The 48,639-nt window shown below is 70.1% G+C and carries 47 protein-coding genes, 1 tRNA gene and 1 pseudogene (1 of these 49 running past the window's edge); 19 read left to right on the top strand and 30 right to left on the bottom strand.

Annotated features, from left to right (window positions below; genetic code table 11):
- The first annotated feature begins 139 nt into the window (after positions 1-139).
- The 3 genes from WA670_RS21680 to WA670_RS21670 all read left to right on the top strand — a co-directional run bounded on the left by WA670_RS21680 (position 140) and on the right by WA670_RS21670 (position 2,328).
- Positions 140-409, top strand: coding sequence for a hypothetical protein (locus WA670_RS21680; protein WP_037818437.1), 270 nt, complete (start codon positions 140-142; stop codon positions 407-409).
- A 40-nt stretch (positions 410-449) separates the two neighbouring features.
- The gene (locus tag WA670_RS21675; protein WP_134667817.1) at positions 450-1,064 is read left to right on the top strand and encodes a GPR1/FUN34/YaaH family transporter; all 615 of its coding nucleotides are present in this window, start codon (positions 450-452) and stop codon (positions 1,062-1,064) included.
- 61 nt (positions 1,065-1,125) lie between these two features.
- The gene (locus WA670_RS21670) at positions 1,126-2,328 is read left to right on the top strand and encodes an NAD(P)/FAD-dependent oxidoreductase (protein WP_037818439.1); all 1,203 of its coding nucleotides are present in this window, start codon (positions 1,126-1,128) and stop codon (positions 2,326-2,328) included.
- 46 nt (positions 2,329-2,374) lie between these two features.
- On the opposite strand, the gene WA670_RS21665 is transcribed toward WA670_RS21670, so the two are convergent.
- Complete coding sequence (locus WA670_RS21665; RefSeq protein WP_037818440.1) at positions 2,375-3,004, bottom strand: MBL fold metallo-hydrolase; 630 nt, start codon at positions 3,002-3,004, stop codon at positions 2,375-2,377.
- On the bottom strand, positions 3,001-4,086 hold the full coding sequence (locus WA670_RS21660; RefSeq protein ID WP_037818441.1) for an S-(hydroxymethyl)mycothiol dehydrogenase: 1,086 nt from the start codon (positions 4,084-4,086) through the stop codon (positions 3,001-3,003). Before WA670_RS21660 ends, WA670_RS21665 begins: the two co-directional genes overlap by 4 nt.
- Before the next feature lie 148 nt (positions 4,087-4,234).
- Between WA670_RS21660 and WA670_RS21655 the strand changes: the two genes are divergently transcribed.
- Entirely contained in the window at positions 4,235-5,488 is a 1,254-nt protein-coding gene (locus tag WA670_RS21655; protein WP_336158669.1) for a helix-turn-helix transcriptional regulator, read from the top strand.
- Positions 5,489-5,610: 122 nt separating this feature from the next.
- Here WA670_RS21655 and WA670_RS21650 read toward each other — a convergent pair whose 3' ends face one another.
- Together WA670_RS21650 and WA670_RS21645 are read right to left on the bottom strand one after the other, a co-directional pair.
- Entirely contained in the window at positions 5,611-5,943 is a 333-nt protein-coding gene (locus WA670_RS21650) for a hypothetical protein (RefSeq protein ID WP_134734093.1), read from the bottom strand.
- Between the two features lie 78 nt (positions 5,944-6,021).
- Positions 6,022-6,095 (bottom strand) — tRNA-Ile (locus tag WA670_RS21645).
- A 156-nt stretch (positions 6,096-6,251) separates the two neighbouring features.
- On the opposite strand from WA670_RS21645, the gene WA670_RS21640 reads away from it, so the two are divergent.
- Positions 6,252-6,512 (top strand): hypothetical protein, encoded by a 261-nt coding sequence (locus WA670_RS21640; RefSeq protein ID WP_336158668.1) that lies wholly within the window; start codon positions 6,252-6,254, stop codon positions 6,510-6,512.
- A 17-nt stretch (positions 6,513-6,529) separates the two neighbouring features.
- Here WA670_RS21640 and WA670_RS21635 read toward each other — a convergent pair whose 3' ends face one another.
- Positions 6,530-7,120: a TetR/AcrR family transcriptional regulator gene (locus WA670_RS21635; protein ID WP_134667902.1), complete on the bottom strand. Its 591-nt coding sequence runs from the start codon at positions 7,118-7,120 to the stop codon at positions 6,530-6,532.
- Between the two features lie 45 nt (positions 7,121-7,165).
- Between WA670_RS21635 and WA670_RS21630 the strand changes: the two genes are divergently transcribed.
- Positions 7,166-7,615 (top strand): SRPBCC family protein, encoded by a 450-nt coding sequence (locus WA670_RS21630; protein WP_167756687.1) that lies wholly within the window; start codon positions 7,166-7,168, stop codon positions 7,613-7,615.
- A 42-nt stretch (positions 7,616-7,657) separates the two neighbouring features.
- Here the strand turns inward: WA670_RS21630 and infA are convergent, their stop codons facing one another.
- Positions 7,658-7,879: a translation initiation factor IF-1 gene (infA, locus tag WA670_RS21625; RefSeq protein ID WP_037818449.1), complete on the bottom strand. Its 222-nt coding sequence runs from the start codon at positions 7,877-7,879 to the stop codon at positions 7,658-7,660.
- Positions 7,869-8,660 carry a GNAT family N-acetyltransferase gene (locus WA670_RS21620; RefSeq protein ID WP_336158667.1) on the bottom strand — a complete coding sequence of 264 codons (792 nt, stop codon included), beginning with the start codon at positions 8,658-8,660 and terminating at the stop codon, positions 7,869-7,871. Before WA670_RS21620 ends, infA begins: the two co-directional genes overlap by 11 nt.
- 459 nt (positions 8,661-9,119) lie before the next feature.
- Here WA670_RS21620 and soxR point away from each other — a divergent pair, with 459 nt between their 5' ends.
- Positions 9,120-9,581, top strand: a complete 462-nt coding sequence (soxR, locus tag WA670_RS21615) for a redox-sensitive transcriptional activator SoxR (RefSeq protein WP_336158666.1) — start codon at positions 9,120-9,122, stop codon at positions 9,579-9,581.
- Positions 9,582-9,654: 73 nt separating this feature from the next.
- On the opposite strand, the gene WA670_RS21610 is transcribed toward soxR, so the two are convergent.
- Positions 9,655-11,907: an ATP-binding cassette domain-containing protein gene (locus WA670_RS21610; protein ID WP_336158665.1), complete on the bottom strand. Its 2,253-nt coding sequence runs from the start codon at positions 11,905-11,907 to the stop codon at positions 9,655-9,657.
- Positions 11,908-12,546: 639 nt separating this feature from the next.
- Between WA670_RS21610 and WA670_RS21605 the strand changes: the two genes are divergently transcribed.
- Both WA670_RS21605 and helR read left to right on the top strand, forming a co-directional pair.
- Complete coding sequence (locus WA670_RS21605; protein WP_336158664.1) at positions 12,547-13,659, top strand: aldo/keto reductase; 1,113 nt, start codon at positions 12,547-12,549, stop codon at positions 13,657-13,659.
- A gap of 1,448 nt (positions 13,660-15,107) precedes the next feature.
- Entirely contained in the window at positions 15,108-17,279 is a 2,172-nt protein-coding gene (gene helR / locus WA670_RS21600; protein WP_336158663.1) for an RNA polymerase recycling motor ATPase HelR, read from the top strand.
- 4 nt (positions 17,280-17,283) lie between these two features.
- Here the strand turns inward: helR and WA670_RS21595 are convergent, their stop codons facing one another.
- Entirely contained in the window at positions 17,284-18,249 is a 966-nt protein-coding gene (locus tag WA670_RS21595; RefSeq protein WP_037818452.1) for an Lrp/AsnC family transcriptional regulator, read from the bottom strand.
- A 110-nt stretch (positions 18,250-18,359) separates the two neighbouring features.
- Here WA670_RS21595 and WA670_RS21590 point away from each other — a divergent pair, with 110 nt between their 5' ends.
- On the top strand, positions 18,360-19,772 hold the full coding sequence (locus WA670_RS21590; protein ID WP_336158662.1) for an amidase: 1,413 nt from the start codon (positions 18,360-18,362) through the stop codon (positions 19,770-19,772).
- Positions 19,773-19,810: 38 nt separating this feature from the next.
- Here WA670_RS21590 and WA670_RS21585 read toward each other — a convergent pair whose 3' ends face one another.
- Positions 19,811-22,906 (bottom strand): BTAD domain-containing putative transcriptional regulator, encoded by a 3,096-nt coding sequence (locus WA670_RS21585; RefSeq protein ID WP_336158681.1) that lies wholly within the window; start codon positions 22,904-22,906, stop codon positions 19,811-19,813.
- A gap of 126 nt (positions 22,907-23,032) precedes the next feature.
- Here WA670_RS21585 and WA670_RS21580 point away from each other — a divergent pair, with 126 nt between their 5' ends.
- The 3 genes from WA670_RS21580 to WA670_RS21570 all read left to right on the top strand — a co-directional run bounded on the left by WA670_RS21580 (position 23,033) and on the right by WA670_RS21570 (position 27,318).
- The gene (locus tag WA670_RS21580; protein WP_336158661.1) at positions 23,033-23,899 is read left to right on the top strand and encodes an NAD(P)-dependent oxidoreductase; all 867 of its coding nucleotides are present in this window, start codon (positions 23,033-23,035) and stop codon (positions 23,897-23,899) included.
- Positions 23,900-23,921: 22 nt separating this feature from the next.
- The gene (locus WA670_RS21575) at positions 23,922-24,764 is read left to right on the top strand and encodes an NAD(P)-dependent oxidoreductase (RefSeq protein ID WP_442893116.1); all 843 of its coding nucleotides are present in this window, start codon (positions 23,922-23,924) and stop codon (positions 24,762-24,764) included.
- A 400-nt stretch (positions 24,765-25,164) separates the two neighbouring features.
- On the top strand, positions 25,165-27,318 hold the full coding sequence (locus WA670_RS21570; protein WP_336158659.1) for a HEAT repeat domain-containing protein: 2,154 nt from the start codon (positions 25,165-25,167) through the stop codon (positions 27,316-27,318).
- On the opposite strand, the gene WA670_RS21565 is transcribed toward WA670_RS21570, so the two are convergent.
- Complete coding sequence (locus WA670_RS21565; RefSeq protein WP_134734082.1) at positions 27,257-27,853, bottom strand: gamma carbonic anhydrase family protein; 597 nt, start codon at positions 27,851-27,853, stop codon at positions 27,257-27,259. The genes WA670_RS21570 and WA670_RS21565 overlap by 62 nt on opposite strands.
- Before the next feature lie 78 nt (positions 27,854-27,931).
- Between WA670_RS21565 and WA670_RS21560 the strand changes: the two genes are divergently transcribed.
- Positions 27,932-28,582: a dienelactone hydrolase family protein gene (locus WA670_RS21560; RefSeq protein ID WP_336158658.1), complete on the top strand. Its 651-nt coding sequence runs from the start codon at positions 27,932-27,934 to the stop codon at positions 28,580-28,582.
- Between the two features lie 9 nt (positions 28,583-28,591).
- Here WA670_RS21560 and WA670_RS21555 read toward each other — a convergent pair whose 3' ends face one another.
- The 14 genes from WA670_RS21555 to WA670_RS21490 form a co-directional block, all read right to left on the bottom strand.
- Positions 28,592-30,664 (bottom strand): xanthine dehydrogenase family protein molybdopterin-binding subunit, encoded by a 2,073-nt coding sequence (locus tag WA670_RS21555; RefSeq protein ID WP_336158657.1) that lies wholly within the window; start codon positions 30,662-30,664, stop codon positions 28,592-28,594.
- Positions 30,661-31,665 (bottom strand): FAD binding domain-containing protein, encoded by a 1,005-nt coding sequence (locus tag WA670_RS21550; protein ID WP_336158656.1) that lies wholly within the window; start codon positions 31,663-31,665, stop codon positions 30,661-30,663. The genes WA670_RS21555 and WA670_RS21550 overlap by 4 nt, the downstream gene beginning before the upstream one ends.
- The gene (locus tag WA670_RS21545) at positions 31,662-32,213 is read right to left on the bottom strand and encodes a (2Fe-2S)-binding protein (RefSeq protein WP_336158655.1); all 552 of its coding nucleotides are present in this window, start codon (positions 32,211-32,213) and stop codon (positions 31,662-31,664) included. The genes WA670_RS21550 and WA670_RS21545 overlap by 4 nt, the downstream gene beginning before the upstream one ends.
- 100 nt (positions 32,214-32,313) lie before the next feature.
- A complete protein-coding gene (locus WA670_RS21540; RefSeq protein WP_037818464.1) occupies positions 32,314-32,598 on the bottom strand; it encodes a gas vesicle protein K in 285 nt (94 codons plus the stop codon).
- Between the two features lie 11 nt (positions 32,599-32,609).
- The gene (locus WA670_RS21535; RefSeq protein ID WP_051172506.1) at positions 32,610-32,822 is read right to left on the bottom strand and encodes a gas vesicle protein; all 213 of its coding nucleotides are present in this window, start codon (positions 32,820-32,822) and stop codon (positions 32,610-32,612) included.
- A complete protein-coding gene (locus WA670_RS21530; RefSeq protein ID WP_336158654.1) occupies positions 32,789-33,523 on the bottom strand; it encodes a GvpL/GvpF family gas vesicle protein in 735 nt (244 codons plus the stop codon). Before WA670_RS21530 ends, WA670_RS21535 begins: the two co-directional genes overlap by 34 nt.
- The gene (locus WA670_RS21525; RefSeq protein WP_134667920.1) at positions 33,520-33,858 is read right to left on the bottom strand and encodes a gas vesicle protein; all 339 of its coding nucleotides are present in this window, start codon (positions 33,856-33,858) and stop codon (positions 33,520-33,522) included. Before WA670_RS21525 ends, WA670_RS21530 begins: the two co-directional genes overlap by 4 nt.
- A gap of 14 nt (positions 33,859-33,872) precedes the next feature.
- Entirely contained in the window at positions 33,873-34,895 is a 1,023-nt protein-coding gene (locus WA670_RS21520) for an SRPBCC family protein (RefSeq protein WP_336158653.1), read from the bottom strand.
- A complete protein-coding gene (locus WA670_RS21515) occupies positions 34,888-35,460 on the bottom strand; it encodes a hypothetical protein (protein ID WP_336158652.1) in 573 nt (190 codons plus the stop codon). The genes WA670_RS21520 and WA670_RS21515 overlap by 8 nt, the downstream gene beginning before the upstream one ends.
- Before the next feature lie 13 nt (positions 35,461-35,473).
- Positions 35,474-35,710, bottom strand: a complete 237-nt coding sequence (locus WA670_RS21510) for a gas vesicle protein GvpG (RefSeq protein ID WP_336158651.1) — start codon at positions 35,708-35,710, stop codon at positions 35,474-35,476.
- Complete coding sequence (locus WA670_RS21505; protein WP_336158650.1) at positions 35,710-36,438, bottom strand: GvpL/GvpF family gas vesicle protein; 729 nt, start codon at positions 36,436-36,438, stop codon at positions 35,710-35,712. The genes WA670_RS21510 and WA670_RS21505 overlap by 1 nt, the downstream gene beginning before the upstream one ends.
- Entirely contained in the window at positions 36,435-36,878 is a 444-nt protein-coding gene (locus WA670_RS21500) for a gas vesicle structural protein GvpA (protein ID WP_107051192.1), read from the bottom strand. The genes WA670_RS21505 and WA670_RS21500 overlap by 4 nt, the downstream gene beginning before the upstream one ends.
- 18 nt (positions 36,879-36,896) lie before the next feature.
- Complete coding sequence (locus WA670_RS21495) at positions 36,897-37,163, bottom strand: gas vesicle protein GvpO (protein ID WP_037818560.1); 267 nt, start codon at positions 37,161-37,163, stop codon at positions 36,897-36,899.
- A gap of 265 nt (positions 37,164-37,428) precedes the next feature.
- Positions 37,429-38,343 (bottom strand): hypothetical protein, encoded by a 915-nt coding sequence (locus tag WA670_RS21490; protein WP_336158649.1) that lies wholly within the window; start codon positions 38,341-38,343, stop codon positions 37,429-37,431.
- Positions 38,344-38,530: 187 nt separating this feature from the next.
- Between WA670_RS21490 and WA670_RS21485 the strand changes: the two genes are divergently transcribed.
- Entirely contained in the window at positions 38,531-39,274 is a 744-nt protein-coding gene (locus WA670_RS21485; protein WP_134667925.1) for a S1 family peptidase, read from the top strand.
- Positions 39,275-39,376: 102 nt separating this feature from the next.
- Here the strand turns inward: WA670_RS21485 and ligD (WA670_RS21480) are convergent, their stop codons facing one another.
- From ligD (WA670_RS21480) to WA670_RS21470, 3 genes and pseudogenes are all read right to left on the bottom strand, one after another.
- Entirely contained in the window at positions 39,377-40,240 is an 864-nt protein-coding gene (ligD, locus tag WA670_RS21480) for a non-homologous end-joining DNA ligase (RefSeq protein ID WP_134734074.1), read from the bottom strand.
- Positions 40,237-41,181 carry a non-homologous end-joining DNA ligase gene (gene ligD, locus WA670_RS21475; RefSeq protein ID WP_134734073.1) on the bottom strand — a complete coding sequence of 315 codons (945 nt, stop codon included), beginning with the start codon at positions 41,179-41,181 and terminating at the stop codon, positions 40,237-40,239. Before ligD (WA670_RS21475) ends, ligD (WA670_RS21480) begins: the two co-directional genes overlap by 4 nt.
- A 145-nt stretch (positions 41,182-41,326) precedes the next feature.
- Positions 41,327-41,737: pseudogene (locus WA670_RS21470) on the bottom strand (DNA polymerase ligase N-terminal domain-containing protein); the annotation flags it as partial.
- Positions 41,738-41,880: 143 nt separating this feature from the next.
- On the opposite strand from WA670_RS21470, the gene WA670_RS21465 reads away from it, so the two are divergent.
- The 3 genes from WA670_RS21465 (at position 41,881) to WA670_RS21455 (ending at position 46,542) form a co-directional block, all read left to right on the top strand.
- Entirely contained in the window at positions 41,881-44,367 is a 2,487-nt protein-coding gene (locus tag WA670_RS21465; protein ID WP_134734072.1) for an ATP-dependent Clp protease ATP-binding subunit, read from the top strand.
- Position 44,368: 1 nt separating this feature from the next.
- On the top strand, positions 44,369-45,625 hold the full coding sequence (locus WA670_RS21460) for a cation:proton antiporter (protein WP_336158648.1): 1,257 nt from the start codon (positions 44,369-44,371) through the stop codon (positions 45,623-45,625).
- A 575-nt stretch (positions 45,626-46,200) separates the two neighbouring features.
- A complete protein-coding gene (locus WA670_RS21455) occupies positions 46,201-46,542 on the top strand; it encodes a hypothetical protein (RefSeq protein WP_037818481.1) in 342 nt (113 codons plus the stop codon).
- A 150-nt stretch (positions 46,543-46,692) separates the two neighbouring features.
- On the opposite strand, the gene WA670_RS21450 is transcribed toward WA670_RS21455, so the two are convergent.
- A complete protein-coding gene (locus WA670_RS21450) occupies positions 46,693-46,866 on the bottom strand; it encodes a hypothetical protein (RefSeq protein ID WP_336158647.1) in 174 nt (57 codons plus the stop codon).
- Between the two features lie 63 nt (positions 46,867-46,929).
- Complete coding sequence (locus tag WA670_RS21445) at positions 46,930-47,871, bottom strand: glycoside hydrolase family 43 protein (protein WP_336158646.1); 942 nt, start codon at positions 47,869-47,871, stop codon at positions 46,930-46,932.
- Positions 47,872-48,229: 358 nt separating this feature from the next.
- On the opposite strand from WA670_RS21445, the gene WA670_RS21440 reads away from it, so the two are divergent.
- Positions 48,230-48,639: the 5' portion of a hypothetical protein gene (locus WA670_RS21440; protein WP_336158645.1), read on the top strand. Its footprint extends 370 nt past the window's final position; only the first 410 of its 780 coding nucleotides appear in the window; the start codon lies at positions 48,230-48,232; its stop codon lies beyond the right edge, outside the window.

Raw genomic sequence — 48,639 nt, 5'->3', positions numbered from 1 at the left:
CGGTGAAGGAGGCGGGCGCGGCGGTGGCGGTGGTCGGGGGCGGGATCTACAACGCGCCCGATCCCGCCGCCGCGGCCCGCGAACTCCGCCGCCTCACCGCCTGACCACACCCGCCCGATCGGAACAGAAGGGAGTCGGCGTGGAAGTCCAGAACCCCGCCGCGGGCAGCACTTACGGCTCGTTGCTGCTGCAGGCCGCCGGAGTGCTGCGGCTGCGCTACGTGGAATGCCGGCGGGACACCAGCTTGTCCCCGGAGGCGGCGGTCGAACTCGCGACCGTCTTCGAGGCGCTCGCCCAAGGCGAGCCCGCGTTCGACCAGATCGACCCGAAAGAAGCGATCGCACTGGCGAACCGGCTGATCGACGACGACCATCCGGAGCTTTCCCGCCTGTGGCCCACGACCCGGTAACCCGTCCGCGGATCATTCGCAACTCAACGAGGAGTACACGATGACGACTGCCGAAGCCACCGAAGCGCCCGCACGCACCATTCCCGAGGGCGATCCCGCTCTGATCGGCGTGCCGACCTTCATCGTCGGCGCCACCGCGCTCGGCCTGGTGCTGACCGGCTACGTCCCGGCCGGCGCCGTCGGGGCCTCGATCGCGATCATCCTGCCCGCCACCGGCCTCGGCCAGCTTGTCGCCGCGGTATGGGCCGCCGCACAGGGCCAGAGCGCCGTAGCCTCCGTGTTCGGCATCTTCGCCGGATTCTGGCTCAGCTACGCGGTGCTGGTGCTCGGCCTGACCCACAACTGGTTCGGCATCCCCGCCGACGCCGCGGTGTCCACCCAGGGGCTGTTCCTGACCGCCTGGCTGGTCATGATCGTCCTGCTGACACTGGCCAGCCTGCGCCTGCCCGCCGCGTTCACCCTTCTCTTCGCGCTGATCGACCTCGCGCTCGCACTCGTGCTGTTCGGCACCGTGAACGGCTCCGCGAGTCTCACCACGGTGGGCGGATATGTCGTCTTCGCGTTCACCGCGGTCGGGGTGTACCTCTTCCTCGGCGCGATGTCCGCGGCGACGGGCGGCCGCTCGCTGCCGCTGGGCCGGCCAGTACTGAGCTGACCCGGGACGGGGCGGCCGCCCGGCCGCCCCGTTTTCGCGTGTACCGCAAAGGAGTTGATCTGTGACCTCGCCGACCTTCGTCGTCATCGGAGCCGGACTGGCTGGGGCAAAAGGGGCGGAAGCGTTACGGGACAAGGGGTTCGACGGCCGGATAGTCCTGGTCGGAGACGAGGAGCACCTGCCCTACGAACGGCCGGCGCTGTCGAAAGACTATCTGGCGGGCAACGTCTCCCGCGACAGCCTGTACGTCCACGACGCGACCTGGTACGCCGAACAGCGCATCGAGCTGCGCCCCGGAGTCCGCGCGACCGGCATCGACCGGGCGGCGCACCAGGTGCGGCTTTCCGACGGCACCGGCCTCGACTACGCGAAACTGCTTCTGGCCACCGGTGCCAGCGCACGCACGCTCCCCGGCGCCAACGGGGTCCGCTACCTGCGCCGCCTCGAAGATTCCGATTGGCTCAAGGGTTTGTTCACGACCGCGAGCAGCCTGGTCGTGCTCGGCGCCGGCTGGATCGGGCTGGAGACCGCGGCCGCCGCCCGCCGCGCAGGGCTCGACGTGACCGTTGTGGAAGCGCTCCCCCAGCCGCTGCTGCTCGCGCTCGGCCCCGAAGTCGCCGCGGTCTTCGCCGAATCGCACCTGCGGCACGGTGTCGATCTGCACCTCGGCGTCCAGGTCGACCGGGTCGAGCGAGGCAAGCGCGTCAAGCTCGCCGACGGCACCGTCCTCGAGGCCGACGCGGTCGTCGCCGGGATCGGCGCTCAGCCCAACACCGGCATCGCGCGCGCCTGCGGGCTGCGAGCCGGCAACGGCGTGCTGGTGGACGCGAGCCTGCGCACCAGCGACCCGGACATTTTCGCCGCCGGGGACGTCGCCAACGCCTACCATCCGCACCTGGGCCGCCACGTGCGCGTCGAGCACTGGGCGAACGCGCTCAACCAGCCCGCGGTCGCCGCCGCGGGCATGCTCGGCAAGAACGACGTCTACGACGAACTGCCGTACTTCTACACCGACCAATACGACCTGGGCATGGAGTTCCTCGGCACGATCGACGGCTACGACCGCGTCGTCTTCCGCGGCGACGTGCCCGGCCTCGAGTTCATCGCCTTCTGGCTCAAGGACAACCGGGTCGTCGCCGGGATGAACGTCAACATCTGGGAAGTCACTGAGCCGGTCAAAGCGCTCATCCGCTCCCGCCGTCCGATCGACCCGGACCGCCTCGCCGACCCCGGGGCGCCGCTCGACCGCCTCGCGGCCCCCTGAGGACAGCGGAAGGCCGGGCCTTCACCGGCCCGGCCTTCCGCTGTCCTCAGTGCCCGCGGGCGATCCATTCCGACAAGTGCGGCGCCTCGTCGCCGATCGTGGTGGCGTCGCCGTGTCCGGTGTGCACCTTCGTGGCGGCGGGAAGTTCGAGCAGCCTGTCCCGGATCGACGAGACGATCGTCGGGAAGTCCGAAAAGGACCGTCCGGTGGCCCCCGGACCGCCGGAGAACAAGGTGTCGCCCGAGAACAACGCGCCTGCCTCGGGCAAGTACAGGCACACCGAGCCGGGCGAATGCCCCGGAGTGTGGACGACCCGCAGCTCCGTGCCCGCGACCGCGATCCGTTCTCCGTCCCGCACCGGCCAGAACTTCTCGTCCGGGTGCGTCATCTCCCACAGCTCCTGGTCGCCGGGGTGCAGCAGCACCGGCGCGTGGAGGTTCGCGGCGAGCGCCGGTGCGACGGTGACATGGTCGTTGTGCCCGTGCGTGCACACCACGGCGACGACGTTCCGGCCGTCGACCGCGTCGGTGATCGCCTTCTCGTCGTGAGCGGCGTCCACGATCACGACCTCTTCGTCGTCGCCGATCAGCCAGATGTTGTTGTCCACCTCCCAGCTTCCGCCGTCGAGCTCGAAAACCCCCGAGGTGACGACACGCTCGATGCGCGGCCCGCTCACCAGACCACCACCGAGCGCAGCACGTCGCCGGCGTGCATCGCGTGGAACGCCTTCTCGACGTCGGCGAGCCCGATGCGTTCGGAGACGAACTTCTCGAGCGGGAGCCGGCCCTGCCGGTGCAGATCGATCAGCATCGGGAAGTCCCGCTCCGGCAGGCAGTCGCCGTACCAGGACGACTTCAGCGCCCCGCCGCGGGAGAAGAAGTCGATCAGCGGCATCTCCAGCCGCAGGTCCGGCGTGGGCACGCCGACCAGCACGACCGTGCCGGCGAGGTCGCGGGCGTAGAACGCTTGCCGCCACGTCTCCGGGCGGCCGACCGCGTCGATGACGACGTCCGCGCCGAATCCGCCGGTGAGTTCCCGCACCGCCGCGACCGTGTCGGTTTCCGACGCGTTGACGACGTGCGTGGCGCCGAGGTCGCGGGCCCATTCGAGCTTCCGCTCGTCCCGGTCCACCGCGATGATCGTGGTCGCTCCCGCGAGCCGGGCCCCCGCGATCGCCGCGTCCCCGACTCCCCCGCAGCCGATCACCGCAACCGAGTCGCCGCGGCCGACCGCGCCGGTGTTCACCGCGGCGCCGAGGCCCGCCATCACGCCGCAGCCCAGCAGACCCGCCACCGCCGGGTCCGCCGACGAGTCGACCTTGGTGCACTGTCCGGCGTGCACGAGCGTCTTGTCGGCGAACGCGCCGATGCCCAGCGCGGGGGTCAGCTCGGTGCCGTCGGCGAGCGTCATCCGCTGGGCCGCGTTGAACGTGTCGAAGCAATACTGCGGGCGGCCGCGCTTGCAGGCCCGGCACTGACCGCAGACCGCGCGCCAGTTCAGGACGACGAAATCGCCCGGCCGCACGGAGTCGACCCCGGCGCCGACGCTTTCCACCGTGCCCGCCGCCTCGTGCCCGAGGAGGAACGGGAACTCGTCGTTGATCCCGCCTTCGCGATAGGTCAGGTCGGTATGGCAGACCCCGCAGGCCGCCACCGCGACGACGACCTCGCCCGGTCCCGGATCCGGGATCACGATGTCCGCCAGCTCCACCGGACTTCCCTGCGAACGGGCGATCACCCCGCGTACCTGCTGTGGCATTCTTTCTTCCTTCGTGCCGAGCGACAAGCCATGCGCCAGAGCGCATACCGCTCCGACGGTAGTGCCGCGCCGAGCCGCCGCGACCCCGTCGTCCGGCGAGGAATTCCTGGTCTTCCGGCCAGGCGCCCGGGAGGTTACCCTGAGCCGGATGCCCGCCGACTCCGCCGCCGCCGACCTGCCGGGGCTGCGCGACGTCGTCGACGGCCCGCTGCACGACATCGCCGGGCGGTTCTCCCGCTACCTCGCCGAGACCTGGCCGCACCGCGCGCTCGTGATCTTCACCCGGGAGTGCACCGGCAGGCCCCGCAAAGTCGCCGGCGACCCGGAGACGACGGGCAAGATCACGATCCCCGAGCTCGAGGCGCTGAAGGCAGCCGTGCTGCCCGGCTCCGCGACGAGGACGACCGCGCAGCTCGGCGGCGCGGCGCGGCCGGTGTGGTCCGTGCACGACCCCGTCGGCACCCTGCTGGTGCTGATCCCCCGGACGGCGCGGAAGCCGGTGCCGCACCCGGTGCTGCTCGCCGAACTTTTCGGGATCGTCGCGACGTCCATCCGGCAGCAAGTCACGCAAGCGAGCCCGGATTACCTCACCGAGTCCCGTGCGGCGTCGAGCGAACGCGCGCGCACGATCGTCGAAATGGCTGCGACACAGGAAAGAACCCTCGTCACGGTCCTGAACGCGCTGCGGTCGGCCAAGCTGGACGCCGAGGGCGCCCGAGCCGCCGCCACCGACGCCGCCTCTGCCGCGCTGGTGGCCCTGCGGTCGGCCCACAAAACCGATCTCGCGCTGTCCGAAGAGCCAGTGCACACCGCCTTCGCCCGGCTGCGCCGGGAAGTACGGCAGGTTCTGCGCCACCACGACGCCGAACTGGAGTTCGTGGAGCCGCGGCCCGACACGCGTCCGCTGTGCGGAGAACTCGCACCCGCCGCACGAGCCATGACCTGCACAGCGGTCCTGGCGTTCACCGCCCAGCCGACGTTGACCCGACTGCGCGTCGCGTGGTCCTGCGACGACTCTTCGCTGCGGCTGGACATCCGCGACCACGAGTCCGGACGCCTCGACGTCGATGCGCTGCACCTCCAGCTCGACGGACGCGCGAAGGCACTCGGCGGCGCCGTCGAGGTCGACGCGGTGTCGGGCTGGGGAAGCCGGGTATCGATCGTCCTCCCCCGCTCCCTCACGCGGGACAGCACGGAAACCACCGGCCTCTCGCGACTCAACCGCCGCGAGCTGGAAGTCCTGCGGCACCTTGCACAAGGACTGCGGAACAAGGCAATCGCCGAACGGCTCGACATCACGGAGAGCACTGTGAAGTTCCACGTGGCGAATGTCTTGAAGAAACTGGAGATCGGCTCGCGAGGGGAGGCCGCGGTTCTGGCGCTGAACGCCGGGATCGCGTGAACGCGTCCTCGTTGCCGCAAGACCGTCAGCCACTCGTGAAAGTTCTGCGCCCCGGCCACACCACAGCCCTGCTCGCAGGCGGCTCCGCAAATCTATTCTTTTTTCGGCACCCGGCGGCGAATTCAGTTCAGAAACCCACGACCCGCCAGCGGATTGTCCGGAACGTGCGGCACCACCATTTCGCGGAACGGCGATAACCAGACGATCTCTCCCACGTCGCCGGTGCGGCAATTCGGCGGTTGGCGGAGATGTCCGAAATACCAGTCCAGCTCCCGGCGCCCAATCTCGGGAGCCACCATTGCGATGTCTTCGTCGTCGAGGCAGTTGACCCGCATGGGCACGCTGTCGAGGTAGGCGTCAATCGCGGAGTCGGCGCCGTTCTTCGCCCTCAGATGCGTTCCCCAGTCCGGGACGAGCTCCCGGATGTCATCCGAGCACCCCGACGGGCGCCTCAACAGCGGTCAGGGAATCAGTCGTGCATTGGAGCTCGTTCCTGTTTCCGCAGGTCAAACCCTATATAAAGGGAGGCAGAGTGGGCCGGGTCGGGCTCGAACCGACGGCCAAGGGATTATGAGTCCCCTGCTCTAACCAACTGAGCTACCGGCCCCTGGGTTCGCTTCCGCAGGTCGATCCCCCCAGTTCACGTCAACTTAGCACAGGCCCCGCGCGGGCCGGGGGCGTAGGCCGATCGGGTCGAGACCGCTCGCGGGGGCCTCGGGGTCGCCTAGATTGCTGGGGGTCGGGTCCCGAGAGGAGAACCGCCATGCGCAACCTGGGACGGGTTCCGCTCGCGCTGCTCGACGCGCTCGCTGCCGGGCTCGGGCTGGGTTATCTCGCCCGCGACTATCGCGACGCGCTGGTCTCGCACGGGCCGGTGGTGTCGGTCGCCGCGGTCGTCGGGATTGCGGTAATCGTGGTGGCATTTCGGGGATACCGCGTGCTTCGCAGTGCGAACACGCGCCTGGAAGCGATAATCGCGGACGAGTTGTCCCGGCGTAAGCCGTCACCTCGGCCGCGGCGATGATAGGCCGCGAGGGGAAATTACCTGCCCAGTTCGACAATGGCGGCGTACAGGCCGGGCGCGAGAGCGTCGGCTAGACCGCCGGGCGGGACTGTTTCGCGCAGAAGGTGCAGCCAGGCGAAAATCGAACCGAGCAGCATCGCGTGCACGACTGACATCTCAGGGCGCCGGGCCAGTTCGCCGCGGGCGATCGCGCGGTCGAGCACTTCGGTCAGGTAAGCCCGTTCTCGCGCCAAAAACAACTCGCCCAGCCGGGCGGTGGGTGCGTCTTCGGCGCGGAGGTCGGCGAGCAGGCCAGGCAAGGCGTTGCGTACTTGCGGTCCGTCCAAAGCGGACTGAATGTCAGCGAGAACGCCTGCTACATCGCCGCGCAAGGTGCCGGTGTCGGGTGGTGCCGCGAGGGCGTCGTCGTGCACGACCGCGGCGAAGACGAGTTCCGCCTTGGACTTCCAGCGCCGGTAGAGCGCCGCCTTGCCGACGCCGGCGCGCGCGGCGATCGCGTCGACCGTGCATCGTTGGTAGCCGACTTCCTCCAGCAGTTCGTTGACCGCGGCTTGCACCGCCGCGTCGATCCCCTGCTCCCGCGGCCGTCCGCGCCGGTTGTGCGTCATGGAGCACAGTTTACGAGACTGACAGTTCCGTATATGTTCGGGGGCATGACCTGGGACAAAACCTCCACCCGCACCCTCGCCGTCGACCCGGCCGCGCTGTGGGACGTCCTCGCCGACGTCGAGAACTGGCCGCGCTGGGACCCGGACGTCGCGCGCGTCGTCCTGCACGGGCCGATCGCGACGGGATCGACCGGATTCCTTTACCCCAGCGGCGGATTCCGCGGCGGCGTGCACGCGAAAATCGCGAAGGACTTCACCTTCACGAGCTGGCGGCCCGGCCACGAGTACACGCTCCGCCAGCCGGTTCCGCTCGGGACGATGGACCTCCGGCTGAGCGTCGCGGCCGTCCCCGGCGGGGCCGAGCTGACCCAGCGCATCGTCCTCGACACGCCGCTGCGCGCGGTCATGGTGCGGATCATCGGCGCCGACATCGTGGCGAACTTCGGCCGGAAATGCGACGCGCTGACCCGGCTCGCCGCCGCGAAAACGGGCTGACCGCCCTTGCGGTCCCGGCGGGAACCGCAAGGGCGGACCGGACTAGTTCCGGTACCGGAACAGGATCCGGCCCCGGTCGAGGTCGTACGGGCTCAGCTCCACCAAAACCCGGTCGAACGGGACGATCTTGATGAAGTTCTTCCTGATCTTGCCGCTGATGTGGGCCAGCACGTGGTGCCCGTTCGCCAGCTCGACGGTGAACCGGGCGTCGCGCAGGCACTCGACCACGGTTCCCTCGACTTCGATCCCGCCCTTACCGGCCATTGCGCATCAACTCCACCGTGCTGTTCGCCCGCCGCGCGCCGATGCCCTCGAACAGCGCCGTCGCCGCTTCGTTGGCCTCATTCACTTCGGCGGAGGCCGTCGGGATTCCTGCTCGGTGCAGGATGCCGAGCGTGTTCAGCAGCAACCCGCGTGCGATGCCGCGGCGTTGCCGATCCGCGCGGACGGCGATGAGCCCGATCCGGGGCAGGCGCGTCACCTGAACCACCCGGAGCAGACCCACGTACTCGCCGTCCTCGACAGCGACGGCGTACTTCGACGTATCCACAATCGTGTCGTCAGCCAGTCGAGGCAGCACCTCGGCCGGCATCTCCGACCAGCCCACGCTCGCCTCGACCTCGGCGCGGACGACGCGGTCGAGCTCGCGCAGCGGACCCTCGTCGGCGGATCCTGCGGGCACGACCGTGACGCCCGGCGGCAGCACGATCGGCCCGGTGACGTGCGGATCCGTGGGCACGACGTACTCCCACTCGCGCCGCCGGACTGTCAGCCCGGCCCGTTGCCAGCCCTCCAGCAGTTCGCGGTCGGTTTCGTCGACCACGGTATGGAGCGGGTCCGGCAGCGCGGCCAGCATCTCGCGGGCCAGCTGGTCGAAGACTGAGCGATGCCAGGCGTCGACGCTGAGGAAGACCCGTCCGTCGGGCCGGGTGGTGGCTTCGGCGCGACCGGCCAGCCTGCCGTCGTCCAACGCCTGCCAGAGTCCCGGTTCGACCCGGGTGATGCTCACCGCGGGTTCGCCCGCGGTGAAACGCACAGTGTCCATGATGGTCACCTTTCGGAGTGCCTTTGCTCAAGGCGCTCCTGGCAACCCCTACGTCAGTCGCCCGACCGTGACGACACGGGGAGCACCCACATCGAAACAGCGTTCATGGGGCTCACCTCCTGGCGTCGAGTCACGGTCGGGCGAACGATAACCGCGCGCTGCGGGCCTCGTCCACCGAATTAAATTCTCCTCAGCCGATCCGCAGCACCCCCTTGCCGCGACCGTGTCCGGCGGCGCACAGATCGAGCAGCTCCCGCAGCCGCGGGACAGCGGACCCCGCAATCGTTTGCGCGAGGCTGCGATTTCCCGTCCAGCACCACGGACACAGCACGTCGGCCCCATGCTCAGGGTCGCAATCGGCACAAAATTCCCTTCCCGCGCAATCGCCGCCTTCCGCCCGGCGGTGCTTACAGTGGACTTCATCAAGCGGACTTGAGGTCAAGCACGGAAAGGGCTGCCATGCCCCAGATCACGCGCGAGGTCGTCTGGCTGAAGCCGGGACAGATCGCCGAACGCGCCGGTGTGAGCGTCCCGACGCTGCACTACTACGAGAGCCGCGGGCTCATCGCGAGCAGGCGCACGAGCGGCAACCGGCGCGAGTACCGGCGCGACACGCTGCGCATGATCGCCTTCATCCGGACCGCGCAGCGCGTCGGCGTGTCGCTGGAGGAGATCAAGGACGCGCTCGCCGAACTGCCGGACCGGCGCATCCCCACCAAACGCGACTGGGCGCGCATCTCCCGCCGCTGGCACGACCGCCTCACCGAGCGGATCGAGGAGCTCACCGCGCTGCGCGACCGGTTCTCCGACTGCATCGGCTGCGGGTGCCTGTCGCTGAAATCCTGCCCGTACTCGAATCCGGACGACGTTCTCGGGCAGGGCGGGGCCGGGGCGCGCCGGTTCCCTGGCTTCGGGTCGTGAGGGCCACCCTGGGGGAATCTGATTCCCTCAGGGTGGCCCTCACGGACGGAACCGGAGGGCAGCGCGGGTCGGCTTAACCGCTCAGCGCGGTCCGGAAGTAGCGTCCGGTCGCGCCGTCGTGCTCGGCGAGTCCCTTCGGCGTGCCGGTGTAGAGCACCTGGCCGCCGTTCTCGCCCGCGCCCGGTCCCAGGTCGAGCACCCAGTCCGCCGCGGCGACGACGTGCAGCGAATGCTCGACCACGACGAGCGTCCGGCCCTCGTCGACGAGCCGGTCCAGCAGCGCCACCATCCGCGTGGTGTCGCTGGGATGCAGGCCCGCGGTGGGCTCGTCGACGAGCAGATCGTCACTGGTCGAGTCGAGCTGGCGGGCGAGCTTCAGCCGTTGCCGCTCGCCGCCGGAGAGCGTGTCGAGCGTGCGGCCGCTCGCGAGATGCCCGAGGCCCAGTTCGCCGAGCAGCGCGGCCAGCCGGACGACGTCCGGATGCGGCACGTATCGCGCCAGCGCCGACACCGGCGTGCCCAGCACTTCGAGCACCGTCCGTCCGTCGAGCCGCGTTTCCAGTGCCTCCGCGCGGAATCCGGTCGCATTGCACTCCTCGCACGGCGTGTCGACGTCCTCCAGGAACGCCAGATCGGTCCGCCGCACGCCGGTGCCGCGGCAGGCCGGGCACCCGCCCTGCGATCGCGGGTTGAACAGCTTCGGCGATTCGCCGCTCACCTCGGCGAACGCGCGCTGCACCGGATCGGCGAGCCCGAGCCAGGTGCCGACCGTCGACCGGCTGGTCGCGACGATCTGGCTCTGGTCGACGACTGTGAACCGCGGATGCCGCTCGGCGAGTTCGCCCGCCAGCGTCGACTTCCCGGACCCCGCCACCCCGGTGATCACCGTGAGGACGCCTGTCGGTACGTCGACGTCGATGTCGCGCAGGGTGTGCCGGTTCAGCCCGCGCAACGGCAGCCAGCCGACGGGTTCCCGCAGCGTGTCCTTGATCCGGACGCCGGTGCGCAACGCGCGCGCGGTTGTCGTGTCCGCCTTCCGCAGCTTCGCCGGCGGACCGTGGAACACCACGCGTCCGCCCGCTTCCCCGGCTCCCGGACCGAGGTCGATCACATGGTCCGCGGCGACCATCACCGCTTCGTGGTGGTCCACCACCAGCACCGTGTTGCCGTGATCACGCAGCCGCCGCAGTACGTCAACGAGGGACGCGACGTCGGCCGGATGCAGACCGTCGGTCGGTTCGTCCAGGACGTAGGTGAGGTCGGTGAGGCTCGATCCCAAGTGCCGCACCAGCTTCAGCCGCTGCGATTCGCCGCCGGAGAGCGTCGGCGTCGCGCGGTAGCAGTGCAGATGCCCGAGGCCGAGCGTGATCATCGACTCCAGCCGCAGCCTCAACGCAGCCACCAGCGGCCGCGCCCACTCGTGGTCCAGTCCGGCGCAGAATTCCAGCAGCCCCGCCGCGTCGCGGTAGCCGAGGTCCACAATGGACACCCCGTTGATCCGGCTCTCCCGCGCGGCCGGAGCGAGCCTGCTGCCGTCGCACTCCGGACACGGCCGCTGCCGGGTCACGTCGGCGAGCGCCGCCCGCACCGCCGGACCCATCTTGGCCTCGCGTTCCACGAGCAGCCGGCGGATCCGCGGCACCATCGACTGGTACTTCGCGCTGGCCGGGAAACGGGGCAACGGATTCGGCGGCTTCTGCGTCGGACCGTGCAGCAGGAACTGCACCAGTTCCTCAGGCCATTCCCGCAACGGCAGATCGTTGTCGAAGAATCCCGAGTAGACATAGCGCTTCCAGATCCAGCTGCCGACCGCGAAACTGGGGAAGACCATCGCCCCGTCGTTGAGCGAACGGCCGCGGTCGATCATCCGCTCGCCGTCGATGTCGGTGACCGTGCCGAGCCCCGCGCAAGCCGGGCACATGCCGGACGGGTCGTTGAACGAGTAGGCGGGCGAATACCCGGCGGACGGTTCGCCCAGGCGGGAGAACAACATCCGCAGCATCGTCCACACCTCGGTGGCGGTGCCGACGGTGGACCGCGAATTCGTCCCGAGCGGCCGCTGATCCACCACGACGACGGTCGTCAGGCCGCTCAGCGAACTGGCCTCGGGAGCCGGATCGTGCGGCAGTTTCGTGCGGACGAACGCGGGCATCGTCGAGTACAACTGCCGCCGCGACTCGGCAGCCAGCGTCGCGAACGCGAGCGACGACTTGCCGGACCCGGAAACGCCGGTGACCGCGACCAGCTGGTGCTTGGGGATGTCCACGTCCACGTCGGCCAGGTTGTGAGTGCGCACACCGCGGAGGCTGATCATGTTCGACGGCATGTCTCGCAGCCTACGTCCTGGGGAGGGGTGCGGCGGGGCGGGTGGAGGTGGGGGTGCTTCGCTCAGGGAAGGGCTCGGCGATGTGGGGCCGGGCCATCGACAAACAGCATCGCGCGAGGCAGGTTGGGCGATGTTCGTTCGGAGCGCGCTCGACCGGGCGAAGCGAGCTGAGCCTTCGCACGGCGGATTTCCGCGGGCGGGGTGGGCGGTGCTCGTTTAGGGAAGCGCTTATCGAGGCGTGCCAGGCATTCGCCATCCGTGCGGGTGCTCGTTCGAGGAAATACCTGGCGGGCAAGAGAAGCGAGGTCTCGGGACTGGATTATTCGGGCCGGAACATTCGGTCTGGAGTTCGCGGTCGCCGGTGGTTCCTTCGCCGGTGCGGTGGTTCTGATGTGCGTCGCGATCAGCTCGGGACAGAGCACCGTCGCCGGTCGTGGCTCCAGGTCGAGCGGTCCGCGCAACTCCTCGACCACGATCACTCCCCCAACCGGCATCGGCTGGCGCCTGCGGGTCGCACCGCGCTTCCCCTGCGTCGGCCGTCCTGAAGTTTGGACTTGCTGGTCCATTTTTCCGAAGGCACCCTGGCCGAGCCAGGCGGGCACGGCCCGCGCGTGTTTCGGGAACGGAGTGAGGACCCCGATGTCTCTTGACCAGTATTACCTGCTCGGCCGGTCCGGATTGCGGGTCAGCAGGCTCGCGCTCGGCACGATGAACTTCGGCGTCGACGGGTTTCACGCCGCTTACGGGAAGTCCGAGGAGGAGGCGCGGCCGATCTTCCGCAAGTACGTCGAGGAGGGCGGCAACTTCGTCGACACCGCGGACTTCTACACCGCGGGCGAGAGCGAGCGGCTGCTCGGCAAGTTCATCGCCGAGACGGGGAACCGGGATCGGCTCGTGCTGGCGTCGAAGTTCACCAACAGCGTCGACCCGGGCGATCCCAACGCGGGCGGCAACGGGCGCAAGCACATGATCCGGTCGGTGGAGGCGTCGCTGCGCCGGCTCGGCACCGACTATCTCGACCTGTTCCTGCTGCACACGTGGGATCGGATCACGCCGGTCGAGGAGGTGCTGCGCACGTTCGACGACCTGGTGCGGGCGGGGAAGATCCGGTACGCCGGGCTGTCGGACGTGCCTGCCTGGTACGCGAGCCGCGCGCAGACTCTCGCCGACGCGCATTCGCTGCCGCCGATGATCAGTCTGCAGCTGCCGTATTCGCTGGTCGAGCGGACGATCGAAACGGAACACGTCCCGGCGGGGCTGGAGCTGGGCTTGGGAATCACCGCGTGGAGCCCGCTCGGCAGCGGGTTCCTGAGCGGGAAGTACCGCAGCTCGTCGAACGGCCTGAGCGGCGAGGGCCGCTTGACCGGCGAGGGCGCCGTGGCGGCCGGGACCTGGACCGCGCAGCAGTGGGAACTGCTGAAGACGCTCGAGACAGTCGCGGACGAGCTGAACGTGACGATGGCGCAGGTCGCGATCAACTGGGTGGCGACGCAGCCCGGCATCGCGTCGGCGATTGTTGGGGCGAGCAGTGCGGAGCAGCTGGACGCGACGATGCACGCGCTCGACTTCACCCTGCCCGCCGACCTGCGCGACGCCCTGGACCGCGCGAGCGAGGTGCCGCCTGCCGGGCCGTACCGGATGTTCACGCCGGACTACCAGTCGTGGCTGATCAACCCCGGCGCGAAGGTGGGCGACAAACCGGAGGGGTATCGGCCGGTGGTACGGAACTGGGCCTCGCCGACGCAGGCGTGAACCGCGCGGGATTCCGCGCTGCAAGAAATGTTTCCCCCGCCCTTTTCAAGATATAGCGCACCCCGGGGCTTGCCGCAAGCCCCGGGGGATGCCGCAGAATCGCTGCTCGACCATGAGAATCCGGCTGTCGGGAGCGAGTGTGGGATCGGTGTGGGCACGATCGGGCTTTGAGACGTGCGGGAATGTCCTGCCGCCGAGAATCCGTCCGGCGCGGCTGCCGAGAACGCATGCGCGCGACTCGGCGCGACCGCCGCCGTCCGGTCGGTTTCGGCTGGCTGATTGTGCTTGGCCGAACCGTTCGCCGTCGCCGAATCGGGCCGGTGCCGGGAACGGGGCCCTTGCTTTGCCGCCGCTGCAACGCCTGGGGCACGAAGGCGCGCGGAATTGGGTGCGCGCTCGCGCCTGGGTGCCCGCCACGGCATAGCCCGGGGATTCGGCTCGGCCTTCGACGCTCAACCTGCCGCCCCTGTGACCGCCGCGTGCGAGGGCGCTCAGGGTTGCCAGCTGGCCACACGTGCGGCTGGAGCACACGCCTCCGGCAGCGTCGTCGCGCCGAGCGAGGCCGTCACCGCAGGTGGAATCGCCGCCTGGGCGAGGTCGTCGCGCCGGGCCGAATGGCCGCATCAAGCGCACGCGCGTCGTCGCACCGAGCAAAGCCGTCACCACAGGTGGAATCACCCGCTTGGGCAAGGTCGCCACGTCGAGCCGAATTGTCGCGTCAGGAGAACGCGCGTCGTCGCGCCGTGCAAAGCCGTCACTGCAGGGAAACCGCTGCCTGGGCGAGGTCGCCACGCCGGGCCGAATGGCCGCATCAAGCGCACGCGCGTCGTCGCACCGAGCAAAGCCGTCACCGCAGGGGAAGCCGCCCCCTGGGCAAGGTCGCCACGCCGGGCCGAATGGCCGCATCAAGCGCACGCGCGTCGTCGCACCGAGCAAAGCCGTCACCGCAGGGGAAGCCGCCCCCTGGGCAAGGTCGCCACGCCGGGCCGAATGGCCGCGTCAGGCAAAGGCGCGGGTCGTTCGCGGATCGGGCTTCGAGCCGGGTCTGATCCCTCCGGACTGCGGACCGAGGCCGCGGCTCTGGCCGGTGCGCCCGGCCCATCCGGCGAACCTGGCCGCCGAACTCGGATCGGGCAGCGCGGCTCCGCCAGCACAGGCCTACCGCCACGAGGCCGCTCACCCGCCAGCACAAGCCCGCCAGCACAAGCCCGCCAGCACAAGCCCGCCAGCACAAGCCCGCCAGCACAAGCCCGCCAGCACAGACCCACCGATCCAACCCGCTCCACCCAGCCCGGACCGCTCAGCTCACCACGCGAGAAAACCGCAGCAAAACGCCAGTCCGCCTGCCCACTTGACAGAAGGTGGACAATAAAAAATCGACGCGTCTTCATCAAGCAATCAGAAGTTCACGCCGAATCTGGGTTCAGAATAACAGCAGCGAGGGGCACTTGTCAACTCAGGGGTACGAAGAAGAACTGCGGTCCGAACAGGACTACGTCGCCGGGCTCTATCGGCGGCTCGACGGGGAGCGCAGGAGGGCCAAGGAGCGCTACATCGCTGCCCTCAAACGAAACGACGAGGCGCCGGGCGAGCGGGACGTCGAAGTGCGCGCGCTCACTCGCGAAACGCGGCGGCTTTCGGTTGCCGACTCCGGGTTGTGTTTCGGGCGGCTCGACACCGTCGAAGGCGACCATTCTTACATCGGCCGGATTGGGCTTTTCGACGAGGACGACGAGTACAAACCCGTTCTTCTCGACTGGCGCGCGCCGGCGTCGAGCGCGTTTTACACCGCTACCGCCGCGACGCCCGAGGGCATGCGGCGACGGCGGCAATTCCACACGCGCGGGCGGCAGGTCACCTCGTTCACCGACGAGGTCTTCGGCCGGCCCGGCAGCGGCGAGGAGAACGACGCCCTGCTCGCGGCGGTCAACGCGCCCCGCGGGGAGGGGATGCGGGACATCGTCGCGACGATCCAGGCCGAGCAGGACCGCATCATCCGGCTCGACCATCCCGGCGTCCTGGTCATCGAGGGAGGGCCCGGAACCGGGAAAACCGTCGTGGCGCTCCACCGCGTCGCGTATCTCCTGTACACGCAGCGCGAGCGGATGGAGCGCCACGGCGTCCTCGTCCTCGGGCCGAATCCGTCGTTCCTGAACCACATCGGGCGCGTGCTGCCGTCGCTCGGCGAGTCCGACGTGGTGTTCACCACCCCGGGCAGTCTCCTCCCTGGGCTGCACGCGCGCGCCGAGGACGAGCCGGAAGTCGCGCGGTTCAAGGGGTCTCTGCGGATGCTCGACGTCCTCCGCGCGGCGGTCGCGGACCGGCAGGAGCTGCCCGCCGAACCCGTGCTGATCGAGCTCCGCGACACCACCGTCCGGATCGACGCGGCGACCGCCGAGTGGGCTCGCGACGAGGCGCGGCAGAGCGGGCGGCCGCACAACGAGGCGCGGGCGGTGTTCGTCGAGATCGTCACATACGTGCTCACCGAACGCGCCATGTCCCGCATCGGGCGCGGTTGGCTCACCCGCGACGACAAGGAGGAATGGGAGGACCTCCGTTCCACGCTCGTCAACGAACTCCTCGCCGACCCCGCATTCGTCAAGGCGATCGACCACCTCTGGCCGATTCTGACCCCGGAAAGCCTGCTGACCACGCTCTACTCCTCCCCCGCCCGGCTCAAGGCGGCCGGTGCCGACCCGGCATTGCTGCGCGAGCAGGGCGAGCCCTGGACGGTGTCGGACGTCCCGCTCCTGGACGAGCTGATCGACCTCCTCGGCAAGGCTCCGGACCGCGCGAAACAGCAGGAGAACGCCGCCGAGCGCGAGGCGGAGGCCGAGTACGCGGCCGGCGTGCTGGACATCATGCGGCTCGACCGCGAGGAGATGGACGAGGACATCGGCCTGTCCGCGGAGCACCTGCTCTACGACACCGACCTGGCCGAGCGGTTCGTCGAGCACGACACCCGCGACCTCGCCGAACGCGCCGCGGCGGACCGGGACTGGACCTACCGGCACGTCGTGGTCGACGAGGCGCAGGAACTGTCCGAAATGGACTGGCGGGCGCTGATGCGGCGGTGCCCGAGCCGGTCGTTCACCGTGGTCGGCGACCTGGCGCAGCGGCGGTCGGCGGCGGGTGCGCTCGACTGGGGCACGATGCTGGATCCGTACGTCCCGGGCCGCTGGGCCTACCGTTCGCTCACCGTCAACTACCGCACCCCGGCGGAAATCATGGCCGTCGCGGCGGCGGTGCTGGCCGAGTTCGCGCCGGGGGCCGAGCCGCCGGAATCGGTGCGCGCGTGCGGGGTCCGGCCGTGGTCGCGGAAGGTCTCCGACGACGAATTGCCCGCCGCGGTCGAGGAATTCGTCCGCGCCGAGGCGGGCCGGGAAGGGACGAGCGTCGTGATCGGGCCGCCGGACGTGCCGGGCGCGGTCGCGGCGTCGGAGACGAAGGGGCTGGAGTACGACGCTGTGCTGCTGGTGGACCCGGACCGGATTCTCGAGGACGGACCGCGCGGCGCGGCTGAGCTGTACGTCGCGCTGACCCGGGCGACCCAGCGGCTCGGCGTGCTGCACCGCGGCGCGCTGCCGTCGGTGCTGAACGGACTGGAGGAACTCGTCTAACCAGTCAGGGGCGCAGTTCGGGTGCGAGGACGCTGCTGCGCTTCAACGCCTTCAGCACCACCCCGGTGTGCACCGAATCCGCCTGCCGGGACCAGCCGGAACTGCCGACGAACTCGTGCAACGCGGCGATGTCGGGCAGGGTGACGTCAGCGAGCAGCTGATACTCGCCCGTCATCGCCGCCGCGTAGCGCACGTACGGCGAGCCCAGCAGGGCGCGGCCGATGTCGTCGACGTCGTGCGGGCGGCAGCGGATCCACAGCAGCGCCTCGACCGGCAGGCCGAGCACGGCCGGTTCCACCACTGCCCGGATGAACACCTTTTCCTCCCGCCGCAACGCTTCCAGCCGGCGGCGGACGGTCGATTCCGAGATCCCGGCGGCACGGGCGAGTTCCTCGTGCGTGCGCCGGCCGTCCTCGCGCAACGCGCGCACGATGGCGCGTTCGTCGCTGCTGAAGTCCACGCCGTCGGGCTGCCGGGGCTGCGGAGTCGGCTGCGGAAGCGACGAGATCGCCTCCGTCTCGGCCGGGCTCAGCAGGCCGGGCTGCCATTCGTGGATGGTGCGGTAGTACCGCGTGACGGTATCGGCCGTGAGATCGAGCAGGCCGGGGATTGCCGCCATCTCGTCGAACATGAAGGTCGGCAGCCGGTTGCGGTCGCAGAAGACCTCGGCGACCAGTTCACCCTGTCCGGTGATCAGGTAGCAGAAGCTCGTCTCCGGCCGTCCCGCGAGCGCGGTGCCCGCGGGACGGCCGAGCCCGGCCCGGCAGCGGCCGCGCACCAGCAGCGGCACGCCGTGCGGCGAAACGGCGACAACCGTCACGACGCCGGTGCGCAGCAGGTGCGTCCCGCGCCGGGCCACCGTGCGCTCCGGCGCGTCCAGCACCTCGGCGATCCGCCGCCAGGACGCGCGGCCGTCGACTTGCAGCGCGCCGGCGATCCGGCGGTCGAGTGGGTCCAGCCGTGCGGTCATCAGCCAATACTGTGGCTGATTCCGTCATTTGTCGAGCAGGTCTTGTCCGACCCCAGCACCACGCGCGAAGCTGACGTCGCGAACGGACACCGGGGTCAGGAAGGAAACCAGTGAGCGCTGAGGAGATCTGCTACTTGCCCGCCCGCGAACTGGCCCGGCGGCTGCGCGTCCGCGAGCTGTCCGCCCGCGAGGTGCTGCAGGCCCATCTCGACCGGATCGAGCAGGTCAACCCGCAGATCAACGCGATCGTCACGCTCACCGCCGAGCGCGCGCTGAGCGAGGCCGCGGCCGCCGACGAACGTCTCGCACACGGCGAGGAGGTCGGTCCGCTGCACGGGATTCCGGTGGCTCACAAGGACACGCACGACGTCGCCGGGGTCCGCACCACCTACGGTTCCCCCATTTTCGCCGACCACGTCCCCGACAGCGACACGCTCGTCGTCGAGCGGATCCGGAACGCGGGCGCGATCACGCTCGGCAAGACGAACGCGCCGGAGTTCGGGGCCGGTTCGCACACGATGAACCCGGTTTTCGGGGCCACGCGCAACCCGTACCGGCGCGACCTGTCCGCGGGCGGCAGCAGCGGCGGGGCGGCGGCCGCACTGGCCGCGGGTCTGCACCCGCTCGCCGAGGGCAGCGACATGGGCGGTTCGCTGCGCAATCCGGCGTCGTTCTGCAACGTCGTCGGCCTGCGCCCGTCGCCCGGCCGCGTGCCGACCTGGCCCGCGACGCTGCCCTGGGAGGCGCTGGGCGTGCAGGGGCCGATGGGCCGGACGGTCGCCGACGTCGCGCTGCTGCTGTCCGTGATCGCCGGGTACGACGAGCGCAACCCGATCGCGCTCGACCAGCCCGCCGCGCCGTTCGCCGGGTCGCTCGACGCCGACCTCGCCGGACTGCGCGTGGCGTGGTCGCCGGACCTCGGCGGCCTGCCGGTCGACCCGGCGGTCACCGCCGTGCTGGAACCGGCGGTGCAGGTGTTCGCCGAACTCGGCTGCCGCGTCGAACCGGCCTGCCCGGACCTCGCCGCGGCCGACGAGGTGTTCCGCACCCTGCGCGGCTGGCTTTTCCACACTGGGTTCGCCGGTCTGCTCAAAGAGCATCCGGACAAGATGAAGCAGACACTCGCCGACAACATCGCTTTCGGCGCAACGCTTTCCGGTGCCGACATTGCCCGCGCGCAGACGCGGCAGCTGCAGCTCATCACCGGGATGCGCGAGTTCTTCACGCAGTACGACCTGCTGCTCGCGCCGGTGAGCCAGGTGCCGCCGTTCCCGGTGGAGTGGGAGTACCCGGAAGTCGTTGCCGGGCAACCGATGCACGACTATCTGGAGTGGATGCGCTCGGCGTACTCGATCTCGGCGACCGGCTGCCCGGCCTTGTCGGTGCCCGCGGGGTTCACCGAGGACGGGCGTCCGGTGGGGCTGCAGATCATCGCGCCGCTGCGGGGCGAGCTAGGACTGTTGCGGGCCGCGCACGCTTTCGAGCAGGCGACCGGGCACGGGAACCGGCGGCCCGTCTTCTGAGCCGCGAGCCACGGTCCGTGAAGGGATCCTTCCGGGAATCAGATTCCCTCAAGGAGTCCTTCACGGACCGCAGGCAGCGCTTCCCGTTCGCCGCCTGCGCGGAACTCGGCCGCGAATTCTGCCGCGCCGAGGACCTCGCTCGCGCGGGCGGTGATCCGGTCGACGTCAGTGCGCTCCGCGGCAGGCAGCGGTGCGCCGATCCCAGCGCGGGAAGCTGCGGCCGCGCCCAGCAGACGTGCGGCTTCGCGGGCTGCTCCGGCCAGTGCGTGCGCGCCCGCCAACCCTTCCAGCGCCAACGCGATCGCTCGCGGATCGCCGGTCCGGTGCGCGATCTCGTACCCTTCCTGCTGCCGTCGCAACGCCGTCTCCGCATCTCCGCGCAATTCGGCGACGAAACCGAGTTCCGCGAGGATCAACGTGTTCCCCGGTTCGAAATCGACCTGCTTGTTCCACTCGAGCAGCGTCCGCAAATGCTGTTCGGCGAGGTCGAGGTCGCCCTCGCGCCGGGCGCCGAGGGCCAGTCCGGTCAGCGCATACATCTCCCCCGGCGTGAAGCCGTGCTCCGCGGCGACCTCGCGAGCCCGGTCATGCAGTTCGCGAGCGGCGACGTAGTCCTTGCGCAGCAGCGCAATCCGGCCTAGCCACGACAGCTGGTACGACGCTTCCGGCCACAAGCCCAGTTCCTCGGCGATCTGCAATCCTTCGATGTGGACCGCTTCAGCGCGCGCGTAATTCCCGGCAAGGGAACTGAGTGCACCGTGTGCGAAGTTCGCCTGCAGCTGACCCCATTTGTCGCCGATTTCGGCGAACAACTCCGCGCAGCGATCGGCGTAACGCCACGCTCCCGCGATATCGCCTCTCGACAGGGCCTGGCTCGCGTGGTCGCCGCTGGCCGCCGCGATCCCCCACCGGTCGCCGGTCGCTTCGAAGGCGGCGAGTGCCTCCAGGGTCAGCGGTTCCGCGCCGGGCAGATCGGCCACTGTGGACAGTGCGTAGCCGATGAACCACTTGACCCGAGGGCTCGTCGGCAGATCGGCCACGGGACGCCAGTCCGGCCGGTCGCCAGCGAGGATGCCGAGTGCGGTGAGCGTCGCCTGTGCTTCCACGCGCAGGTCCTCGTCGCCGCCGGGCAAACCGAGGGCGGCGCGCAGGGAGCGCATCGCCTCGGCCATCCGGCCGCGCAGGAATCGGTACCACGCCAGCCGGTTCGCCAAGCGCAACGCGTCGTCGGCGCTCCCCCAACCGGCCAGATTCTCCGCTGCGGCACGGAGATTCGGCAGGTCCACGTCGAGGCGCTGCAGCCAGCGCCGTTGGTCGCGGGCGCGGAGACCGGCGTCCGCGGCACCGGCGAGCTCGACGTAATACTCCGCGTGCCGACGCCGCGTCTTCTCGACCTCGCCAGCGTCCCGCAGCCGTTCCAGGCCGTACACTGCCACCGACTCAAGCAGCCGGTACCGCGCGTTCGCGGGCACGACCAGCGAGCGGTCGACAAGCTTCGCCAGCAGACCCAGCACCTCGCCTTCTTCGACGCCGTCGCCCGCGCAGACCGCCTCGGCCGCGTCCAGCGAGCAATCCTCGGTGTGCACCGACAACCGTTGCAGCACAAGGCGTTCCGGCTCGCTCAGGAGTTCCCAGCTCCAGTCGATCATCGCGCGCAGAGTCTGCTGCCGGGCAGGCACACCCCGGCGAGTGGTGTCCAGCAGACGGAACCGATCGTCCAGGCGGCGCAACAACTCCGGCACGCCCAACGCGCGCACACGGGTCGCGGCGAGTTCGAGCGCCAGCGGCAATCCGTCCAGTTTCTGGCAAATCTCGGCGACCGCCTCCGCGTCGGCACTGTCCACAGTGTACCCAGTGTCAGCGACCCGTGCCGTGAACAGCCGCGCGGCGCTGTCGTGATCCAGCGGCGGCACCGGGAACTGCGTTTCCCCGGCGAGCCCGAGCGGTTCCCGGCTGGTGGCGAGGATCCGCAGTCCGGGCGCGGCCGCCAGCAGCCGTGCGGCGGTCGCGGCGACCGGCTCGATCAGCTGTTCGCAGTTGTCCAGGACGATCAGGGTTTCCTTGCCGCGCAAGGACTCGGCCAGTCGCTGCACCGGATCCGCCTGCGCTGGCGTCGCCGCGTCCCGGATGCCCAGCGTCGCCGCGATCGCCTCCACCACCCACTCGATCGGCGGGCACTGGCTCAGCGCGCATTCGTGCCGGTCCATGCCGGTCAGCTCCACAAGCCACGCGCCCGCGGCGAAGTCGCCGCCGAGCCGGTGCGCGGTCTCCAGCGCGAGCCGGGTCTTGCCGACGCCGCCGGGTCCAGTGAGCGTCACCAACCGGGATTCGCGAACGAGCGTGCTGACCGCCTTGGTCGCGGCGGTCCGGCCGACCAGTTCGGTAAGCGGCACCGGAAGCTGCGAGACGACGGCAGTCAGAGACGGGTCCTGCGCCAGGATCGACCGGTGCAGCGCGGTCAGTTCGGGGCCGGGATCGAGGCCCAGCTCGTCCGCGAGACGGCGGCGGAGTTCGTCGTAGGAAGCCAGCGACTCGCTCTGCCGACCCGCCGCATACAGCGCGCGCATCTGGAGAGCGCGCAGCCTTTCCCGCAACGGATGCTGCCGGACGAGGTCGGCGAGCTCCGCGGTCAGCGTGGCATGTTCGCCAAGTGCGAGCCGCGCGTCGGCGAGGTTTTCTTGCGCGACAAGGCGATCCTCTTCCAGCCGCTGAATCACTGGCTGCGCGAAGGCTTCGTCGGCGAACTCGGTGAGCGTCGGGCCTCGCCACAATGCCAGCGCTTCGGTGAGCAAATCGGCCTTCGCCCGCGGGTCTTCCGCCGTGCTCGCCGCGGCGGTCAACGCACGGAAGCGTCCGACGTCCACCGCTTCCAGTTCGGTCCGCAGGACGTAACCGGGGGCCTGGAACACCAGCGCGCTGCCGGACCCAGGTTCGGCGCGTTCGAGCGCACGGCGCAGCTGCGAGACCTTCGTCTGCAGGGTGTTGACCGGGTTGCCGGGCAGCTGGTCGCCCCACAGGTCGTCGGCCAGCCGGTCCGCCGACACCGGAGCGCCCTCGTGCACGAGCAGGACCGCGAGCAGGGTCCGGACCTTGGCCTCGGGCACCCGCACCGGCCGGCCGTCGTCGCTGCTCACGGCCAAGGGCCCCAGGATCCCGAATCGCACAGATCCACCGTAACCCGCATCCGTGCGCGGACCCGCAGCGAACCGTGCGCGGCCCTCGGCACCGTGGTCGGCAGATCAACGAACTGGAGGGACCACATGTCCGGGAATGCGACCTCAATGACCGTGCTGGGGCTCGGTGCGATGGGCAGCGCGCTGGCCGGTGCGCTGCTCGAAGCGGGACGGCCGGTGACGGTCTGGAACCGCTCTGCGGACAAGACGAAGCCGCTGGTGGAGCGGGGTGCGGTGGCGGCGGGGTCGGCCGCTGAGGCGGTCGCGGCGAGCGAACTGGTGATCGTCTGCCTGCTGGACGACGCGTCGGTGCGCGAAGTGCTCAAGACGGCCTCGCTGGCGGGCCGGACGGTGGTGAACCTGACCAACGGCACCCCTCGACAGGCTCGTGAGCTGGCCAAATGGGTAACGGAGCAGGGCGGGGCGTTCCTCGACGGCGGCATCATGGCGGTTCCGCCGATGATCGGGCGGCCGGGCGCGTTCGTGTTCTACAGCGGGCCCCAGGACGTGTTCGACACGCACCGCGCGGCGTTCGACGCGTTCGGCGGCAGCAACTACGTCGGCGAGGACCCGGGGCTGGCGGCGTTGCACGACCTCGCGCTGCTGTCGGGGATGTATGGCCAGTTCACCGGCGTCTTGCAGGCCTACGCGCTGATCCGCAGCGAAGGGCTTTCGGCGGTCGAATTCGCGCCGTTGCTGAGCGGATGGCTGACCGCGATGGGCAGCTTCGTCCAGCACGCTGCGGTCGAGGTCGACAGCGGCGACTACACCCAGAACGTCGTCTCGAACCTGGGGATGCAGGCCGCCGCGTTCGAAAACCTGCCCATCGCGGCCGCTGACCAGGGTGTCAGCTCCGAACTGCTCGCACCGCTGCACCAGCTGCTCCTGCGCCGGGCCGCCGACGGCCACGGCGCGGAAAACCTGACGAGCGTCATCGAACTGCTGAAGAAATAAGGAGAACCCGGTGAGTGTGACAATGATCGGCCTCGGCCCGATGGGCCAGGCCATGGTGCGGTCTTACTTGGCAGCGGGCCACGAGGTGACGGTGTGGAACCGCACCGCGAGCCGCGCCGACGACGTGGTGGCCGCCGGCGCGAAGCGCGCGGGAACGGTCGCGGAGGCGCTGGCCGCGAACGAATTGGTAATCCTCAGTCTCACTGATTATCAGGCGATGTACGACATTCTCGCGCCGACCGAGGACGCGCTGCGCGGGAAGATCGTGGTGAACCTCAGCTCGGACACGCCGGAGCGCACCCGGGTGGCCGCGGAATGGCTGGCCGCGCGCGGCGCGGAGATGATCGCGGGCGGGATCATGGTGCCCGCGCAGGTCGTCGGCACCGAGGGTGCGTTCGTGTTCTACAGCGGCGCGCAGCCGACGTTCGAGCGGATCGAACCGGCCCTGCGCGTCATCGGACGGCCGGACTACCGGGGTGCGGATCCCGGCCTGGCGCAGCTGTACTACCTGTCGTTGCTGGATCTTTTCCTCACGACGCTGTCGGCATTCCTGCACTCCGCCGCGCTCGTCGGCACCGCCGGGGTGTCCGCCGCGACGCTGGTGCCGTACGCGAACGAGCTGCTGACGTTGGTGCAGACGTCGCTGGACGAGGCGGCGAAGAACGTCGACAGCGGCAGCCACCCCGGTGACGAGGCGAACGCCAAGATGATGGGCGCGACGGCCGACCACATCCTCGCCGCGAGCCGGGACGCGGGCATCGACGTGGCCCTGCCCGCCGCGGTCAAGGAGCACTACGACCGCGCGATCGCCGCCGGGCACGGCCGGGACAGCTGGACCAGCCTGTTCGAGGTGATCCGCGGCTGAGCGCCCGCGGTCTGGGAAGCGGGCGGATCCGCGCCGGTCGGCAGACAGCGCTTCCCGGACCGCGGCCCGGGGACGCATCCTGGACGCAGAGCCGCGCTGGGGAGGCGCGCCCGGGTCGAACCCGGGAGGACCAGCTGACCGGTCTGGTGGGGCGGACGCGGGCGCGGCTGCTGTGCGCATTGGCGGCGGAGTCCTCTACTGCGGCGTTGGCCGCGCGGCTGGGAGTTTCCCCCGCTGCGGTGCAACATACGAAGACGTTGCGGACGGCGGGGTTGATCACGACCACGCGGGCGGGGTGGTGGTGCATCATTCGCTCACGCCGTTGGGGAGGGCGTTCCTCGAGCCGCGGTAACCCCGGCGTGCCCAAGGGATTCTCCTGTTCGTAACAGGGAATGCGCCGATGTCGATCACACCCTCGGCCGGGCTGGGGTCCCGGCCCGGAACGGGGTGGACGGTGTTCTCTGGTCTCGACGAGATCGACTGGGCGGGAATGAAGCACGCGTACGGACCGGCGACCGATGTCCCGGATCTGCTCCGGGGGCTGGTTTCGCCCGACCCGGTGGTGCGGGAGCGGGCGCTGGACGGCATGGAGGGCGCGGTCCACCACCAGCTCGACGTGTACGACTGCACGGTGGCGGCGTTGCCGTTCCTGCTGGAAGCGGCGACCACGCCGGGGTTGCCCGGCCGCGCCGGGGTTCTGGGGCTGGTCGCCAGCATCGGCGGCGTGGGGTGGGAAGTGCCGAGCACCGGCCCCGCGGCGGAGGCGGCCCGGACGCTCGCGGCGGCGGGTCCGGGTCTGCTGAGCTTGCTCGAGGACCCCGATCGCGAGGTGCGCCGGGCGGTCGCCGGGGCGCTGCCCGGCTGCCGCGACGATCTGGCCCGGGTGACCTCCGCGGTACTGGCCCGGCTGCCGGTCGAGCCCGACGCCGAGGTTCAGGTCGCGCTCGTCGAGGCGGCGGGCATGCTGGGCACGGGCGGGGAGATCAGTGCCGCGTTGGAGTCGATGGCTGTCGGCGCGCCGTCAGCCCGGGCTCGGGTCGCTGCGCTGACCGAACGCGTCCGCATCGGGCCCGCGCAAGTGCCAGCGGGGGTCGTCACCGCGCTCACCGCGGCGGTGGCGGCTGCCTATGCCGAGGAACCGCCGCCGCGACCGGATCCGGTCAGCACCGAAACCTTGCGCGGCATGCTTCATCAGCGTGCGCTCAGCTACGAGAACAGTGAGCCGGCACCGCATCTAGACCGTCTCGTCACGGACGTCAGCTGGGCGTTCGGCGACCGAATAGCCGCGCGCTCCGCATTCATCGCGGCGCAGTTGCGCGCCGCGGACTGGGCGCAGCGCTACCACGCTGTCTTTGCCGCCCAGACGCTGCTGTTCGGCTGGCGAGGCGACCACAGCGAACTGGTCTCTCTGATCGGCGACCAGCTGGGCGACTCGCCGCCGAGGCTGCGCATGCGGGCCGCCACCACGTTGTCGATCATCGGCGAACTCGCCGCTCCGGCCGCGGACGCGCTCGTGGCCTGCATCGAATCGGCTCCCCGCACCGGTGAGTACACCCCGGCCGGTTCCCTGGCGTGGACAGTGCCGAACCCGTACAACGGCGGCGGCGACGTTGGCCCGCTCATCCGCGCGCTGTGCCACAGCGGCGACAGCCGAGCCTTGCCGGTGCTGCGGTGGCTGCTCGAACAGGATCCGCTGCCGAACTACCTCAATTCGCACATCGCCGGTCTGGGACCGACGGCCGCGGAACTGGTTCCGCTGATCCGGCAGCGCCTGCGAGGTCTCGGCGAGAACGACGACCGAGCCCGGGAAGCCCTGTGCGACTCCTTGGCCGAGATCGGGCCCGCCGCGGCCGAAGCAGCACCGGAGGTCCTGGCCGCGCTGGAATCCGATCCGGCGCAGGCCGCCTCGATCCTGACCAAGATCGGCGCCGGTGCCGAGGCTGTTCCGTTGCTGCGACCGCTGCTCAAGAACCCGGACGACGGAATCGCGGCCAGAGCCGCGACGGCGCTGTGGCAACTGGACAAGGACGCCGAGACCGCACTGCCGGTGATCCTTCGGGCGTTGCGCAAGGACGACAACTTCACCGCCAGCGCGGCCGCGGCAGGCGTGCGGGACCTGGGACCCGCCGCCGCAGCCACGATTCCGGCGTTGCGCGCGCTGCTCGATCGTGTCGACGAATACGGGTGGCTGCACCAAAACGCCGCGACCGCGTTGTGGCGGATCAGCGGCGATCCCGAGCCTGTGGTCGCCGTCCTGCAGTCGGTCTGGACGCGCAGCCGTCGCCGCTGGCCCGGTATCGCGCGAGACCTCACCGAACTCGGGTCCGCGGCTGCCCCCGCCGCGCCGTTGCTGCGAGAGGCGCTCGCGTCGCCGCGCCGCTATCTCGTCGAACGGGTCGCCAAATCCGATGACGGCTTGGCCAATGACATCGACATCGTTGGTGACGAAGCCTTTCAGCGCGATGCCCGCACGGTGCTCGCTTCGGTCGACGTCATTCGTCAAGAAGACGATCACCTTGATGGGAGCCGTAAAACTCGGCTTGGCGGCGCATGAGTTCGCGCATCGGGGTGCCTCTCGGCGTGCCGTAGACAGTGCCCGGGAAATCCAGGGTGCGCTGCAGTTCCCACAGCTCGTCGTGCCGGTCCGGGGAGAACAGTTCGGCCGGGTTGCCAGCGGCGATCCAGCCGATGGGAAGCACCGTGCCGGGTTCGAGGTGGGAGTTGACGTGCAGCACGCTGTTGATCCGCAGCTCGGACCCGGCGCCGGCGACTGAGCCCGGGAACAGCGAGGCTCCGGTCGCGACGAACACCTCGTCCTCGATCACGGCTCCGTTGACGTGGGCGTGCGGTCCGATCAGCACCGCGTCCCCGAGCGTCGAGGGCTGTGCGGCCCGGCCGCGGACCAGTGCGTTTTCCATGACCACTACGTCCGAACCGGTGCGGACCTCCCCGTCTTCCGCGGTCAGCACCGCGCCGTGCAGGATTCGGGCTCGTTCGCCGAGGACGACTGCGCCGCACAGCACCGCGGTCGGGGCGACGTACGCCGACTCCGGGACCACCGGGCGTCGTCCTCGATGTTCGATCAGCATCGGTCCACGCTAACCCGCCGTCCGTTTGGCCGTCGCCCTGCCGGGATATCCGGTTCCGGACGCTGGCAGGAGGAAGCCATGACGGAACCGTTCGCGGTCGGTGCCGGGACGTCGTCGGCCGAGGGTGAGTTGACGGTGCCCGCCGATGCTGCCGGGGTGGTGGTTTTCGCGCACGGCTCAGGCAGTTCGCGGCACAGCCCGCGCAACCAGGCGGTCGCCCGGACCTTGCAGGACCACCGCTACGCGACGCTGCTGTTCGACCTGCTCAGCCAGGAGGAGCACGACCGGCAGCGGTTCGACATCGGGCTGCTGCGGGACCGGTTGCTGCGTGCGCTGGACGAGCTCAGCCGGCATCCCGCGGCGGGCGGATTACCGGTGGGGCTGTTCGGAGCCAGCACGGGAGCCGCCGCGGCGTTGAGCGCGGCGGCGAGCCGGCCGGACGTCGTGCGGGCGGTGGTTTCCCGCGGCGGCAGGCCGGATCTGGCCGAGGACGTCTTGGCGGAGGTGCGTTGCCCGGTGCTGCTGATCGTCGGGGGCAACGACGACACCGTGCGCAGGCTGAACAAGGCAGCTGCGGCCCAGTTGCCGGGCGACCGGGAGCTCGTGGTGGCGCCGGGGGCGGGGCACCTGTTCGAGGAGCCCGGCGCGTTGGAGCAGGTCGCCGACGCAGCCGCCGCGTGGTTCGACCGGCATCTTCCGGACGGCGGCGACCACGCCTTCGCCCTGTGACGCCGTTGCTCAGGGCAGTCCCGGCAGGAGCTTGTCGAGCGTGATCGGCAGGTCCCGCACCCGGACCCCCGTCGCGTGATGGACCGCGTTGGCGATCGCCGCCGCAGTCCCGACGATGCCGATTTCGCCAATTCCCTTGCTACCCATGGGATTGAGGTGCGGATCGGTTTCGTCGAGCCAGTCCGCGCGCAGGTCTTCCACGTCCGCGTTGGTCGCGATGTGGTACTCGGCGAGGTCGTGGTTGACGACATGCCCGAACCGCGGGTCGAGGACGCTGTTTTCGTGCAGCGCCATCGACAGGCCCATGACCATGCCGCCGAGCAGCTGCGAGCGCGCGGTGACCGGGTTGACGATCCGGCCGACCGCGAACGTGCCGTGCAGCCGCGACACCCGGACTTCGCCCGTGTCGGCGTCGACGCGCGCCTCGGCGAACTGTGCTCCGAACCCGTATGTCGAGTATTTCTTGTCGTCCGGGTTCTTCGGGGTGTCGGCCTGTGCCTCGTCGCCATCGCCGGTGTCCGAGCCGTATTTGTCGCGGAACGCCTCCGCGGCCGCGACCACTGCGGAACCCCACGACGCGGTTCCGGTCGACCCGCCGGCCACCGTGGCTTTGGGAAGATCGGTGTCGCCGATCCGGATGTCGACGGAATCGACGGGCACGTCCAGTGCGTCCGCCGCGATCTGCGGCAGGATCGTCCACGCGCCCGTCCCCAGGTCGGCCGCGCCGATTTCGACGGTATAGCGGCCATTCTCGTATCGGATCGTCGCGCTCGATCCGGGCATCCGCTTCGCGGGGTACACCGAAGCCGCGACGCCGCTGCCGACCAGCCATCGCCCGTCTCGGCGGCCACGCGTCCGGGAGTCCCAGCCGAAGCGTTCGGCTCCGGTGCGCAGGCATTCGACCAGGTGCCGGCTCGAGAAGGGGAGGCCGGTTTCGGGATCCTTCTCCGGTTCGTTGCGCACCCGCAGGTCGATCGGATCGACACCGAGCGCTTCGGCGAGTTCGTCCATCGCCACTTCCGGGCCGAACATGCCCGGGCACTCCCCCGGCGCGCGCATCCACGACGGCACCGGCACGTCGAGCCGCGCGAGCCGGTGACTGGTGGCCCGGTTCCGCGCGGCGTACATCATCCGCGCGGGGGCCGCGGTCTGCTCGGCGAACTCCTTGATCCGCGAGGTCTGCTCGACGACGGCCATGTCGAGCGACTCCAGCCGTCCGTCGCGGTCGGCGCCGAGCCGGACCCGCTGGATCGTCGGCGTGCGGTAGCCGGCCAGGCTGAACATCTGCTGCCGGGTCAGCGCGAGCTTCACCGGACGGCCCGGCACAGTCCGGGCGGCCAGCGCGGCGAGCACGACGTTGGCGTGCGGCATCCCCTTCGAGCCGAAACCGCCGCCGATGTAAGGGCAGATCACCCGGACGCGCTCGGCGGGCAGGCCGAAAGTCTTCGCCACAGTGGACCGTACCGAGTGGACGCTCTGGGTCGAGTCCCACAGCGTCAGCACGCCGTCGTCCCACAAGGCCGTCGTTGTGTGCGGTTCGAGCGGGTTGTTGTGGTACATCGCCGTGGTGTAGGTCTGGTCCACAGTCACGGCGGACGCGGTCTCGAGGTCGCCCTCGCTCGTGTCGGTCGCGAAGCTCGGGTTGACCTTGTCCGGCTGGTACAGGTCGGGATCGTCGGCCTTGAGCTCGGCGACGAAGGGATCGGTCTCGTATTCGACGTCGACGAGTTCCGCCGCGTGCCGTGCGGTTTCGGAAGACTCAGCCAAGACGAGCCCGATCACCCTGCCGCGAAACGGTATTTCGCAATCCTGCAGCACCGCGAGTTCCGCGTCGTCGGTGTCGGCGAGCCGCTCGGCGGTGAAGGGAGTGATCAACGCGCGGACACCGTCGAGGGCTTCCGCTTCGACGCCGCTGATCCGCAGGCAACGACCGCGGGCGATGGCCGCTTGAATCGGATGGCAGTACAGCGGTGCTTCGGCGGGGTGTTCGTAGGCATACGGCGCGGTTCCGGTGACCTTCGCCGGACCGTCGCGGCGGGTGAGCCCGCGTCCGATCGCCCGGGGTTCGAGCAGTCCGGTCATCGGTCGCGCTCCTCGGTGGTCAGGTCGCGCAGCACCGCGATCAGGGTGCGGGCGGCGAGCGGGATCTTGAACGCGTTCCCTCCGTCGAGGCCGTCCAACGCCGTGGCGTCCGCGAGCTCGGCATCGGCTGCCGCGCGGAAGACATCCGCACTGGGCCGGTTGCCGCGCAGGACTTCCTCTGCCCGCTCAGCGCGCCAGGGTTTGTGCGCTACGCCGCCGAAAGCCATCCGGACGTCCTCGATGACACCGTCTGAAATGGACAGTCCAACTGCGACAGAGACGAGCGCGAAGGCGTAGGAGGCCCGGTCGCGCACCTTGCGGTAGGTCGAACGGCGCGACCAGGAAGTGGCGGGCAGCGTGATGGCGGTGATCAGTTCGCCGTGTTCGATGACGGTGTCGCGTTCCGGGTGCTCGCCCGGGAGGCGGTGCAGGTCCGCGAACGGCAGCGTCCGCTCTCCGGACGGGCCGAGCACGTGGACGCGCGCGTCGAGCATCGCCATCGCCACTGCCATGTCGGAGGGATGCGTCGCGACGCACTGATCGGACGCGCCGAGGATCGCGTGATGGCGCGTGTAGCCGCCGAGGGCCGAGCAGCCGGAGCCAGGCGAACGCTTGTTGCACGGGGTCGTGACGTCCTGGAAGTAGACGCATCGGGTGCGCTGCAACGGGTTCCCGCCGACGGTGGCCATGTTCCGCAGCTGCGGCGACGCCCCGGACAGCAGCGCCTCGGCCAGCACTGGATACCGCTCCCGGACCCGCCGGTCGGCCGCGAGGTCGCTGTTGCGGACGCCCGCGCCGATCACCAGTTCGCCGTCGTTCTCGCGGATCTCGGTCGACATCAAGCCAGTCACGTCGACGATGCGCTCCGGGCGGGCCACCCCCAGTTTCAGGTGGTCGACGAGATTGGTGCCGCCGGCGAGGAACATCGCGGACGGTTCGGCCGCCACTGCCCGCACCGCCTCGGCCGTCGTCGCCGGTTTGCCGTACGCGAAGGGCTTCATCGCTGCTCTCCCGCCTCGCGGATCGCCGCGACGATCCCGGCGTAGGCGCCGCAACGGCAGAGGTTTCCGCTCATCCGCTCGGAGATTTCCTCGTCAGTCCATTGCGGAGTGTCGACCACCGACTTGGTGACGTAGCTGGGCGTGCCGTCGCCGAACTCGGCCAGCAATCCGGCCGCGGAACAAATTTGGCCGGGCGTGCAGTAGCCGCATTGGAACCCGTCATGGTCCACAAACGACTGTTGCAGCGAATGCAGCTCGCCGTCCTCGGCCAGGCCAGCGGCTGTCGTCACTTCGGTGCCGTCGCAGGTGAGCGCCAGGGTCAGGCACGACAGGACTCGGCGGCCGTCGAGCAGAACCGTGCAGGCACCGCATTGGCCGTGGTCGCAGCCCTTCTTGGCGCTGTAGTTGCCGATCTGCTCCCTCAGCAGGTCCAGCAGGGTGCGGCGCGGGTCCACGGCGAGCCGGTGCTCGGTCCCGTCGACGCGCAGCGCGATCGTCCGGACCGCACTGGCGGTTTCCGGGATGGGTTCCGTCTCGGCCGGTCGCATACCGCCGCCATACCCGCTCACCCCGCGCCCAAACCTCTGCCTGGTCGAGGGCAGGTTGTCGGCTCCCTTGCCGCCGTGGACCGCGACCGCACGAACTCGCTCACAACAGCGTCCCCAACGGGCCGAGGTCGAGGTTCAAATCCGCGGCGGAAAGGTCGTACCGGTCCCGGAGTTCGGTCAGCCGTTCTTCCAGCAACATGAGGGTCAGGCCGAGGCGTTCCTCCTGCGCCTCGGTCAGCCCGCCCTCCTCGACGCGGCGCAGGGCCTGGCGCTCCATCAGCTGCCGGAGCAGTTCGATGATCGTCAGGACCAGCTTCATCAGGTCGCGTTCCACCGTGTCCGCGTCGGTTTCGAGGCGGGTGGCCAGCGCGTCGGCCTTGGGCATCGGCCCTCCTTTCACCAGGGCGCCGGGCAGTCTTCGCGGACCGAGGTGATCAGCGCGCGCAGGGAGATGTGCACCAGATCGACCTCGGCGACCGACAGCACCAGGTCGCCGGTGAGCACCACGCCCCCGGCGAGCAGCCGGTCCAGCAGGTCGACCAGGGCGAGCCGGTCGGTTTCCTCGACCGCGCCCGTCACGAGATCCCCGCGAAGGAGTACGGGGCCCACGGGCCGGTGACCTCGACTTCGACTCCGGCGACGTCCGATTGCCGCAGGTCGGCGAGCCGCTCCAGGAAGCGTTCGCGGCCGGCGTCGGGGACCAGGCAGGCCAGGTTGAGGATGTTGCGGTCGGCGCGGCCGGTGAGGGCGGGGTCCTGGGTGCGGTGCCGGTGGAGGTCCGCGGACAGCTCCGCGAGTTCCCGCTCTATTCGCTCGGCGACCGCGAGCGCTTCGTTCGTCCGGGTGTCCCGCGCTTGGCGTTGGCGGAGTCGTTGGCGCAAGTAGGACCGTCCGTCGGCGGGCGCTTCGGCGGCGGGCTCTTCGGCAGCGCGGAGCGAGGCGAAGACCTTCACGCCCCATTCGGCGTGATCCCGGACCCGGCGCAACGCTTCCGAGAATTGCGCGGAATGCTCGGCGAGCATTTCCCGGACCCGGCCCTCGTCGCGGTAGATCGTCGCCATCCGCAGCGGCAGCACGCCCGCCCGACGGCTCACCTCGTCCACGACGGCGTTGTGCGCTCGGGCGATTTCTTCCAGCCACGGAAGGTGCTGCAAGGACGCTTCGTCGAACCCTTCGTCCGGGGCCGGGCTGGCCAGCGCGGTCAGCCCGGCCTCGGAAATGGCGGAAACCGGCTGCTCGCGGAGCCCGGCAAGGTCCTCCGCCGGGTTTTCCGCGGCGAATTCCGTGACTGCGTAGCAATACCAGCTCATTGTTCCGCTCGCTCTCCCCGCGCGAGTTCGAGTTGCGCGCGCAGTCGTTCGTTCTCCTCGAGCAGATCCTTGCGCTGCGAGCCCGACGACAGGGACGGGTCGTGCTCCCACCAGTCGATGCCCATTTCCTTGGCCCGCTCGACCGACGCGACCAGCAACCGCACCTTGATGGTCAGCAGCTCGATGTCGAGCAGGTTGACCTGGATGTCCCCGGCGATCACGATGCCCTTGTCCAGCACCCGTTCCAGGATGTCGGCGAGGTTCGCGCCGCCGCCGGAACCGCCCGGGCGGGACACTCCGGCCGGTCTCCCGGCGGCCAGGCTGGACTCGCTCATCTGCTGCCTCCTCGTCACCGCGCCGCGACGGCGCGGCGGCCCCGGGGACGTTCGTCCTCGGGTTCGTCGTCTTCCTCTTCGTCTTCCTCGTCGAGGTCGTCCTCGTCTTCCTCGGGAAGGTCTTCGTCTTCGGGCTCGTCCTCGCCGCGGTCCTCTTCCTCGCGCGGTTCGTCCTCGCCGCCGTCGTCGCCCTCGTCTTCCCGCACCTGCTCCGGGGAGCGCACGACCTCGCCGTCGCGGATCTCGCCGCGCCAGCCGTCGCCCGAGGCCTCCCCGGCCATCGTGATGAACCGGCGGAAGTGCTTGAGGTCCAGCCGCGCCCGGCGGCCCTGCGCGCGCCAGATGTTGCCGGTCTTCTCGAACAGCCCGGCCGGGTAGTACTCGATGACCAGCAGGACCTTCGTCAGGCTCGGGGCGAGTTCGTGGAAGGTCACGACGCCCTTGATCGTGCCCTTGGCCCCTTCGGTGGTCCACGCGATCCGCTCGTCGGGGATCTGTTCGGTGACCGTGGCCTTCATCGACCGATTCGACCAGAAGATCTTGAACCGCCACTGCGAAGTCGTGTCGTCGGTCTGCTCGGCGCTCGTGACGCCCTTGGCGAAACTGCTGAACTTCTGGAATTCGGTCCACTGGTCGTACGCCTCGCGGACCGGCACGCCAATGTCGATGTCCTCGATGATGTTGATGATCTTCTTGCCGCCGGACCCTTTGCCGCGCTTGCCGAACAGCCCCGACACCGAGTTCTTGAGAGCGGTGCCGCCGGCCTCGACCGCCGCCCGCACCGGGGATTTCCCTTCGGCGATTTTCTCGCCCGCGCTGAACAATCCCTTCAGCGAGCCGCTGCCGCCCGCGTCGGCCAGCCGCCGGGACGCCTCGCCCAGTTTGCTGCCCGCCGAGGACATCACCTGTTCGGCCTTCGCCTGTGCGTATTCCTCGCCGGCATGCAGCAGTTGTTCCGTCGCGGGGTTGCGGGCGGCCAGTTCCCGCAGCTTCGCCAGGGGACCGAGTTCGTCGTTGTCAGAACGGGATTCAGCCACGGTTCACCCCCGAAGTGCCCGAGGAGCGCTTCTGCGTACGGCCGCCCGAGGACGTCCGTTTCCGCGACGTCGAACTCGACGAACTGCTGGAAGACTTGCGCGACCCTTGCGTCGCACGCGGTTTCGCCGGACGTTTGCGCGCACGGGGCCGGGTTTCGCTTTCTTCCGTACCGCCGTCCTCGTTGTCGTCGGCGTCTTCCGGCTCCTGATCGTCCGAGTCGTCGCGACCGCTGACCGCCGCCGGGAGACCGGCGGCCTTGTCCCGCAGGGTGTCGGTGTGCTCTTGCAGCGAACTGGCCAGCCGCCCCGCTTGGTGCGTCAGGATGTCCGCGGCCAGGGTCTTGCCCGCGCCCAGCACCTCGTCCCGCACCTGATCGCGGACCCCGGCCAGTTCGGGCGACGAAGCCAGCTCGCGCGTGACGTCCGACAGCAGCTTCTTCGGGTCCAGGTTCAGCTTCCGCCCGACGAGCCAGGCGCCCATGGTGATCGCCAGTTTGGCTTTTTTCCGTCTCCCGAGCACGTAACCGCCGACCACGGCGGCCGCGACCTTCATTCCCGGTGTCATCTGTTCGCTCCGTTCATCCGGCAACCCCCCGGTCGAATTCTTCGAGCAGATCGAGTATTTCGTCTTCTCTGCGGTCGAACTCCTCTTCGGTGATCCCGCCGGCCACCAGTTCCTTTTCCAGCGCAACGAGCTCCCGTTGCAGCTGTGCGATCTGCTCCTGCTCGGCGGCGTCGACGACCTGCCCGGTCACCCAGACCACGCCCCGCACCGGCACCAGCGGAAGCAGGAGAATCTCGCCGAGCAGTCCCACTATTCGTCCTCGGTAAAGCTGTACGGCGGCAGCGGTCCCTGCGCGCGGACCTCCGCCACTTCCTCGACCGGGGCCGTCAGCCGCTGCACCGCGTCCTGGAATTCCGCCAATTTCTCCTGCGGCACCAGGAACGAGCAGTTGAAAAAGCATCCGTCGACCCGCGGTCCCGGAGCGTGCTCGGACGCCAGCGGAAGCAGGTAGCTCAGCACCGCGTTGGCGTCCTCGCCTTCGCGCTCCTCCAGCCGTCCGGCGACCAGTTCGCCGAACCGCACCTGCTCCGCCTGCCCGCGGCCGGCGTCCTCCCGCAAGCTCGCGGCCAAGTTCCGGATTTCCTCGTCCCCGGCAAGGATCTGGCCGAGTACGGCCTCTTCCCGGTGCGAGACTTTGACGTTCATCTCCACGTGTCCGCGGACGCGTTGCAGCGCAGCCGTGTACACCTCGGCTTTCGCCGCGATCTCCTCCGCGACAGCGGTGTCGTCGTCCGCGACGACACCGAAGCGCATCGGCAGCGTCGGCCCCTTCTCGCACAATGCCTGCAAGATCTCTTGGTGGGCAAGAAGATCCCTGCGCTTCGCCCGCAGTTCACCCTCGACATCGCCGACCACCGCACGGAGTTCGTCCCCGGCCGCCAGCACCCGCGCGGGCGACGGCGACGGCCCGACGCCGCGCAGATCGCCCACCTCCGCGGGATGATCGGCGAACGTGATGCCGTACAGATAAGTGCTCATTCGCTCGACCTCGCACTGCTGCGCCGGCTGCGAGCGCGCGGCCGTTCTTCGGGCTCTTCGTCCTTCTCGTCCTTGTCGCTGGACTTCTGGAACTGCTCGGCGAACGTCTCGACCGCACCGGTCAACGCGCCTTTGGACTTCCCTTTGGCGCCTTTCTCGGTCACCTCGCCCAGCAAGTCGGGCAGCGTCGTGGCACTCGAAGCACGGGTGAGATCCAGCCGGTTGCACGCTTCGGCGAACCGCAGATAAGTGTCCACGCTGGCCACGACGATCCGTGCGTCCACAGTGAGCAATTCGATGCCCACCAGCGAAACCCGCACGAACGCGTCGATCACGAGACCCTTGTCCAGGATCAGTTCGAGGATGTCGTAGAGGTTTCCGGTGCCTGGCCCGCGTTGCAGCTGGCCGTTCTGGCCCTGCCGTCCGGTCGCCATGGTCATGAAATCGCCTTCCCTTCCTCACGCGTCGATCTGGCCGCGCGCGTACTTCCGGACCTGCTCGTAGCCGAGGAAGCCGCCCTGTGCGTCGACCCGCACGCAGTACGTGGCCATCAGGCTGGTGGTGTCCGGAACCCGTTCCAGCTCAAGCACTTCGACCAGCAGCTTCCATCCGTCGCCGTCCCGGGTGAACGCCGACACGGATTCGATGTCCTTTTCGGTCAGCTCCTCGAACACCGCACGCGCGTCGCGCATGAGCCCGGCGGGCGACCGGCTGTTTTCAGCCATCACGCCTCCGGCCGTCGTCGCGTCCACTCTCGTCAGGCCGATGAAACATGTGGAGTCGGCTACCCCGGGTGCTCCGGCCAAAACTGCCTACTCGCCAGGAACATCGAAATTGCGCCGAACAGCGCAGCGCCGCCCACCAGTCAGCGCAGAATCGAACGCTCAGTAGCGGGCCGCGCGCGAAGCGCTCTGTTCCCAACGGAAAGCACTGTCTGTCCAAGAAGGACAAACCGCGGCCGTCCGCAGTGGATCGCGGACGGTCACGAAATCACCACCGCCACCGCATTCCGTGAATTCCGGCCCCCTGCCCGGTCCGGATCACGTGCGCGGGCACGCCGGGCCGCAGCCGGACCTCCGCAGTCTCCTGCTCCGGCCCGGACGGCGAGTCCTGCCGGTAGGCCACGCATTCCGCGGGCAGCGCCGCGGGATCGAAATGCACTTCCAGCAGGTGTTCCGCGATCGGCAGCCGGAACCGCCGGTCGTAGCGCGAATCCGGTTCCTCGTCGCGGAACGCGAACCGGTACTCGACGATCCCCGTCTCGCCAGGAGCCAGCGGATGGTCGAGGACGAGTTCGGTCACCGAGAACGCCTGTTCCGGCGTCGTCCGCACGACTCCGGGCCGGCAGTACCGTGCCGACACCAGCGCCGGCGACTGCCCGGGCGTGAACCCGCGCAGCGCGACGATGCGCACGAACGCCGGTTCGTCCAGCGCCCGCAGCACTTCCCGCACGCGGAGACCGCGCATCCGTCCCGCGGCGTCGACGTGCAGGGTTTCGTGCACGCTGACCGATTCCGGCGAAGAGTCCTCGAACGAGTTCAGCACCATCGGAAGCAGGCTGCGGTTCTCCCACAACCGGTCCCAGCGCGCCGCGCGCGGGGCCGGGGCGCCGGTGCGCGGCCGGTCCAGCAGCGCGCGCAGCGTCCCCGGCGGGACGTCCAGGACCGGCTCGAGCAAAGCCAGTGCCCGCAACGATTCCGGCCGTTCCGGACGGCTGCGCCCGGTGCGCCAGGAGCTGAGCGTGGTCGTGCTGACCGGTACGCCCGAGGCCGCGAGCCGTTCGCGCAGCCGCGCCAGCCCGAGGCCGCTGCGCTCGATCGCCAGCGTCAGGGCGCGTTCGAAGGGCCCCTCGGCCAGTGCCTTGGCCAGCCGCTCCCCGCCCGGAGCCGGGGCGAACAACCGCATTTCGCCTCTCCTGGAAAAAACGGACCGGTCGAGACGGATTCTCGGCATCCGTTCACCGGTTGGCAACCCGCCGAAAGTCGCGTCGCCGCCGCTTGCCCGCTACCGGCGGTTCGGCGGATTCCGCCGCCCGGCCGCGCTGCTTACGTTCGGAAGCGTCCCCCATCGGAAACTGTCCCCAAGGAGCGACATGCGCGCACTCACCCGGGCCCTCGCCGTGCTGACCGGTTCCTGCGCGGTGCTCGGCGCGTTCGCCGTGACCCCCGCGTCCGCGAGCCCCGCGGCGCCCGCCGCCCAGCCGTCGATCATCGGCGGCAGCACCGCGCAGAACCCCGGCTACATCACGCGCTTCAACGGCCACGCGAACGGCTACACCTTCTTCTGCACCAGCACCCTGATCGGCAGCCGCTGGGTCCTCACCGCGAAGCACTGCATGTACGACAACAACGGACAGCGCCTCACCGACATCGACCTGTACATCGGTTCCAACAGCGCCAGCGGCGGCGTGCACGCCAAGGCCGCCTCCACCTACGTCTACTCCGGCGGCGACCTGGCGCTGATCAAACTGAACACCGACGGCGGCAGCACGTACGCCCGCCTCGCCAGCAGCTCCGACGACGCGCAGGAAGGCGACAGCGCCACCGTGTACGGCTGGGGCGCGACGCAGAGCACCGACGAGGGCCACCACCAGTCGAGCGTGCTGAAGAAGGCCGAGGTGACGATCTCGAACACCCAGGACAGCGACAACTCCGGCGGACCGGCCATCACGGCGAGCACCCCGAACGGCGCGGTGGCGGGCGGCGACTCGGGCGGCCCGATGGTCGACGGCGGGATCCAGGTCGGGGTGTGCTCCACCAGCGACCGCTCCAGCGTCACCACCTACGGCAGCGTGGCCGCCGGGCGGGACTGGATTCAGCAGGTCTCCGGGGTCTGATCGCCGCGGGCCCTGGTGCACGTCGTCCGTGAAGGGCTCCTTGACGGAATCTGATTCCCCCAAGGAGTCCTTCACGGACAGCCCGGTGGCGGGAAAGGCGGGTCAGCTGAGCTTTTCCAGCGCCTTCTCCGCTGATCCGGCGTCCTTCTCCATTCCGCGCCACGGGTCGTCCTTGCGCGCCAGCCGCCGGTGCAGTTTGTCCGGGCCCCAGCCGTTCGGCTCGGCCTTGCCGAGTTCCCTCCAGTCCAGCGGGGTCGCCGACGCCGCGCCGGGGCGGGCGCGCAGGGAGTACGGGGCCACGAACGTCTGGGCGTAGCCGTTGCGGTTCGCGTCCACGAAGACGCGGTCGCCGCGCCGGTCCTTGCACTGGGCGGTGGTCAGGTGCTCCGGGTCGGCCGCGGCGATGCGGTCCGCCAAGGCTCGGGAGAGTTCCAGGACCACGTCCGTGGTCGCCGTGGCGTCGAGGGGCGCCACGACGTGGAAGCCGCGTCCGCCGGTGGCCTGGAGGTACGCGGCGAGACCGGCGTCGGCGTAGTGGTCGCGGATGCGGCGGGCTGCGGTGCGCAGGTCGGCGACGTCGGTGCCGTCCGGCGGGTCCAGATCGAGCACCAGCAGGTCCGGCCTCTCCGGAGCGTCCACAGTAGACAGCCAGACGTGGAACTCCACCGTGCCCTGGTCCGCCAGGTACAGCAGGGAATCCTCGTCGTCGCACACGACGTACTCGTCGGTCCCGCCGCCCCGGCGCGGCACGCGTTCGGTGCGCAGCCACGACGGGAAGTGCTCGCCCGGATGCTTCTGGAACCACCCCTCGGACTCGATGCCGTCCGGGTACCGCCGCAGCGTGAGGGGGCGGCCGCGCAGGTGCGGCAGCATCGCGGGCGCGACCGTGCGGTAATGCTTGACGACGTCGCCCTTGGTGAGACCGTCGGCGGGGTAGAAAACCTTGTCAGGATGGGAAATCTTCACGGGTGCTCCCGGATCACGTCGGACGGCTTCTTGTCCTCGCGCAGGCCGGTGAACCTCGGGTGCCGCAACCGGCCGTCGCGGGTCCACTCGGAGAACCCGATCTGGGCGACCAGCTCGGGCCGCACCCAGCGCGCACCCGGCTCTCGCACCGGATCGGCGAACGGCGAACCGTCCGTTTCGCGCCGGACCAGTTCGGCGTGCAGCGAGGTCAACAGCCGGTGGTCGAACCCGGTGCCGACTTTGCCCGCGTACCGCAGCCGCCCCTTCTCGTGGTAGCCCAGCAGCAGCGCGCCGAAACCGATGCGGCTGCCCTGCGGGGCGGTGAACCCGCCGATCACCATCTCCTGCCCCTGCTGGCACTTGAACTTCAGCCAGTCCGGCGAGCGGCCGTGGTGGTACGGCGCGTCGGCGCGTTTCGCGATCACGCCCTCCCAGCCGCGGCGGCACGCCTCCTCGAAGTACTTCTCGCCCTCGGTGTTGCGGTGCGAGGACAGGCGGAGCGGGTCTTTGAAGGTGAAGGCGTCGCGCAGGATCGACTTGCGCTCGCGCAGGGGAAGCGGCGTGGTGTCCTGCTCGTCGTAGTACAGGAGGTCGAAGAGGTAGTAGTACACGCGCACGCCGGTCGCGCGGGCGCGCTCCGGATCGGTCAGGTGGATGCGCGGCTGGAGCGCGGCGAAACTGGTCTGGTCCCCGTCGAACGCGACGATCTCCCCGTCCGCGACGAATCGCGGTCCGCCTTGCGCGGCAAGGGCTTCCACGATCTCGGGGTACGCGTTGTCCATCACCTTGCGGTTGCGGGAGTACAGCGTGGGCGTGCCGCCGTCGCGCACGCAGATCGCGCGTACGCCGTCGAGCTTGCGCTCGTAGATCCAGTCCTCGTCGGAAAAGCGGCGGTCGGTGAGGGTGGCGAGGGTCGGCTCGCGCCAGCCAGGACCAGTCATTCGAGGTCCCGGTTGGTGCGTCCGGTGAGCACGGATTCGAGCTGGGTCTTCGCGGGTTTGCGGCGGCGGTCGGCGCCCTCGTCGTCCTTTCGATCAGCAGCCACTGCTCCTGGCCGGAAGAGTCGCGGCGGATCAGGGAGAAGGCGCCCTTCAGCTTCTCGCCGTGCAGGCAGACCTTGAGATGGCCGTCTTCGAGGGCTTGGTCGGCCGGGTCGTCGGTGAGCACGTCGAACGGGCCGGTGTCCCACACGATCACGGTGCCGCCGCCATACTCCTCGGCGGGAATGGTGCCCTCGAACCGGGCGTAGTCGAGCGGGTGGTCCTCGGTGCGGATGGCGAGCCGCCGGTCCGAGGAATTCAGCGACGGACCCTTCGGCACCGACCACGAGACGAGAACGCCGCCGATCTCCAACCGGAAATCGAAGTGCAGGCTGCTCGCGTCGTGCCGCTGGACGACGAACACCGGTTCGGCGTTCCCGCGGCCCCCGCTCGGCTCCGGGGTCCGGCGCGGGTCGCGTTTGGCGCGGTACGCGGCCAGCCGGTCCTTCGAGGACATCCCACCACCTCCGACCGCCCGGGTGCCCGCACGCCGGGAGCGCGAAACGTGCGGCCTGGAGGCACGACCGGCGGCGCCCGTTTACCGGCGCGGGCAGCGGGTAAGCGGACTCCTGACCCCGATTCCGAGATGTGAGCGCTCCGATGACCGGATTTTTCCCGCCCGGCCAGGGCAACAGCCCCTTCGACCAGTTCCTGTCGCAGTTCTTCGGCCAGGCCGCGCCCGGCCGCCGCGGCTACTCGGTCGACGTGGCGCGCCTGCTCACCGACCAGGCTCGCGGGCTCGTCGCGGAGGCGGCGGACCGCGCGGGCGCGTGGGGCGGGCGGCACGTCGACACCCAGCACCTGCTGTGGGCCGCCACCCAGCTGCCCGCCACCGCGCGGGCGCTGACCCGCGCCGGGGTCGACCCGGCCAAGGTCGCCGGACGCGTCGAACGCGACCACGCAGCCAACGGCGAAACCACGGCGACCGCGCTGGCGCCCGGTGCGAAACGCACGCTGATCGACGCCCACCAGCTCGCCCGCGGGCTCGGCTCCCCGTTCATCGGCCCCGAGCACCTGCTGGCCGCGCTCGCCGCCAACGAGGAGTCCGAAGCGGGCCGCATCCTGCGGGAAGAGGGCGTGACCACCGACCGCCTCCGGCAGGATTCCGCCGCGGACAGCCCGACACCGCTGCAGGACACCCCGACGCTCGCCCAGTACGGCGAAGACCTCACCGCCCGCGCCCGCGACGGCCGGATCGACCCGGTGATCGGCCGCGACGACGAGATCGAGCAGACCGTCGAGGTGCTGTCCCGCCGAACCAAGAACAACCCGGTGCTGATCGGCGAGGCGGGCGTCGGCAAGACCGCGATCGTCGAAGGCCTCGCGCAGCGGCTCGCCGACGACGACGTGCCCGACATCCTCAGCGGCCGCCACGTCGTGCAGCTCGATCTCACCGCGATGGTCGCCGGCACGCGCTACCGCGGCGATTTCGAGGAGCGGATGTCCGCGCTGCTCAAGGAGATCCGCGAGCACGGCGACCAGCTGATCGTGTTCGTCGACGAGCTGCACACGATCGTCGGTGCCGGCGCGAGCGAGGGCAGCGGCGGCCAGGGCGCCGGGAACATGCTGAAACCGGCGCTCGCGCGCGGCGAGCTGCACATCGTCGGGGCGACCACGCTCGACGAGTACCGCACCGGCATCGAACGTGATCCGGCGCTGGAACGCCGGTTCCAGCCGATCCTGGTGCCCGAGCCGACTGTCGAGGACGCCGTGTCGATCCTGCACGGCCTCCGCGACCGCTACGAGGCCCACCACCAGGTCCATTACACCGACGACGCGCTGCGGGCGGCCGTCGACCTGTCCGACCGCTACCTGACCGAACGGTTCCTGCCGGACAAGGCGATCGACCTGATCGACCAGGCCGGTGCTCGCGTCCGGCTGCGCGCGCGGACCAAGCCCGACGGCCAGCGCGAGCTGCAGGCCAGGCTCGACCAATTGCAGTGCGAGAAGGACCAGGCCGTCGCCGAGGAGGATTTCGAACGCGCGTCCTCGCTCCGCGACGAGGCAGCTGACGTGCGGAAACGTCTCGAACAACCCGTCGAACGCCCAGGCGGACCGGTGGAGGTCACCGACGCGGACATCGCCGAGGTCGTCTCCCGGCTGACCGGCGTGCCCGCGACGCGGCTCACCGAGACCGAGCGGGAGCGCCTGCTCGGCCTGGAGGAGCACCTGCACGACCGCGTGATCGGCCAGGACGACGCCGTGCGCGCGGTCGCCGAGGCGGTGCGGCGGTCCCGCGCCGGGCTCGCGGAGCCCGACCGGCCGTTCGGCAGCTTCCTGTTCCTCGGCCCCACCGGCGTCGGCAAGACCGAACTCGCGCGGGCGCTGGCCGAGGCGCTGTTCGGCGACCAGGACAGCATGGTGCGCATCGACATGAGCGAGTACTCCGAGCGGCACACCGTCAGCAGGCTGATCGGGTCGCCGCCCGGGTACGTCGGGTACGAGGACGCCGGCCAGCTCACCGAGGCGGTGCGGCGCCGTCCGTACTCCGTGGTGCTGCTCGACGAGGTCGAGAAGGCGCATCCGGACCTGTTCAACGTGCTGCTGCAGGTCCTCGACGACGGCCGCCTCACCGACGGCCGGGGCCGCACGGTCAACTTCGCCAACACGGTCCTCATCATGACCAGCAACCTCGGCTCGGACCTCGTCGGCAGCTCGACCCACGGCGCGCTCGGCTTCGTCCAGCCCGCCGACGGCGACGGCGACCAGCTGCGCGAACGCCTCATGCGGCGGCTGCGCGAATCGTTCCGCCCGGAGTTCCTGAACCGGATCGACGAGATCGTCGTCTTCCGCCGCTTGGAAGCCGGCCAGCTCGACCGGATCACGGAACTGCTGCTGGAGCGCACGAAACGGCGGGCGCACGCGCAGGGTCTCACCGTCGAGTTCACGCCGGAGGCGGTGCGGCGGATCAGCGAACTGGGCTACGAACCGCAGTTCGGCGCGCGGCCGCTGCGGCGGGCGATCCAGCGGTACGTGGACAACCCGCTGTCGAGCCGGCTGCTGTCCGGCGACGTCGCGCCCGGCACCGCGGTGCGCGTGGACGCGGGCGACGAGGGACTTCGCTTCGACACCTCAGCGACCGCCTGAGGTGCCGCCGCTCCCGGTCCTGTTCGGCGTCGCCGGACTGCTCGCGCTCGCCGCGGCCGTGCTGCCGAAACTGGTCGCCGACCGCCCGTTCTCCACCCCGCTGGTGATGTTGCTCGCCGGGCTGCTGCTCGGCCTGCTGCCGCTGCCCTACCTCGGCGACTGGGCCTCGCCCGCCCAGCATGCGGACGTGGTGGAATCCTTCACCCAGCTCGGCATCGTGCTCGCGCTGGCGGGTGCGGGCCTGTCCGTGGACCGGCCGTTCGGGCTGCGAAGATGGATGTCGCCGTGGCGGCTGCTGTTCGTCGCGATGCCGCTTTCCATCGCCGCGGTCGCCCTGCTCGGCTGGTGGTGGCTCGGGCTCGCCCCCGCCGCCGCGCTGCTCCTGGGTTCGGCGCTCTCCCCCACCGACCCGGTGCTGGCCGGCGACGTCGGAGTCCCCGACCCCGGCGTGGAACCGGATCTGGCGCGGGACAACGAGATCCGCTTCACCCTCACCACCGAAGCGGGCCTCAACGACGGTCTCGCGATGCCGTTCGTCCTCGTCGCGCTGCTGCTGGCGGGCACCCACGTGTCGATCGGCACCGACGTGCTGTTGCCGCTGCCGATCGGGGTGCTGGTCGGGCTCGCCCTCGGCCGGCTCCTGGCGTGGGCGTTCTTCCGCATCCCGTCGTCGCGCTTCCGGCTGGCCGAATATTCCGACGGATTGGTGCTGCTGGCACTGGCCTTCCTGCCGTTCGCGGTGGCGGAACTGCTGCACGGCAACGGTTTCCTCGCCGTGTTCACCGCAGCCGTGTGCGTGCGGACCAGTGAGCGTTCGCACGGCTACCACGAGGTACTGCACACCTTCGGCCGCCAGCTCGAACGGCTCTTCGTCGCCATCACGCTGCTGGGTCTGGGCTTCGCCCTCGGCGACGGCCTGCTGCGCGGGACGACCCTGCTCGAAGTCCTCTTCGCGGCCGTCGCGGTGTTCGTTATCCGGCCGCTCACCGGGGTCGGTTCCCTCATCCGCTCCCCCGCCCGCGGACGCGCCGCACTCGCGATCGCGTTCTTCGGCGTGCGCGGCATCGGAACGCTCTACTACCTCGCCTACGGACTCCACCAAGCCAACCTGCCGGGCGCCGACCTGCTGTGGCGGGTGGGCGCGCTGGCCGTGGCGCTTTCCGTGCTGATACACGGGATTCTGGCCGCGCCGGTGATGCGGCGGGTCGAAGAGCGGGGCGCGCACGTGCCGCGGCACCTTCCGGAGGAGACCGGATAGTCCGCTTTCCCGGCCCGGAAAACCGCTTCCCCCATTGGGTTACGGAAATCCCGGTCAGAGAATCGCGACCCGACACGATGGTGGAACGAAGTGGAAGCCGCCCGCTTCGCGCCAGTAGGTTTCCCGACGCACCCCAGGACCGGCACTTCGCCCGACGTGATCGCCCATCCCGCTAGGAGCGCTTCCCATGCTGAACAACCCCGGTTTCGCGCCGGGCACAGTCGCGTCCGCAACCCCCGGCTCGCTCGGAATACAGCGCGAGCTCCGCACACAGCACCACTGATCCTTCGCACCCGGCCGGACGCGCAACCGGCCGAGGCGCGAAGTCCGGCAGTTCGCCTCCGCGTCGTCCGTGCCCGCTCGGGCCGGGACCTGCCCGACATTCCCGGGCCGGCCCCGGCGGGCCCGCGACGCGGAGCGACGCCGGCCGGGCGGGACCGGTGCAGCACTGCCCAGGGGCGCACCGGCCCCGTCCGGAGCACGAACCCCGTTCGCCCGGCCGCGATCCCGGATTCGCGGCCCGTTTTCTTCCCGCCGAAACGCGGCGGGTTGTTGTTGGCAAGGAGTTTTCACCAGTGATCAAGCAGCTCGGTTTCGTCGCCACGGCGCTCGCCGCGGGCATGGCCGTCCTCGGCGGATCGGCTTCCGCGGCCGGGGGCACGGCGACGGGCGACCCGGTCGACCAGGTCGGTCTCGGCAACGTGCACAACCTGGACGCGGTGCACAACCTGAACCTCGTCGGCGGCGTGTGCGACAACAACGTCAACGTGCTCGGCGTGCAGGTCCCGGTGCGCGACGTCGCGCAGGGCATCAACGTTCCGGTGCTGTCGCCGGGCGAGAACGAGGCCGCGGGCAAGTCGCCGTACAACTGCGCCTCCGGAACGATCGTCGACGGCGGCTCGGCTCAGGGCCACTGACGCCAGCCTGACAACGGCCGCCGCGGAGCATCTGCCCCGCGGCGGCCGTTTCCGCTGTGCTCAGCCGAGTTGCGGGACGTCACCCGGGAAACTGATCGGCATCCGGTACAGGCCGCGCGCCTGCCGCCCGCCGTTGAGCCAGCCGTGGAATTAGATGTTCCCGCCGACCACATCCGCGCCGCCCGGTCCGTCGACAGCACCGCCAAGCCGTTCAGTGGAGAGAAACGGCGCGTCCGCCTTGACGAAGGTGCCAGCGAGCGTCGGAGCGGTGGCGTAACCGGTGTGGTAGCCGCAACTGTCGACGGCGGCTCGGCTCAGGGCCACTGACGCCGGCGTGACAGCGGCCGCCGCGGAGCATCTGCCCCGCGGCGGCCGTTTCCGCTGTGCTCAGCCGAGTTGCGGGACGTCGCCCGGGAAACTGATCGGCATCCGGTACAGGCCGCGCGCCTGCCGCCCGCCGTTGAGCCAGCCGTGGAAGTAGATGTTCCCGCCGACCACATCCGCGCCGCCCGGTCCGTCGACAGCACCGCCGAGCCGTTCAGTGGAGAGAAACGGTGCGTCCGCCTTGACAAAGGTGCCCGCGAGAGTCGGAGCGGTGGCGTAACCGGTGTGGTAGCCGGAACTCTGGAACGTGTCGGCAGAGTAGAAAAGCACGTACCGGGAAGGCGTCTTCACCATCGTTGGTGCCTCGACCACGTTCTTCTCCGAGCCGAGGTCCGCGCGCAGCAGTTCGGTGCGGGGACCGGACAGCGATCGTCCGTCCGGGCTCAGCTTCTGCGACCAGATCGCAGCGGGCGGACCCGAGGCGGAGCCATTCGCTTTGTACAGCAGGTACCGGGTGCCGTCGGCGTCGAGGAAGGTTTGCGGATCGATGTCGCCGCCGTCCTCGGGCACGCACACGAGCGGCGCGTCGCCGTCCGGCTGGTACGGGCCCGCGGGTTGTGCGGAAGTCGCCGTGCCGAGGCACATCGGCCCGTTCGGGAGGCGCGTCGCGGCGAAGTACAGCACGAAGGTGCCGTCCGCCGCCTCGGTGACGTCCGGGGCCCAGAATCCGCCCTCCGGCTTCGCCCACTTCGGCACGGCAGCGAGCGCGTCGCCGACGATCCGCCACGGGCCTTCCGGCGCGGGCGCGCTCGCCACCGGGACCTTGCCGGACCCGGTGGTCGTCGAGAAGGCGAAGTATCCCGAACCGGTCTTGACGACGTCGGGGTCCGGAAAGTCCTGTCCCAGCAGGAGCTGCGGCGCGCTGGCCGCCGACGCGGCCGGACAGTGGGCGAAGCTGAGCAGAACGGCGGCGAGCGCGGCACCGGCCCGGCGTAAGGAGCACATGCCCTCGATTGTCTTTGCCCGCTAACGACATCGCCCGCTCGTCGCGGGGTTGCCACTGGGAAGGGTGTACGCCGCGCCTCCCGATCCGGTGAACCGCGCGGAAACCTCCGTCACCCTGGCGTGAAAGGCGGTTTACCTTGCCGGGAAAGGACTTCCCCAGGTGAACTCCGGTTTTTCGCCGCTGCCGAACGAAAGCGCGGGCACCCGGGCGGGCGGATCGCTTTCCGGAGCCGGCAATTCGCGCGGGACCAGGGGTAACGTCAGTCCGGCCCGGCGCAACGCCGGTCGTCCCAGCGCTCGTTCGCGGCTCCACGTCTTTCATTTCGGGCGCTTTCCCTTGGAAAGGAAACGAACTGTCATGTCGATGAAACGGACGTTGCTGTCCGGCTTGATCCTCGCTCCGCTGTGCCTGGCCCTGCCCGGGACCGCCGCGGCCGCCGAGGGCCCCGGCGACACACTGCCGCTCACCACGGGCTGGTGGCCAAACCAGTCCAGCAGCGAGGAGGAGTCGGCCGCGTTCGCGGGAATCGGCGGCGCGGGCGTGCTGCACCACGAGTCCGGCGTCGACGAGTGGGGCAACCGGTGGAGCGAGCACGACGGCAGCCTCGCGGGCATCGGCGGCGCCGCTGTGCTGCACGGATCGCAGGAAACGAGCGGGGACGTCGGCCGTCCGCTCTGGCCCGCGCAGGACGCGGTGCACACCCAGGCCTCCGCCCCGGTTTCCTCCGCTGTCCGCTCGGCGACCCCGGGCAAGGAGCACGTCGTGAC

Origin of the sequence: Amycolatopsis sp. VC5-11 (genome assembly GCF_037034185.1) — a bacterium.
Lineage (GTDB): Bacteria > Actinomycetota > Actinomycetes > Mycobacteriales > Pseudonocardiaceae > Amycolatopsis > Amycolatopsis nivea.
Note: the sequence above shows the minus strand (reverse complement) of the source record. Positions and strands in the feature narration are given on the sequence as shown.

Bases quoted from the DNA above. Each gene is read 5' to 3' on its own strand.
- WA670_RS21675 (WP_134667817.1), top strand. From the start codon at position 450: ATGACGACTGCCGAAGCCACCGAAGCGCCCGCACGCACCATTCCCGAG.
- WA670_RS21660 (WP_037818441.1), bottom strand. From the start codon at position 4,086: ATGCCACAGCAGGTACGCGGGGTGATCGCCCGTTCGCAGGGAAGTCCG.
- WA670_RS21655 (WP_336158669.1), top strand. From the start codon at position 4,235: ATGCCCGCCGACTCCGCCGCCGCCGACCTGCCGGGGCTGCGCGACGTC.
- WA670_RS21640 (WP_336158668.1), top strand. From the start codon at position 6,252: ATGCGCAACCTGGGACGGGTTCCGCTCGCGCTGCTCGACGCGCTCGCT.
- WA670_RS21635 (WP_134667902.1), bottom strand. From the start codon at position 7,120: ATGACGCACAACCGGCGCGGACGGCCGCGGGAGCAGGGGATCGACGCG.
- WA670_RS21630 (WP_167756687.1), top strand. From the start codon at position 7,166: ATGACCTGGGACAAAACCTCCACCCGCACCCTCGCCGTCGACCCGGCC.
- infA (WP_037818449.1), bottom strand. From the start codon at position 7,879: ATGGCCGGTAAGGGCGGGATCGAAGTCGAGGGAACCGTGGTCGAGTGC.
- WA670_RS21620 (WP_336158667.1), bottom strand. From the start codon at position 8,660: ATGGACACTGTGCGTTTCACCGCGGGCGAACCCGCGGTGAGCATCACC.
- soxR (WP_336158666.1), top strand. From the start codon at position 9,120: ATGCCCCAGATCACGCGCGAGGTCGTCTGGCTGAAGCCGGGACAGATC.
- WA670_RS21610 (WP_336158665.1), bottom strand. From the start codon at position 11,907: ATGCCGTCGAACATGATCAGCCTCCGCGGTGTGCGCACTCACAACCTG.
- WA670_RS21605 (WP_336158664.1), top strand. From the start codon at position 12,547: ATGTCTCTTGACCAGTATTACCTGCTCGGCCGGTCCGGATTGCGGGTC.
- WA670_RS21595 (WP_037818452.1), bottom strand. From the start codon at position 18,249: ATGACCGCACGGCTGGACCCACTCGACCGCCGGATCGCCGGCGCGCTG.
- WA670_RS21580 (WP_336158661.1), top strand. From the start codon at position 23,033: ATGTCCGGGAATGCGACCTCAATGACCGTGCTGGGGCTCGGTGCGATG.
- WA670_RS21575 (WP_442893116.1), top strand. From the start codon at position 23,922: ATGATCGGCCTCGGCCCGATGGGCCAGGCCATGGTGCGGTCTTACTTG.
- WA670_RS21570 (WP_336158659.1), top strand. From the start codon at position 25,165: ATGTCGATCACACCCTCGGCCGGGCTGGGGTCCCGGCCCGGAACGGGG.
- WA670_RS21565 (WP_134734082.1), bottom strand. From the start codon at position 27,853: ATGCTGATCGAACATCGAGGACGACGCCCGGTGGTCCCGGAGTCGGCG.
- WA670_RS21560 (WP_336158658.1), top strand. From the start codon at position 27,932: ATGACGGAACCGTTCGCGGTCGGTGCCGGGACGTCGTCGGCCGAGGGT.
- WA670_RS21555 (WP_336158657.1), bottom strand. From the start codon at position 30,664: ATGACCGGACTGCTCGAACCCCGGGCGATCGGACGCGGGCTCACCCGC.
- WA670_RS21550 (WP_336158656.1), bottom strand. From the start codon at position 31,665: ATGAAGCCCTTCGCGTACGGCAAACCGGCGACGACGGCCGAGGCGGTG.
- WA670_RS21545 (WP_336158655.1), bottom strand. From the start codon at position 32,213: ATGCGACCGGCCGAGACGGAACCCATCCCGGAAACCGCCAGTGCGGTC.
- WA670_RS21540 (WP_037818464.1), bottom strand. From the start codon at position 32,598: ATGCCCAAGGCCGACGCGCTGGCCACCCGCCTCGAAACCGACGCGGAC.
- WA670_RS21530 (WP_336158654.1), bottom strand. From the start codon at position 33,523: ATGAGCTGGTATTGCTACGCAGTCACGGAATTCGCCGCGGAAAACCCG.
- WA670_RS21525 (WP_134667920.1), bottom strand. From the start codon at position 33,858: ATGAGCGAGTCCAGCCTGGCCGCCGGGAGACCGGCCGGAGTGTCCCGC.
- WA670_RS21515 (WP_336158652.1), bottom strand. From the start codon at position 35,460: ATGACACCGGGAATGAAGGTCGCGGCCGCCGTGGTCGGCGGTTACGTG.
- WA670_RS21505 (WP_336158650.1), bottom strand. From the start codon at position 36,438: ATGAGCACTTATCTGTACGGCATCACGTTCGCCGATCATCCCGCGGAG.
- WA670_RS21500 (WP_107051192.1), bottom strand. From the start codon at position 36,878: ATGACCATGGCGACCGGACGGCAGGGCCAGAACGGCCAGCTGCAACGC.
- WA670_RS21495 (WP_037818560.1), bottom strand. From the start codon at position 37,163: ATGGCTGAAAACAGCCGGTCGCCCGCCGGGCTCATGCGCGACGCGCGT.
- WA670_RS21490 (WP_336158649.1), bottom strand. From the start codon at position 38,343: ATGCGGTTGTTCGCCCCGGCTCCGGGCGGGGAGCGGCTGGCCAAGGCA.
- WA670_RS21485 (WP_134667925.1), top strand. From the start codon at position 38,531: ATGCGCGCACTCACCCGGGCCCTCGCCGTGCTGACCGGTTCCTGCGCG.
- ligD (WP_134734073.1), bottom strand. From the start codon at position 41,181: ATGACTGGTCCTGGCTGGCGCGAGCCGACCCTCGCCACCCTCACCGAC.
- WA670_RS21465 (WP_134734072.1), top strand. From the start codon at position 41,881: ATGACCGGATTTTTCCCGCCCGGCCAGGGCAACAGCCCCTTCGACCAG.
- WA670_RS21445 (WP_336158646.1), bottom strand. From the start codon at position 47,871: ATGTGCTCCTTACGCCGGGCCGGTGCCGCGCTCGCCGCCGTTCTGCTC.